Raw genomic sequence first — 57671 nt, 5'->3', positions numbered from 1 at the left:
CGTGCAGGGTGAGGCCGCAGCAGGCGTTGTCATGCTGCGTCCGGCTTCCCCGGGTACCGGTGTTATCGCCGGTGGTCCGGTCCGCGCGGTACTGGAATGCGTCGGTATCCACGACGTTCTCTCCAAGTCGCTCGGTTCCTCGAACGCCATCAACATCGTTCACGCGACTGTTGACGCCCTGAAGCGACTGGAAGAGCCCGCTTCCGTGGCAGCCCGCCGTGGCCTGCCGCTGGACGAGGTTGCTCCTGCTGCTCTGGTGCGTGCACTCCAGAACCAGAAGGCAGGTGCCTAGTCATGGCTAAGAACCTGACTCCCTCCGACGCTCAGTTGGAGATCACCCAGATCAAGGGCGTCATCGGCGCCAAGCAGAACCAGCGTGAAACCCTGCGGTCCCTCGGCCTCAAGCGCATCGGACACACTGTTGTCCGTACCGCTGACGCCGTGACTGTTGGAATGCTCAACACGGTTCCGCACCTCGTGAATGTAGAGGAGGCGAAGTAATGGCTGAGAACAAAACCGCCGCAGAGGCTGCCGACAAGCAGAACACTCTGAAGGTCCACCACCTGCGTCCCGCCCCCGGTGCCAAGACTGCCAAGACCCGTGTTGGTCGTGGTGAAGGCTCCAAGGGTAAGACCGCCGGTCGCGGTACCAAGGGTACGAAGGCCCGCTACCAGGTCAAGGCTGGCTTTGCCGGCGGCCAGCTGCCGCTGCACATGCGCCTGCCGAAGCTTCGCGGCTTCAAGAACCCGTTCCGGGTTGAGTTCCAGGTTGTAAACCTGGACAAGCTCAACGAGCTGTTCCCGGAAGGTGGCGCTGTCACCGTCGAGTCCCTGGTTGAGAAGGGTGCCGTTCGCAAGAACCAGCCCGTCAAGGTGCTGGGCACCGGCGACATCACCGTCAAGGTCGACGTCACCGCCCACGCCTTCTCCTCCAGCGCAGCTGAGAAGATTGCAGCAGCAGGCGGCACCACCACTGCCCTCTAAAGGGCTTTGGGGCACAGCCCGCTGTAAAAAGACTCCCGGTGTGGAGGGCTTCGGCCCCCCGCGCCGGGAGTTTTTTCATGTCGCGCCCACCCCTCGATTGTTCGCATGGCGCATCAAGCCGTTAGACTCGGGTGTTGGGTTTCAATGACCCCTTCGACACCCTTGGACTTTTAACTCAGGAGGACGCTTGCTAAGCGCATTCGGCCGGGCATTTCGTACGCCTGATCTGCGACGCAAGTTGTTGTTCACGCTGGGAATCATCACAATCTTCCGCTTGGGAGCTTTTATCCCCTCGCCTGGTGTGAGCTACCAAAATGTTCAGCAATGTTTGTCAAGCAATCAGGACCAGGGCGGCCTCTACCAGCTCGTCAACCTGTTCAGCGGTGGTGCACTGCTGCAGGTATCGATCTTTGCCCTGGGGATCATGCCGTACATCACGGCCAGCATCATCGTGCAGCTGCTCCGCGTGGTCATACCGCGGTTCCAGGAGCTGTATGACGAAGGTGCCTCGGGCCAGTCGAAGCTGACGCAGTACACGCGTTATCTGACCATTGCGCTGGGCCTGCTGAACGCCACCACTTTGGTGTCCCTGGCGCGCTCCGGGCAGCTGCTGCCCAACTGCCAGCTGCCGATCATCCCCGATACCAGCATCATCGCCACGATCCTTGTGGTCATCACCTTGACGGCCGGTACGGGCCTCATCATGTGGATGGGCGAACTGGTTACCGAGAAGGGTGTGGGCAACGGCATGTCGCTGCTCATCTTCACTTCCATCGCAGCCGGTTTCCCAACCTCGCTTGGTGCCATCTGGAACTCCAAGGGACCGGGCACATTCTTCATGGTGTTGGCGATCGGCCTCGTGACCGTCGCACTCGTAGTCTTCGTGGAGCAGTCCCAGCGGCGCATTCCGGTCCAGTACGCCAAGCGCATGATCGGCCGGCGCACCGTGGGCGGCACCAGCACCTACATCCCCATCAAGGTGAACATGGCCGGCGTCGTGCCCGTCATCTTCGCTTCCTCCATGCTCTACCTGCCGGGGCTGATTGCGCAGTTCAATCAGCCGAAGGCCGGAGAGTCCATCGCCCCGTGGGTTGAGTGGATCAACAACAACCTCACCAAGGGCGACCACCCCATCTACATGGCGCTGTACTTCGCCATGATCGTGTTCTTCACCTACTTCTACGTCGCGATCACCTTCAACCCTGAAGAGGTCTCGGACAACATGAAGAAGTACGGCGGGTTCATTCCGGGCATCCGGGCGGGTAAACCGACCGCGGACTACCTGCAGTACGTGCTTTCCAGGATCACCCTCCCCGGTGCCTTCTACTTGGGCTTCGTGGCGTTGATTCCGCTGGTCGCACTCGTCCTGATCAGCGCCAACCAGAACTTCCCGTTCGGTGGCACGTCAATTCTGATCATGGTGGGTGTGGGCCTGGAAACCGTCAAGCAGATTGATGCGCAGCTACAACAACGTCACTACGAAGGGCTTTTGCGATGACGAGAATGCTGATCATTGGACCTCCGGGTTCGGGCAAGGGAACCCAGGCTGAGCGGATTTCCGAGCGCTTGGGCGTAGTCGCCATTTCCACGGGCGACATCTTCCGTGCAAACGTCAAGGGCGAAACCCCGCTGGGTATCGAAGCCAAGAAGTACATGGACGCCGGCGATTTCGTTCCGGACAGCGTGACCAACAAGATGGTCCGTGACCGCCTGAGCGAGAGCGACGTCGAGAACGGCTTCCTGCTCGACGGATACCCGCGCACCACCGCCCAGGTGGAATACCTGGACCAGATCCTCGCCGGCACGGAAGAGAAGCTCGACGTCGTGCTTCAGCTGACCGCCGACGACGAGGAACTTGTTTCGCGCTTGTTGGGCCGTGCCAAGGAGACCGGGCGCTCGGACGACAACGAAGGTGTCATCCGCCACCGCCTGGACCTCTACCACGAGCAGACCGAGGCCGTCGTGGCCAAGTATGCCGAACGCGGCATCCTGACCCAAGTCGATGGCATTGGCGGCATCGACGAGGTCACGGATCGCGTGTTGTTGGCTATCGAGGCGGCCAAAGCGGTCTAGTCGCCGCATGACTGTTGAAAAGGGTGTGTCCCGCGCCGGAGTGAGCTGCTCCCCGCGCGGGACACGCCCTTTTCTGTTCCCCCGGTTTCAGGCAGGGCCGCTGATGCGCGAAAATAAGAGAGATCAGAGGGTGATCTGCTTCTGCAGCCCACCGCAAGCAGCACACTACAAGAGGAGACCATGGCGTTCGGCCAGCCCCGCATCGAATACAAGACCAATGAGCAAATGCGCAAGATGCAAGAGGCCGGATTGGTCCTCAGCAGAGCGCTCGACGCGGCCGTTGAGGCTGCGAAACCGGGCGTGACCACGCGTGAGATCGACGCCGTGTTTGCGGCGGTCCTCATCGACGCGGGAGCGAAGTCGAATTTCCTTGGGTACCACGGCTTCCCGGCGACCATCTGCACTTCCGTCAACGAGGAAGTGGTCCACGGCATCCCCGGTGACCGCGTCCTCAAGGACGGGGACATCATTTCAATTGATGGCGGAGCGATCGTTGATGGTTGGCACTCCGACTCCGCGCGCACCGTGATAGTCGGTGCCGCGGATCCTGAAGACCAGCGGCTCTCGGATGTCACCCAAGACGCCATGTGGCGTGGAATCGCTGCTTTGGCCAAAGGCAAGTTTGTCGGCGACATCGGCAACGCCGTGGATGACTACGTCTCCTCCGTACCGGGAAAGCCGCTGGGCATCCTGGAAGACTACGTAGGCCACGGCATCGGCTCCGAGATGCACATGGCCCCTGATGTGTTGAACTATCGCACCACGCACCGCGGCCCGAAGGTCAGGCCGGGACTGTGCCTTGCCATCGAGCCCATGCTCGTCCGCGGCAGTATCGAAACAGCAACCCTCGACGACGACTGGACCGTGGTGACCACCGACGGCAAGCGTTCGTGCCAGTGGGAGCACTCGGTCGCCGTCCACGAAAAGGGCATCTGGGTGCTTTCCGCGTCCGACGGCGGTGCAGCGCAACTGGTGCCGCTCGGCGTCGTGCCCGTTCCGATTCCCTGATCAGACGCGGCTGCCCAACTAGCTCGCATTAGATGTCGTTCTGAGCCATCAAAACGACATTAACTGCGAGCTAGTTGGGCAGGGGGCAGCACTCGGTGCGTAGAGCCCTAGCTCTTGAGCTTGGGCTTCACGTCCTTGGTGTAAATGCCATCGAGGGTTGCCTTGAGGTCCGTCATGGTGGCCTTCACGTCGCCCTGCTGGGTGAGGATCTTAGCGGCAGCCTTGGCCATCTCCTGATCGGCACCGGGCAGGAAGACACGGGCGTTGTCCTGCACCTTGGTAACGGCTAGCTGGTCCATGGCCGTCTTGATCTGGGGAGTCTTTGCGAGGACTGCCGTCATGTCCGCGGAGACGCGCGTGGGCATGTAGCCGGTCGCGGCGGAGAATGCCGCAGTGTTCTCGGGTTCGGTCATGAATTTAAGGAAAGTGGCAGCCGCGAGCTGGACTTCCTTGCTGACGCCGCTGGGAATCCCGAGTCCGGCGCCGCCGGTGGGGCAGACGTTGGTCTCGGCCTTGGGCCCGCCCGGCATGAAGCCGACGCCGACGTTGAACTTGGCGGACTTCAGCACGCCCAGCAGGTCCCCGGTGGAAGAGATCGTGGTGGACGTAATGCCTGCGGCGAAGTCGTCCGCGGCATTCTTGGAGGAGACGCCGGCCCACTTGTCCTTGTAGATGGAGTCCTGGGCCCACTGCAGCGCCGCGACGGACTCAGTGGAATCGCAGTTGAAGGTCCACCCGTTGGACCAGCTGCCGCCCCAGCCCCACAGGTTGTTCTGCAGGGTCCAGCCGGCGTATCCGGCAAGGGCGGGGTAGATGTAGGCGTACTTCGCGCCCGAGCTGGCCTGGAGCTTGGGGGCCCAGTCGGCGAACTCCTGCCATGTCTTGGGAGCACGGTCCGGAAGGCCGGCGGCCTTGAAGTGGTCCTTGTTGTAGTAGAAGAGCGGGGTGGAGCGGCCATAGGGGAGCGCCCACTGCTTGTTGGCGTACTGGTAGTCCGCTACGAGGGACTTCTGGAAGTCATCAATTTTGACGTCCAGCTGCTTGATGAGTCCGTCCAACGGAATGATGTTGCCGTTGGTGTAGTAGCGGAACCACCAGACGTCGGAGAGCACTACGAGGCCGGGGAGGGCTGACTTCGCAGCCTGCGACGTCTGGAACTTCTGGGCGATTTCCTCGTAGTTGGCGCCTGCGGTCACGAGGTTCACCTTGATGTCCGGGAACTTCGCCTGGAATTTGTCGATGATGGATTGCTCGACGGCCTGGGACTGCCCGGGGTGGCTGGTCCAGAAGTCGAACGAACCGGCCGGCTTGACGCCGGTGAAGTCGATGTCTGAAGGGCTGCTGCTCGCTACGCTGCCGCTGGTCGACGGACCGCCGCATGCTGCCAGGGCGGCGGCGCCGACCCCAAGTCCGGCGAGCCCCAGGAAGTTTCTACGATCAAGATTCATTGCCATGGTTGGTCCTCTCAAGGATGCAAAGGTGGTGAGGTTTTGTTTGGTGCGGTGTTGCTAGCCGGTGACGCTGCCCTGGGTGAGCCCGGCAACGATGTAGCGTTGCAACGCTGCGAAGACCAGGAGGATGGGGATGATCACCAGGACTGCCCCGGCCATCAGGATCCCCCAGCCGGCGCCGTTTCCTTCAGAGTTCTGAAGCAGGGTAAGGCCGACCGGGAGGGTCATGGTTTCCGGCCGGTCGGTGATGATCAGCGGCCAGATGTAGTCGTTCCATTCGCTGACCACGGTGACAAGGGCCACGGTGGCGATGGAGGGGAGCGACACGGGGACGACAACTTGCCACAGCCTGCGCCAATGGCCCGCGCCGTCGATTTCCGCGGCTTCGAGAATGGACCCCGGAAGCGTCTTGAAATGCTGGCGAAGGAGGAAGGTCCCGAAGGCCGTGCCGAGGCCCGGAAGAATGATTCCCCACAGGGTGTTCTTCCCGCCGATTCCTGCGATCAGGATGTAGTTGGGGAGGATCGACACCTGCGGCGGCACCATCAGGGCCACGAGGATCACGACGAAGATGACGTTCTTGAACGGGAACCGGACAAAAACCAGGGCGTAAGCGGTCAGGATAGCCAGGATCACCTTGACCGTGGAGCCGACCGTGGTGACGATCAGGCTGTTCAGGAAGAACCGCGCGAACGGCACTGTGGTCATGGCCGTGTGGTAGTTCTCCAGGTTCAGGCCCTGCGGCAGGATCTTGAGATCCGTGGTGACGATCTCGCCCGGCTGCTTGAAGGAACTCAACAACATCCACAACAGCGGCAGGACCACCACCAGGGTGGCCACGATCAGCGGGATGTAGCCTCCGGCGAGTGTCTGTACGAGGTTTGCGCGGGAGAACGGGCGGTCGCGTTGCGCCGGAAGTTCCGGACCGGCGTCGGGAGCTTTCAGGGTCCCGACGCCGGTCGCGGAGTTGGGGCTGACGGGAGAGAGCGTGCTCATGAGTAGTGCACCTTCCGTTCGACGAACCGCAACTGGAGCACGGTGATGATGAGCAGGATGGCGAAGAGCACCACTGAGATGGCGGCGGAGTATCCGGCGCGGTTGTAGGCACCGAAGGCCTGCAGGTAGGCCTCGTAGATCAGCGTGCTGGTGCCGTTGCCCAGCGGTGTCATGATGCGGATCAGGTCAAAGGCTTGAAGCGAGCTGATCATCGTGGTGATCAGCAAGAAGAACGTGGTGGGCGAGAGCAGCGGAACGGAAATGCTCATGAAGCGGCGGAAGCCGTTGGCGCCATCCAGGGAAGCGGCTTCCATGACGTCCTTCGGGAGCGACTGGAGCCCGGCGAGGTACACGACCGCGCAGTAGCCCAGGTTCTTCCACACGTAGACGATGATGACCATCACGAGGGAGAGCTGCGGATCGTTGATCCACTGGGGGCTTTGCTGGCCAATGCCCCGAAGCAGCCAAGACAGCACGCCGTATCCGGGGTCGAAGATGAACAGCCACACGAGGCCGACGCCTACGCCGCTGAGGACGTAGGGGGCGAAGACGGCGGAACGCGCAAATGTGGTGCCGCGGACCTTCGCGTTCAAGGCCAGGGCCACCAAGAGGCCCAGCACCATGGAACCGCCGACAGTTACCACGGTGAAGATGACCGTGGTGCCAAGTACTTGCGGGGCGTCGGAGCTGGTGAAGAAGTTGATGTAGTTGTCGAAGCCCACAACGGTGGCCGAGGTGGAGCCCAGGGTCCAGTCAAGGGTCGAGTAATACATGTTGTTGACCAAGGGCAGATACGTGAACACCGCGATCAGCGCCAAGTTCGGCAAGGCCAGTGCCAGGAACACAAAGAAGTCGCGTCGGGTTCGGCCGGACCAACGTCCCCGGCGCTGAGGGGCCTGGACAGCCTGCGCGGGGGCCGCGGGGCTGCCTGTCAGTTGTCTTGTCATGGGAGGTCTCTAACGGTTTGCAGATATCGGGGCGCGCCAAACTCGAACTGTTGGGTCAATTCGAATTGTTGGATCAAAGGGGGCGGCTAGTTTTAGCTCACCACACGGGAACACCTGTCAAGTCAAAAAAACGGCTGTTCGCGGGATTGTTGGACAAGCCTTCTGCGGTCGTTTACTCGATGTTTCGTGGAGGGTCGGGCCGTGTTTACATTCGAGGCACGACTACCGTTTGTTCTTCCGCCACCGAAAGCCCGGCGTGCCGTGCGGGATCAGCGCAGGGGAAAGCTGGGCGGAAGGAGCTCGTGGATAGGCCGGTGGGCGTAATCCGAGGCGGTCAGCGAGGCAATGTAGTGGTTCAGGAAATCCTGGGCACGTTCCCGGTAGTCGCTCGTGTCCACCGTGACAATTTCTCCCTCGTCCACAATGGTCCGGCCGGCCACCACTACCCGCGTGATGTCCCGCCCGTCCGCGTTCATGACCAGGGTGCGGATGGGGTCGGCGTGCGGGCCGATGTGGCTGCCGGTCAGGTCCAGGACGAAATAGTCGGCCTGCGCCCCAGGTGCCAGGCGGCCCAGGTCGGAACGGCCGAGCGATTCTGCCGGGTCCAGGGTGGCCGAGCGAAACAGGTCCGCGGCCTGGGCGCTTGAGCGGTCTCCGGTGAGGGTCTTGGTCATTCCCATCGCCAGGTCCATGGCGCGAATCATATTGGGCGGGGCGGAATCCGTGCCCAGTACGATCCGCACCCCGCGCTCGCGGTAGGAGTCATAGTTGTCGAGCATCCCGCCGTAGTGGGCCATGGGGATGGGACAGAGCAGGACCGCCGTTCCGGACCCGGCGAGCAGCGCCAGATCGTCCCCCGTGCCGGCGGCGGCAGGCATATGTGGATGCCCGGGGATGGTCCAGGCGTGGGGAATGTAGGTGCGCTCTGCGAGGAAACCGAGATCGGCCAGATAGGGGAGCGGGCGCCGCCCCGTGCGGGCGATCACGGTCTCGACTTCGAAGAGCCCCTGGGCGGCGTGCAGGCGCACCGGGATCTTGAGCTCATCGGCTGCTTGCCGTGTGAGGCGGAGGGTCTGTTCGGTCTGCGTTTCGATCCGGGCGGGTAGCAGCGCCGTCCTGATCAGCCCTTGGGCCCGCCCCTCGTAGTCCTGGGCGAAGCGAACAGCTTGGTCCAGGCCATCGAGGCCGCGCCGTTCGTCCTCGTGGAGCATCACCCGCTTGCCGTCCGTATAGGGGACTGCGGCGCGGTAGCTCGGCCCCAGGTAGGCCCGGACGCCAAGGGCTTCCACGGCGACGGCGGTGTCGGCAAGGTCCTCGTAGTCCTCGCACCATTCGTGGTAGCTCTCGGAAGCAATGGGCATGAGGGTGGTGATGCCGTTGCGGACCAATTGCGACAGGGCAAACTCGCGTCGGAACCGTGCCTGCTCGCGGGTGAACACGGCTCCGTGGTCCCGCAGGTAGGACTCGGACCAGACGAGGCCCAAGCGCCGGCCCGGATCCGGCCACGAATCGAAAAGGGCGTGGTCGATGTCTGCCAGGGCGTTCAAGTCGATGAATCCAGGGGAGACGACTGCCTGCCCGGCATCGACGTCGATGTCCACAACTCCGGGGTAGTCCCGGCCCACGAAGACGATGGTCCCGCCGTCGTGGACCAGCTCCGCGTTGGCCAGGATGCAGTGGTCGCCGTCGGCATAGCCAATGATGAAGGCGGCTTTGATGCGCGTAATCACGGGTCCCCTTGCAGGTATTGTCCCGGTGCGGGAGATCCTAGGCGCCCGTGGAGCGCGGGGGCTTGCCCGCCAAATCCGAGGCCTGGTTGTCCAGGATCGTTCCAGCCACCAGCATGGCGTCCTGGGCCGAGCGGTCGCGGATGGCGTCAAAGAGCTCGTCGTGGTTATCGTGCTCGGTGTTGGCGGCACGGTTCAAGCCCTCGGGCGATGTCCACGAACCGTCGATGCTCTCCGCGAGGGAGCCATAGATGCCGGCCAGTAGTTGGTTGTGCGCGGCGTCCACCACGGCTCGGTGGAAGTCGATGTCTGCTTGCCGGAAATCGTCTTCGTCGTGGGCTTCCGCAGCGGCGCGGCGTCGATCGAGCGCGTCCCGGAGCTTGTCAAGGTCCACCTGGTCCCGGCGCTGCGCGGCGAGGGCTGCCGCGGGAATGTCAAGGCTTCGGCGGACTTCGATGGCTTCGAGCCGGTCCGCTCCCTGGAGGCCCTTGCGCAAGGCGACCTCTTGTTCGTCCACCGCGGCGACGAAGGTCCCGTCACCTTGCCGTGTCACCAGAAGGCCTGCATGTACCAATGCGCGGAGGGCTTCCCGGAGGGGTGCCCGGCTGAGGCCCAAGGCCCTTCCGAGCTCCGGCTCGGGCGGAATACGGTCTCCGAGACCCCATTCGCCCTCTCGGATCCGCAGGCGGATGTCGTCGATCGCATCGTCGACGACGCTGCGCCGGCCATTCACCGTCATGGTGCCCTCCTTGCTAGGCATGCTGTTCGCGGATCCACTTCCGTCAACGAAGCGTCTCACATGGGGCTCGGAAAATCTACTCTTTCGTAAGACGTCTTACGAGTGTATCTTTTCCAACATGACCCAGATCACACATCTGCTACCTGATTCGCTGCCCCTCGGCACCGGCGAACTGCCGGAGACGCGCCTGGGAGTCCAGTTCACCCGCTACCCGGCCCACGAAGACCGGCCACTCCTGGAATCGCTGCGGGCCGCCTTGGATGACGGCTTCACCCTCGTGGTGCTCAACAGCATCGCCGCGGAGCTTTCCGGTGACGCGCCTGGCGAACTCCACAAGCCTGGCGAACTGCATGAGGTGGCAGAGGAAGCCCGGCATGCAGGCGTCGAGCTCCAGCTTGGCCTGGGCTGTGCGGGACCGTTCGATGATCCCGCCACGGTTCGGGCCGGGCTGAACAGGACCCTGGCCCAGGGCCTGGAACTAGGAGTCACTGAGTTTTTCGTTTACACACGATCAGTTCGCGAAGGGGCCGCGGAACAAGGCAGGTTCCTCGACCACCCTGCCCAGCTCCGGCTCATCCGAGCGAACCTCGAGGCGCTCGCACCCGCCGCGCGTGACGCCAAGGTCCGCATCAACGTCAAGACCCACGAAGACCTGGCTTCACCGGAAGTGCAGGCGCTTGTCCAGGCATTGGATCCTGCAGTCTTCGGAATCGGATTCGATGTAGCCAACCTCGTGGTCCGTGGGGAGGATCCCGTCGAGGCGGCCCGGGCGCTTGGACCGTACGTCAGGATGACCCATTTGGAGGACGCAGTCCTGTTCCCCCTGCCGCATGGTTACCGGCGTCGCTTGCGGGCAGTCGGCGAGGGGGTCTTCGACTGGGAAGCGATCCTCGGCCACCTTTTCCGTGCCGGGGTACGGGACTTCACCCTGGAACAGCACCGGGGAAAGTTCGATGCCCCGGTATTCGACCGTTCGTGGTTCACCCACGAACCCCACCTCGACGCCGCGGGGCTGGGCCAGTTGGCCCGGCTCGGTGTTGCGACGCACGACGGCGTAGCGCATGGGCGTTTCCCCGAGCTCGCCGACTGGGACGACGAGCCCGGTCCTGCCGAGCGTCGTCGTCAACTGCTCCACAGCGCCGCCACGCTGCGGACGATCCTCACATCGATCGGTGCCGGCGTGAAGAAGCCGGCCACGATCCTTTCCGGAGAGGAAGGACTCTCATGACAGCCATTGCCGCCCCACAGATCGTTGTCCCGGCCCGAAGGAGACCCTTCAGGAGCTTCCTTCGGCGGGACAGGACGTTGACCATGACCCTGTCGTTCCTGGCCGCCCTCATTGTGGCCACCTTGATTGGCCCCTTGGTCTGGCGCGTCCAGCCCGATGCCATCAACCTCGGCGCCGTCCTCCAGGCTCCTGGCCTGGGACACCCCATGGGTACGGACGACACGGGCCGTGATGTGTTGGCCCGGGTCCTGGCGGGTGGCCAGACATCGATCCTGGCCGGCCTGACCATTGCCTTGATCGGCGCCGTAGCTGGCTGTATCGCGGCCCTTTTGGCGGGATCCATGCGCGGCTGGGTGGACACACTCTTCACGTGGCTGACCAACTCCATCCTCTGCTTCCCGGCCATCCTCCTGGCAATGGCGATCGCGATGGCACTGCAGCCGGGGGTAACGGCCGTGGTCATCGGGCTTTCGCTGCACTCGTTCCCCTGGTACATGCGGACCCTACGCGGGGAGGTGATGCGCTTGTACGGCCAGGATTTCGTTCGTTCCACTGTCGCACTCGGAGCACACCCCGCCCGCGTGCTCTTCCGCCACGTTTTCCCGCACCTGGTCCCCATCATGATCCTGCAGATGGCCGCCGTCTTCGGTGCGTCGGTGCTCTCCCTGGCTGCCCTCGGTTACCTGGGCCTCGGTGCGCAACCCCCGACGGCCGAATGGGGAGAAATGATCACGGACGGCCAGCAATTCTTCCTGACGGGTCAATGGTGGATCGCGGGTTTCCCCGGCCTAGGCCTGCTCCTTGCCGTCAGCCTGACCACCATGATCGCCGACAGGGCCCGGGAAGTCCTGGACCCACGCGGCGAATTCGTCCAGGCGAAGTGAGGTTTCGGAGATGATTAGCACCATTTTCAAACGGCTCGGCGTAGCACTGGCCACGGTCTTCGGCGCCTCGATCTTCGCCTTCATCCTCCTTCGCAAGATTCCCGGTGACCCTGCTCGAGCCATTGCCGGCGATGCGGCCACCGACGACGCCATCGCGGCGCTGCGGAAGTCAATGGGACTGGATGACAACTTGTTCGTCCAGTACGGGAACTACATGGGCTCGCTCCTCCGCGGTGACTTCGGTTTCTCGTATAGCACCGGCAACAGCGTGGGCAGCCTCCTGGCCCAACGGCTACCGGCGACGATCGAACTGGGGCTGCTGTCGGTCATCATTGCCATTGTGGCGGCGGTCCTTGCCGCGAGCATCGCTGTCTACTCACGACGCCGGTGGCCGGACCGGCTTCTTCGAATCGCCTCTTCCCTGGCCATGGGATCGCCACCCTTCTGGATCGCCCTTCTTGCCTTGCTGGTTCTCTCGATCCAGCTCGGGATTTTCCCGGGTCCTGAAGGCCGCCTGTCACCGGGGACCCTCCGCCCGCCGAACGTCACCGGCATGTTTACCGTGGACGCCCTGCTTGCGGGACAGTGGGGGACCTTCGCCAATGCGGGCTGGCACCTGATTCTGCCCGCGACGATTATCGCCTTGGGTCCGTTCGCCTTCCTCAGCCGGTTGTACCGGAACCAGCTCCGCGGCACGCTGCGCGAAACCTTTGTCACCGTCGCCCAGAGCCATGGCCTGCGCAGGTTCCCGGTCTATTCGCGCCACGTGGCTCCGCACGGCCTGTTGGCACTGTTACCGGCTGCTTCGCTGTTGTTCGCCGATCTCCTGGCGGGAAGCCTGCTGGTCGAGAAAGTGTTCGGATGGCCGGGGATAGGTTCCATGACCGCCGATGCCATCATCCAGAAGGACTTTGCCGTGGTCCAGGCAGTGCTCCTGCTGGCCGCCATCCTCTACGTGGTGGTCAGCCTTGTCGCGGACCTCATCATGACCGCTGCAGATCCCCGCACCCGAGTAGGAGCCCGCTGATGTCGCACACCAACGCACTTCCCTTTCCTTCCCGGAGCATGGCCCGCGACGGGATCCCGGACCAGGCGCCCGTGCTGAGCGTCAACGGTCTAACCACCAGTTTCTACACCGCCTCGGGAACCGTCCACGCGGTGCGGGACGTATCGTTCGATCTCTACAAGCGGCAGAGATTGGCGATCGTCGGTGAATCGGGCTCCGGAAAATCCGCCCTCGCCATGTCCCTAGTAGGGCTTGTCCCGCCTCCGGGCCGCATTGTTGGCGGCAGCGTCAAGCTCGGCGGAACAGAGCTCGTGGGCCTTGACGACGCCGGGATCTCCAAGATCCGGGGCCGGGACATCGGCCTGGTATTCCAAGACCCGATGGCTGCCCTGGATCCCCTCAAGACCATCGGAACCCAGTTCGTGGAAACCATCCGGGTACACCAAGACGTGTCCGCCAAGGTGGCCCGGCGGATGGCCTGCGAACTCCTTGCCGAGGTGGGCGTCAACGATCCCGGACGGAGGATCGCCGACTACCCCCACCAGTACTCCGGGGGCATGAGGCAGCGGGTGCTCATTGCCATGGCCATCGCCAACGATCCCGCCGTGGTCATCGCGGACGAACCCACCACTGCCTTGGACGTCACTACGCAGGCACAAGTCCTCGATCTCCTGGCCAAAATCTGCGACGAACGCGGCAATGCGCTGGTGATGATTACCCACAACCTGGGGATCGTGGAAGAACTCTGCGACAGCGTCAACGTCATGTACGCGGGGCGCTTCGTCGAATCCAGCAGCACCCGGTCCCTTTTCGGCGCGCCGGCGCACCCGTACTCGAAGGCGCTTCTGGACTGTGTCATCGACCCCGCCACTGCCAAGCGGGGCGCGTTACCGGCCATCCCCGGCTCGCCCCCGGACCTTTCCGTGGATGAGCCCGGATGCCCCTTTGTCTCCCGATGCCCGATCGGCCGGGACGAACTACGGTGCGCAACGGAACGGCCCGAGGCCCGCACCTTGGCGGGCGGCGCCGTCGTCCGCTGCCATTTCGCGAGCGATACCCCAGGAGATGCAGCATGAGCAACGTAGCCACAGCCCCGCTCTTGCGGGTGGCGAACCTCAACAAGTCCTACGGCACGGGGCTCGGCTCCCGGAACCGGACCCAGATCCTGAGGGATGTCTCCTTCGAGCTACGGCGCGGACAAACGCTGGGGCTCGTCGGGGAATCGGGCAGCGGCAAGTCCACCACGGCTGCGTGCGTCATGGGCCTGACCGCGGTGGACAGCGGACTGATCGAGTTCGACGGCGTGGACCTCACCTCCTTGTCGAAGCCGGAGATGCGGCGGATGCGCAAGCGTATCCAGATGGTGTTCCAGGACCCCAACGGATCACTCGATCCCCGCTTCACCGTTGCCGACCTGGTGGAAGAACCACTGATCATCCACGGCGTCTCGGGCACGGCGGAGCGCTCGCGCCGGGTCGAGGAAGTGCTTGATCGCGTCGGGATCACCCTCAAACAGGCGCAACGATATCCGTTCGCGTTCTCCGGCGGTCAACGCCAGCGGATCGCGATCGCCCGGGCGCTGGTCCTCAACCCTGACCTCGTGGTCTTGGACGAACCGGTGAGCGCGCTGGACGTCTCCATCCAGGCCCAGGTCCTCAACCTCCTGAGCGACCTCCAGGATGAGCTCGGGTTGACCTACCTGTTCATCGTCCATGACTTGGCAGTGGCCCGGCTCATGAGCCATCACATCGCCGTCATGAATTCAGGACAGATCGTGGAAGCCGGAACCTCAGCGGACGTTTTCGACAACACCACCCATCCCTATACCCGTGCGCTGCTGGACGCGGTCCCCGGCGCTCGCCGTCGGGCCAAAGCGCTTGCGGCGGCCGGGACGGCCGTAGCCATGGAAGGAAAGTGAGATGAGGACCCTGCCTACTCTGCGCACCTTGACGAAGAGGACGACGTCGTTCCTCGCCGCCGCGAGCCTGCTCGCCCTTGCGGGCTGTGCTAGCCCGGCTGCGTCGTCCGACCCGGCCAGCCGGCCCTTCACCGTGAACTGGGCCACGACGCTGACCAACATCGATCCGGCGTTCGTCTGCGCCGGCAATGAAAACAGCTTCGCCAGCAACTTTTACGCCAGGCTGGTCAAGCTCGACGAGGATCAACAGCCCGACGGCACGCTCGTGGCCAACACGGATCCGGCCCGGGTAAAAGGGGACTTGGCCACGTCCTGGACGGTGTCCCCCGATGGGAAGGCCTACACGTTCTCATTGCACCCGGGAGCCAAGTTCGCCAACGGCGACCCTTTGGATGCCGAAGCCGTCCGTTACTCGATCATGCGGAATCTCACGATCGGCGGATGCGGTTCATTGGGCTTGCAGATCGGTTTGACGGATCCACCCCTGATCAGCGGCGTCGTAGTGGTGGACCCCCAGACTGTCCGGCTACAGCTATCACGTGCCTACCCCGCAATCCTGGTGACGTTGGGGCAAAGCCGCGGGTCGATCTATGACCCGAAGGTGATCAAGGAACACGGCGAGGACAAGAAGGGCGTGCCGAATCAATGGTTGGCCGCGCACACTGCCAGCAGCAGCGGCCCCTACGTCTTGGACGAGTATGTGGCCAACAACTATGCGGTGCTCAAGCGTAATCCGAACTACTACGGCCAAGCCGCCAAGGAACCGGTGGTCCGCGTCAACTTCATCACCTCGATCCCCACCCTGATGCTGCAGGCACGCCGGGGCGAGGCGGATGTGACCTTGGGGCTGCCACCATACGTGGTTCACGAACTGAGCCAGAACGACTGCTGCACAGTCGCCTCCGCCCCGGCTTTTGCCCCGGTCACGGTGTCCTTCGACAACTCCTCCGGAGTGACGTCGAATCCGAAATTGCGCGAAGCGCTGACGTACGCGGTGCCGTATGAACAGATCAAGGCCAGCGTGGCCTACGGCTACGCGGACAGCTACTACGGTCCCTTTGTTCCAGGAACACCAGGATTCGACCCGCAACGCTCGGCCCCCCGCCCCCTCGACAAGGACCGGGCGCGGGCATTGGTCAAGGAGTCGGGCCTGGAGAATCCCCAGATCGACCTCATGATCAACCCGACATCGCCAGGGGTCTCCACGCTTGCGACGATCCTGAAAGCCTCGTGGGAGGACATAGGCGTTACGGTCAACATCGATTCGCAGACGCCCACTGCCTTCGCCACGAAGTTCAACACGGGCAAATACCAGTCCGCGCTGCTCTTCGAGAGCGCCGGTGCGGTCGCTGCGTACGAGCTTCGCAAGAAGATGACCTGCGGCAGCAGCTTCAACAACCAGCACATCTGCATTCCAGGCACGCCGGAGCTCATGAAGAAGCTCGATGACGCGCCGAGCCTGCAGGACCAGCAGCCGTACATCAATGCACTGGTGGACGCGTGGCGGGCCAGTTCGCCCACCATCATCCTCTACCGTGCGCAATTCACCGCGGTGCTGGCCCACTCGGTGAAGGCCTTTGACTACGCCTCGTCAACCACCTTCTACAACTGGGGACGCTAGGGGCGACCCCCGGATACGGACACCCTCGGGTGACAACCACAAGCATGAAGAACTAGCTAAGGACGCGAAAATGCGAATTGGTGTCGATGGAAGCAAAATCCCCCACGAAGCGGACGACTCGGCGATCCGTATCCTCGAGCGGGCGCACGCCATGGGGATGGAAGGGGTGTATTTCCGTAGCGTCATGGACGTCTCCCCAACCCTGGACCGCGGCTTGCTCGCAGAGGTCCGGGACTGCGCGGATTCACTCAACCTCTACCTCCAGATGGGTCTCGCAAAGGTCAACCCGTACGCGACGGCCGAAGCGCCCCAGGTCCGGAGGCTCGGCGACGGCGACTACACACGCGGCATGATCAAGATGATCGAGGCCGCGCACGAAGCCGCAGGCGTGACGGACTTGTGGGTGGCGTGTGCCAACTACCAGCGCGGCATGCCGGGCTACTACGTTTTCGACCGCTTCCGGACCGACGCGCCGTGGGCCGACCAGCTCGTGGCGATCGAGAAGTTCCTGCGGCTCCTTGCCCCGGTTGCCCGGGACCACGGCGTGCACATGAACATCGAGACCCACGAAGAGATCACGAGCTATGAAATAGTCCGCCTCGTGGAAGCCGTGGGGCCGGATGTCCTCGGGGTCACCTTTGACACGGCCAACGTAGTGGTGCGTGGGGAAGATCCCGTGGGTGCCGCGCGTCGCGTGGCACCGTACACCCGGGCCACGCACTTGCGGGACTTTGTCCTCGGTGAACAGGGCGGCGTCTTTGGGAGGGTCTTCGCGCCGATCGGCCAAGGCTCGATCGATTGGGACGCGGTACTCGGCATCCTGCACGCCGAGAACCCGGACCTGCCGCTCTCGATCGAGAACGCAGGTCCCACCCTGCACTTGCCAATCGGCCTCGACGATCCTGAATGGATTGCCATGCACCCTGACTTGGACCCCGAAGAGGTGGCCAGCATCCGGAACATGGCCGCGGACTACTCGGAGCGGGCGGAACGGGGCGAGGCGCCGCGGCTCAGCGACTTGCGGACCGCCCCGTACGACGGTGCGCACTTCATTGACGTCTCGGCGAAAGCCTTGAGGGACGCGTTGTCCCGGATCGGAGCAGCGGTATAGGCATGACCGCATCGTCCCCAACCAACTGACTCGCAGTTGTTGTCGTTTAGACGGCTCATAACGACAACAACTGCCGGGGCCCACGCCGCCAGGGTTCCCTGGCCGAGCTTGCGAGGCGAGGGGGGCGGTGGGGACTACTTGGGTGGGGAGGAGCAGAATAGGCCCATGACTTCCAAGATCACTGATGTGCCCGGAATCCGGGTGGGACATGTCCAGCGGATCGGCGATGGCTGGCTGAGCGGGGTGACCGTTGTCCTTCCGCCGCCGGGGACGGTGGGATCGGTGGACGTACGCGGCGGCGGCCCCGGCACGCACGAGACTGACGCGCTCGACCCCACCACCCTGGTGCCCACGGTCGACGCCGTAGTGCTCACCGGCGGGAGTGCCTTCGGGTTGATCACGGCCCACGGTGCCCAGCGCTGGTGCGAGGGGCAAGGACGCGGTTTCGCCGTGCCTGGGGGAGTGGTGCCGATTGTTCCGGCCGCCGCGATCTTCGACTTGGCTCGCGGCGGTGACTTCGCTGCCCGCCCGGACGAAGCGATGGGATACGAAGCGGCAGCTGCGGCTGCGGCGTCAAGCGAGCACGCCGACGTCGGGCGCGGAAACGTCGGTGGCGGTACCGGTGCCGTGATTGGGCGCGGCGCGTTCAAAGGGGGAGTGGGCACCTCGTCCATGACCCTGGACAGCGGCGTAGTGGTGGGTGCGATCGCAGTGGTCAACGCGCTGGGGATGCCCTTCGGCGCATCGCCCCAGCGGGCGGAATCCGGCAGCTCTGAGCCTGCGGGGCCCCGGGCGCTGAACACCACGCTCGTCGTCGTCGCCACCAACGCGGTCCTCGACCCCGCCGAATGCAAGCGCACCGCGAGTGCGGCACACGCCGGCCTCGCCCGGGCGCTGAGTCCTTCCCATACCCTCGCCGACGGCGACACCGTGTTCGCGCTGGCGACCGGCGCCGTCGGGCTTGACCGCAGTTCGGAACAAGCAAGGCAGGTTTCGCTCATCACCCTGCAAAGCGCGGCGGCAGACGCCGTCCGCCTGGCTGTCCTTGACGGTGTCGCGGCTGCGGAATCCATCACGACGGCGGCAGGCACCTTCCCTGCCTACGGCGCGGTTTAGCGGGATCCAAGGGGGTCCTGCGGCCCGGGGAAGGGTGACACCGTGCCGGTGTCTGCGCTAGCATGGGCGGATTTAACTTTCGCGCCGTCTTGGCGTAGAGTTGTCTGTTGGTTGTCTGCACAGCCACGCCCATTTAACAGGTCGCGAGTCCTGCTTCGTGGAGTGGCAGGAGCCGGACGGCCAAACAAACAAAAAACGTCCGCAGATTTTCCGGTGCCTAACCGGAGGGCTGCGGCAAACAACAGTTAGCGGAGGATATGGCCAAGAAGGACGGGGTCATTGAGATCGAGGGCGTTGTGACTGAGGCGCTGCCCAATGCGATGTTTCGCGTTGAGCTCACCAACAAGCACATCGTTCTTGCACACATCTCGGGGAAGATGCGACAGCACTACATCAGGATTCTCCCTGAGGACCGCGTAGTGGTGGAGCTAAGCCCTTACGACCTCACACGTGGTCGCATCGTCTACCGCTACAAGTAATTGCTGGGCGGCAGCCTTGGGAAACCAGGGAAGTGCCGCTTCAGCTGACCAACTGCAACACGCAAAGGAACGCCATGAAGGTCAAGCCGAGCGTTAAGCAGATCTGCGACAAGTGCAAAGTGATCCGCCGTAATGGCCGGGTCATGGTGATCTGCGAGAACCCGCGCCACAAGCAGCGCCAGGGCTAATTCCCCGCAAGGGAACTAGCGCCCGCGAGGGCAACCTGGGTTGCTAACCCACGCAAGTAAATAAAGGCAGCACAAGCTGAATTGGGACGTACAGAGCCCGGACAGCTAACCCCCGGTCGGAGGCCGGGGCCGCACTGAAAGTGCGGGTGTACTGCTTACGACCTCCGGTTTATTCAAGGAGTACTGCCACTATGGCTCGTCTCGCTGGCGTAGACATTCCCCGCGAAAAGCGGTTGGAAATTGCGCTTACTTACATCTACGGCGTGGGCAAGACCCGTGCACACGAAACCCTGGCTGCCACCGGCATCAGCGCTGACGTTCGCGTCAAGGACCTGACTGACGCCGAGCTGGTCCAGCTGCGTGACTACATTGAAGGCAACTACAAGGTTGAGGGTGACCTTCGCCGCGAAGTAGCAGCAGATATCCGCCGCAAGGTTGAAATCGGCAGCTACGAAGGCCTGCGTCACCGCAAGGGCCTGCCCGTACGCGGTCAGCGTACGAAGACCAACGCTCGTACCCGCAAGGGCCCGAAGCGTACCGTCGCCGGCAAGAAGAAGGCCGGCCGCTAGAAATAGCTGCTGACTTTCCCCCGATAACTTTCTGTAGGAGAAATAATGCCCCCGAAGACTCGTGGCGCGGTTCGCAAGCCGCGTAAGAAGGACAAGAAGAATATCGCGCTTGGCCAGGCGCACATCAAGAGCACCTTTAACAACACCATCGTGTCCATCACGGACCCGAACGGTGCTGTAATCTCCTGGGCTTCCGCCGGTGAGGTTGGATTCAAGGGCTCCCGCAAGTCCACCCCGTTCGCCGCCCAGATGGCTGCCGAGGCTGCTGCAAAGCGCGCCCAGGAGCACGGTCTGCGCAAGGTTGACGTGTTCGTCAAGGGACCGGGATCCGGACGCGAGACCGCAATCCGTTCGCTGCAGGCCGCTGGCCTCGAGGTCGGCTCCATCCAGGACGTCACCCCCAGCGCCCACAACGGTTGCCGCCCGCCGAAGCGCCGCCGCGTCTAATTGGATTCTTGGCCTTGCCGGCCGGGTCCGCCACGGAACAGCCTGACTGCTCCGCGGCGCCCGGCCGGCAAAGCCGGAACCAAGCCGATTTCCACCACCTGTGTTGCGTCATATAGCGGATGCTCGCCGAAAGGAAACCTAAGTGCTTATTGCACAGCGCCCCACTCTGTCTGAAGAAGTAGTCTCCGAGAACCGCTCGCGTTTCATCATTGAACCGCTGGAACCGGGCTTCGGTTACACCCTCGGAAACTCCCTCCGCCGTACCCTGCTCTCCTCCATCCCCGGTGCCGCTGTAACCAGCATCCGGATCGATGGCGTGCTGCACGAGTTCACCACGGTTCCGGGTGTCAAGGAAGATGTCACTGAGATCATCCTGAACATCAAGAGCCTGTCCGTGTCCTCCGAGCACGATGAGCCGGTTGTTGCATACCTGCGCAAGCAGGGCCCTGGAGTCGTCACCGCCGCGGACATCGCTCCGCCGGCCGGCGTCGAATTCCACAACCCGGATCTGCACATTGCCACGCTGAACTCGAAGGGCAAGTTCGAGCTCGAACTGACCATCGAGCGCGGCCGCGGCTACGTTTCGGCAGCTCAGAACAAGTCCGGCGACTCCGAGATCGGCCGTATTCCGGTCGACTCGATCTACTCGCCGGTCTTGAAGGTTACCTTCCGCGTGGAAGCTACCCGTGTTGAGCAGCGCACTGACTTCGACAAGCTGATTGTCGACGTCGAGACCAAGCAGGCTATCGCCCCGCGCGACGCCGTTGCCTCGGCAGGCACCACCCTGGTGGAGCTGTTCGGTCTTGCACGTGAGCTGAACACCGCAGCTGAAGGTATCGAGATTGGCCCGTCGCCGACGGATGCTGCCCTGGCAGCTGACATGGCACTGCCGATCGAGGATCTGGACCTCACCGTCCGTTCCTACAACTGCCTCAAGCGTGAGGGCATCCACACCGTGGGTGAACTCGTTGCCCGCTCCGAGGCTGACCTGATGGACATCCGTAACTTCGGTGCGAAGTCCATCGATGAGGTCAAGGCAAAGCTGGTTGAACTGGGTCTGTCCCTCAAGGACTCCCCTCCCGGTTTCGATCTTGCAGCCCGCGCCGCAGCCATCGAAGAGGACGACGCCGCGTTCAGCGACGACGAGCTCTAACAAGCAGATCTTGGCCACCGAGTCCATGTTCGGACCCGGACGGCCTTCATTACAGGAGAAATTACTATGCCTACCCCCACTAAGGGTCCGCGCCTCGGAGGCGGTCCGGCTCACGAGCGACTGATGCTCGCGAACCTGGCAGCAGCACTGTTCGAGCACAAGCGCATCACCACCACGGTCACCAAGGCCAAGCGCCTGAAGCCGTATGCAGAGCGCCTCGTGACCTTCGCCAAGCGCGGCGACCTGTCCTCCCGCCGTCGCGTGCTCGGCCTGATCAGCGACAAGGGCATCGTCCACGAGCTGTTCACCGACATCGCCGGCGCCGTTGCCAACCGCGATGGTGGCTACACCCGTATCACCAAGATCGGCAACCGCAAGGGCGACAACGCTCCCATGGCTGTCATCGAACTGGTTCTTGAGCCGGTTTCCCCGAAGCAGGCTGTAGTTGCCGAGGCGACCAAGGCTGCCGAGAAGGCTGCTCCGGTTGCCGAAGAAGCCGCTCCGGTTGCTGAGGAAGCTGCTCCGGTTGCTGAGGAAGAGGTCGTTGAGACCGAAGCCGAGGCTCCTGAAGCTGAAGCTGCTGAAACCGAAGAGGCTCCGGCCGCTGAGGAAAAGAAGTAATTCACTGAATTCTTCACAGTAGACTTAAGTCTATGAACGAACGAAAACCCGCTGCCCCCGTTTTGGGGGGCGGCGGGTTTTTGCGTGTCAGGATGGATCTTTCCTACGAGGGCGGCCCCTTCAACGGGTGGGCACTTCAGCCCGGTCTCCGGACCGTGCAGGGATCGTTGGAAGAGGGGCTGGCGCTGATCGTGCGCCGCCCCGTACGGGTCACCGTGGCGGGGCGAACCGACGCTGGTGTCCATGCTCGAGGACAAGTGGTGCACATTGATTTGTCCGAGGCCGAGTGGGGCGGACTGCCGAGAGGCCACGAGATCGATCCCGCCGCCGCGCTGCTGCGGAGGCTTCGTGGCGCCTTGAGCAGGGTCCTGCAGGACGAGACCGGCGCCATCGAGGTGCACGACGTCGGACTGGCGCCTGACGGTTTCGACGCTCGCTTCTCAGCGTTGTGGCGCCGCTACAGTTACCGGATCGCCGACGGCCCGGAACGCTGGGACCCGGTTCTGCGTCGGCTGACGTTGTGGCACAAGGCGGAGCTGGACGAGGGAGCCATGAATTCCGGGGCTGCTGCGTTGTTGGGGCTCCAGGATTTCCGCGCGTACTGCAAGCCCCGTGAGGGAGCCACCACCATTCGTGAACTGCAGCGGCTTGAGTTCGTCCGCGGAAGTGACGGTGTACTCGTCGCCAATGTCCAGGCCGATGCATTCTGCCACAACATGGTGCGTGCGTTGGTGGGATCCGCATTGCGCGTGGGGGAGGGCCTGGAAAGTCCGGAGTGGCTGCATGAGCGCCTGCTTGCGGGGATCAGGGATGCCAAGTCGGTACTCGCCGCGCCGCACCCCTTGGTGCTTGAGGAAGTGGCCTATCCCTCTGACGATGAACTGTTTGCGCGGGCCGAGCTGACGAGGGCCCGGCGGGAGTAGGTTTGCGGGCCTCCGAGGCACCCGCTAGGAGGTCCTCCTCGACTCTGGGTGTCGAGGAGGACCGGTCTTTTGGGGGGACTCATTGGGCGCCCTCGACGTTGAGTCGTCTAGAACGCTCCGACGAAATTCTTCATGACATTGATGACCGCTGGACCGATGATCACGATGAAGAGCACTGGCAAGATGCAGAACATGAGCGGGAACAGAACCTTGATAGGCAACTTCATCGCCTTTTCTTCGGCCCTTTGGCGTCGCTTGACGCGCATCTGCTTTGCCTGAGTCCGGAGGACGTTTGCGATGGCGATCCCATACGTGTCCGCTTGGACGACCGCCCGGACGAAGCTCCGAACATCTGTAACCGACACCCTCTCTGCCATCGCAAGATAGGCTTCTTTGCGGCTGCGGCCTACCTGCATGTCCTGGAGTGTCCGGGCTAGTTCTGCAGCCAGCGGCCCTTTTCCGTTTTGTGCTGCCCTGGCCATCGCAGATTCAAAGCCGAGACCCGCTTCGACTGAAATGAGCATCTGGTCAAGCGTATTGGGTAGTTCCAACTCGATCGCCTCCTGCCTCTTCGCTCCGCGGCCGTGGATGAGAATGTCGGGAACGAAGTAGCTCAACACCACCAGAAAGATGGCGAAAAGCACGGCGTTGCTGCTTGGCGTTCTAAAAACCACGAGGAATCCCAGGATGCTCACGACCAATGCCATCGCCGGCTTGGCTATCAGCAGGCGCTCTAAAGGCATGCCGGCTGGTCGCCCGGCCCTCGCAAGGAGCTTGTCAAGCCAACCCGCATAACCGGCGGGCGTCAGGCTAAGCCCTAAAGCGACCCGTTTTGCCTCGGAAGTGGAGCCGACCACAACGCCGCCATTCGAGGCGACGGGGACAGCGATTCCGCTGCGCCTGAGGTTGGTGCGAACTGCTGCGATCCCACTTCGGTCAACTGAAACGAACGACCACACGATGTAGGTGCAAGGCAGGACAACGAGTCCCACCATCAACCAGGCCATGGTAGTCACGATGCCCTCCTAGAACTTGATCTTGACAACACGGCTGAGCCAGAAACTGCCTGCAACCAGAAGAACTATGGCCGCGATCACCATCAACCACCCCAATGGGCTGGTATAGAGCGTCCCGACATAGTTGGGGCTGGCCACCGTCAGGTAAAGGAACATGCCGACGGGGAGAGCCACCAGAATGTATGCCGAAAGTTTGCCTTCGGCGCTGAGCGACTGCACCTGGCCCTTGATCTGGGCCCTTTCCCGCACCGTTTCCCCGACGTGGTCCAATACTTCGGCCAGGTCGCCACCAACTTCCCGATGGATTTCAATTGCCTGGGCGGTCCAATCGAAGTCCTCGCTACGCAATCTGCGTGCCGCATCCAGCATGGAGTCCTTCAAATCGCGTCCCAGGAGGGACTCGTTGACGAGCCGGGCGAATTCTTCGGAAGTAGGTGCTTCTGCTTCTTTTGCTACTGCGTCAACGGCACGCAGGAGGCTGTGGCCCGCCCTGAGACCACCTGAGAGCATCAGCAGGGTGTCGCCGAGCTGTTCCTCGAATTTCCGCCGACGGCGGTCGGTCTTGAATTTCAAGAAAAGCATCGCGAGGAAAGGCGTGATTACCAGAACCAGAATTCCAAGGAACAAACCGGCCAAAACGAAACCTACGACCCCGCCTGTCACAGCGATGCAGGCAACCAGCAAGATGAAATCGGATTGGCGCAGTTTCAGCCCGGCCTGTTCAAGCAAATCGCGGCTGCCGAATCTAGCGTTCCGACTGACGTTTTGCTCGACGAAAGTCGTTGCCTTGCCGGTAACGCGGGTGAGAAGCGAGGGTTGCTCCGTCACTCCGGGCCGGCGTCGGGCCAGTGAGATCTGGTTCCGTCCGGATCCAATTGTCGTGAAGAACAGCGTCGCCAGGGCGACGAGCCAGAACCCAACGCCGATCGCGAAAAAGGCAGGTTCAGTGACGGTCATCGGAATGCGCCCCCAATCGGCACGGTTCCAAAGACGGCGGGTGAAAGCCCGATCCCCAGATCAGCGAAATGATCGACGAACCTCGGCCGCACTCCGGTCGGAACAGGGCGTCCGAGGAACCTTCCGTTAGCGTCCACCCCGGCACCATAGTCAAAAACGAAGGCATCCTGGAGGGTGATGATGTCGCCTTCCATTCCTTGAACCTCCGTAACATGGGTAACCCGACGCGTGCCGTCGCGAAGACGGGAAATATGCACGATCAGGTTTACTGCCGATGCAATCTGCTCGCGAATGGCACGGAGCGGCAAGTCCATTCCGGCCATCAAGACCAAAGTCTCAAGGCGGGCGATTGCGTCGCGGGGAGAGTTGGCGTGAACGGTGGAAATGGAGCCGTCATGGCCGGTATTCATTGCCTGCAGCATGTCGAGGGATTCACCCCCGCGCACTTCGCCGATCACGATTCTGTCCGGGCGCATGCGCAGCGAGTTCCGTACCAGTTCCCTAATGCTGACTTCGCCCTTTCCTTCGATGTTTCGTGGCCGGCTTTCCAGCCGAACCACATGCTCCTGCTGAAGCTGAAGTTCGATTGCATCCTCGATGGTAATGATGCGTTCTTCCGGTGGGAGGAACGAGGACAGGACATTGAGTAGCGTGGTCTTACCGGTGCCTGTACCGCCGGAAACAATGATGTTGAGCCTGCCCTGCACGCAAGCGTGCAGGAGCTCGGCGATCTCCGGAGTCATGGTGCCGTACGAAATCAAGTTCGCCACCGTGAGGGGAACGTGGCCGAATTTTCGAATGGTGAGTGTCGAGCCACCGACAGCGAGTGGCGGGATGATCGCATTGACGCGGGATCCATCCGAAAGGCGAGCATCGACGAGAGGGGAGGATTCGTCGATCCGTCTCCCGACTTTCGTGACGATGCGCTCGATGATCCGCCGAAGATGTTCCTCATCGCTGAATTTTGCACCGGTGAGATAGAGCTTGCCGGCCCGTTCCACGTAGACCTTGTCGGGGCCATTGACCATGATCTCCGTGACAGCTGTCTCATCGAGGAACCTTTGTAGTGGACCAAGGCCCAGAACGTCGTCAATGATTTCTTTGACAAGTCGTTGCCGCTCAAGCGCGGAAAGTGGAATTTCGTCTTCTTCGATAATCGCGCGGAGTTCGTCTTTGACGTACTGGTGCAACTCCGCTTCCTCCATGGAAGCATCGGTGATTCGGCTTCCCATTCGCTCGTAGAGAGCAGTCCCGGCGCGATCCTTGATTGCATTGAGCGCTTCATTGGTGTCGGAGGAATGCCGTTGTTCAACGGATGTAGACGCAGGGTGACTCACAGGATCGAGCCCAGCCGGGCCCCACGGGGCCGCTTGGGAAGTCGACTCCGAACCCGACACAGTCGCCTTATCGAAATTGCGGGCTTCTTCCAGCCTTTTGGCGAGACTCATTGGACTACTACCCTTCTGTGAAGTTTCTTATGTGGCCTTTCTTCCCAAGACGGCTTGAACCGATCAACCAACTCGGAAAGTCCCCTGGCGGCGGCATCCTTGGATCCGTCCTGCAGCAAGGGCACGCCCTTGTTGGTTGAGAAGGGAACGGACGTCGAGCGGCGAAGCACGACGTCAACGGGTGAACCGATCGTGGACTCCACATCCTGAAGCGTGAGCCCGCTTCGGCGGTCCGCGAAGTTCAGGACGATATGGCGCCTCTCCGGGAGAAGCCCCACCTCATTCAGAATGTTCAGTCCCGTCCGGAGTCCGCGAATACTGGGAATGTCCATCCCGCAGACCCACACGACGTCTGTGGCTACCTCCAGGGTGGCGAGCACATGCTCACCCAGGCCAGGCGCAGTGTCGACAACAACAAACTGAAACTCATCTGACAGTTGCTTTATCAGGTGCCCTACCTGGTCACCTGAGATCTTGTCGGCGTCCACTGGATTGAGTGGAGCACAGAGCGCGTAGAGGCCGGCAGGATGCATCGTCAGATAGGACTTGAGGACCATGCTGTCCTGAACCGCGGCTCCGTCCACCGCGTCCGTAAGAGTTCGTTCGGGATCAAGGTTGAGTCCCGAGGCGACATCTCCAAATTGCAGGTCCAAGTCCACTACGACGACGCTCATTGGCGCGACTTTGGCCAAACCCACCGCGAGGTTAGTTGTGACAGTCGTCTTGCCGACGCCTCCTTTCGGGGACATGACCGCGATGATGCGGCCGACGCTGGGATGACCCTCAACTGAGCTACCAAGGCCACGGCGCCTGCCGGCGGCGGCTAGGCTCGCACGTTCGAGCATGGAGCGAATTTCATCCGCGTCCGCATCGGGTGACAGTAAATCGCGAACCCCGGCACGCATTGCCGGTAGGGCTATTTCGGACCTGCTTTCCGTTACAAGAACGACGCTGATTTCCGGGAACTGAAGGTCGAAAAGACTGGCAAGCCGGATTGAATCCTCCAGCGGGAGGCCAGGACCGAGGAGGATAACCTCGGCAATCTCTCCCGTCAGTACGCGGAGTATGTCCTCCGGGCTGGGTGGAAGGTAGTCAGCTGTGATCACGTGGAGGGTGCCGCGCAGCCCGGTAGCTGCATGCCGCGCCCTGCGCTCAAAGTCCGCATCAGACGTGATCACTACGAACCGGCTCATCGGTACAACTCCGTCTTCTTGATCACAACAGGTGCGCTCTCTGCGGCGGAGGCGGGTTCCTTGGTGAGCCACAACTTCCCGAACTCAGCCGCGAATGCCAATTTGGCTGAATCCACGTCACTACGGGCGAAAGTCACGAGCAACTGGCCGGTTGGCAGTTCAGTGTTCGCCTGTTCCTGCGAGTTTGAGGTTGAGTTCGAAGCTTTGGCTTGGGAACGCTGCACGCTCGTGACCAGAACCTTGTGGAAGACCTCCTGGGACGTTGCTGCACTCGAGGAGTCACCGCCGGATCCGGCAGGGAAGAGGACGACGATACCTACCGTGTCACCCGCGGCGATTCGTCCACCCACCACCCGCTGGGCCTCCAGTTGCACGGAGATTTCCTGCATTCCAGCCGGGACGGGAACAGAGCCAGGTGCCGCCAAGCTGCTGGGGTCGACGAGCCGCGCTCCCAGTAGTGCCTCACCCGGCATCAGGTCCGTCGCAGCCACTTTCCCTTGGACGCCGTCCAGGCTCTTGAGCGCCCCGTTGGGGACGGACGCTGTGGGCAGAGACGTCAACTTGACCGACGACCTAATCGTGTCAAGGCTGGCGCCTGAGGGAATCTGAGCCTGGACTACCAACACATCAACAGGTTGAAGGTCCTTCTGAGCCCGGGCTTCAGATCCTTGTACGTATGAGACCAGTAGCAGTGTGCCGGCGATTGCGAGCACTAGAGCAACGATGCCTCCCAGTAGGCGAGTTTTCACTTTCTTCCCCTTAATTAGTACCTAATTGCTGAGACCGATGTTTTCGGTTCCGAGGTCCGATCCACCGCCACCGCTGCCAACTGCGTCGATGGTCTGATATTTGATGAACTGTCCGATAATGCAGCGATCATTTCCGCTAGAACATGCCAGCGAGCTCGTCATGTTGGGGTCCGATGTCTTGTTTCGGAACTCGTAGACGCCGTTGTTTCCGAATTTCCATCCCCAGATCTTGAACGTTGCATAGCCGATGATGTGGAATGTGCCGTTATTGCCCTGATTGGTAGCGTCGTCAAAGACCGGGAAGGTCACGTTCGCGTCACCACCGCTAAGAATGGTGTCTTCCCAGCCTTGAAGAGTGCTCTGGCAAAGGGACGGAGGGTTGTTTCCTGGGTCTGAGCCGATGGTGTTGCTTCCGACCTGGGTGCTCGCATAACACGGGGCACTCTGGACCAGCCAACCCCAACCGCCAGGTATTTGCGTTCCGGATGGGCCAGTGCATGTTCCGCCTGGCTTGTACGAGATCCTTTGAACCTGAGCGGTTTGGCTGGCGGACGACAAGTTGAAGCAGCTGTCCGAAATTGCCAGCGGAAATGCGCCGCCCGAACCTAGCGGCCCCCATTTTGCCTGGGCGGAGGCGCGGATGTCCGCTGTCTGAATCCCGAGGGCGCGTGCGAAGACGAGGGAGAAGTGGTTACTCGCGGACGGATCTTGGGCCTGAATGGTCACGTTCACAATGTTGCCGCTGACGGTTGCGACGATTGCTTGACCGTGGCTGTCCAGGGTATTGCCATTGGCAAACTGTGCTGCGTATGCCGTTTGGTCAGCAGGACAAGTGCCGGCCGGCAGTTTGGAACACTTTTGGGCAATCGCTATGGCCGCGGCATCCGCCCCGTTCTGGAGCTGTGCGTGCTCGGAATACATTGAGCCCACATCCACGGCGAACGCCGCCATACCAAGCAGGAACACCATCAGAATTGCCGTCAGAGGAGCCACGACGCCGCGCTCCGGGTGATCAATCCTTATCCGCCGCATCGCATAACACCTGTCCCTTTGACGGTCAGACTTGAAGGCATGCCTGGAATTAGTGCCGGGAAGCCGGTCATCCAGGCGGTCGTGTAGCTCACGTTGGCCACCGCGTTGTTCCCCGAAGAACACGTACCAGTGCCCGAATAGCTGATGGTGATGTTCGACGCGCTCAAGGCGACAGACGGTGCCGCTGCAATTCCGGCGCTCTGCGCATTTGAAGCGCTGTATGTGGCCTCTGAGCAGTGGATGGCCGCGTAACGGGAGGCCTCCCGTCCGGCCTCGGAAAGCGAAACTTGAATGTTGAAAGCCCTGCCGAATTCGGCGATTCCCAGAACAAGAACTATCAACAAGGGAAAGATGAGAGCGAATTCGACCGCTACTGCGCCGGATTCCCGGGTTGCTGTCGGCTTCGCGGTTGAGCGGTTCCGGATGTTCATCACAGACCTGCCACAACATGTTCGAACCCCGGAACGAGTTGGGCGCCCAGGGTACCTACGATCGTGAAGATGATCGTGGCGATGAAGGCAACGAGGAGGCTGTACTCTACGGCGCTGGCGCCGGCCTCGGAGCCACTCGTGACCCTGAGTGTTTTCCTCAGACGTAGTGAGAGAGTGATTACCTGAGACTTGAGACCTTGCACAACCCCTCCTTGACGAGAGTGATTTCCAAATAAAAAGCCCAGGGGCGAAGTGGTTACCAGTGGAGCAGAAGCCCGAACTGTTCCGCCCGCCCCTGGGCTGATTACTTTGTTGTTATTTGTTAGAGCTGGCTTGAGATGGAAGTGAATGCGGTGTTGACTTGCCCGCCGAGAGTGCCGACGATCACGACAATGACGGCAGCGATCAGCGCTACGAGCAAGCCGTACTCGACTGCGGTGGCACCCTCTTCGGATTTGAATAGCTGCTGCGCTCGCCACCTAAGAATCAGCGCTTGCATTCCTAGAGTCTTCATCTGGCTTGCTAGAGCTTGTTCGAGATGGTTGTGAAGGCGGTGTTGATCTGGCCGCCCAGAGTGCCGACGATCACGACGATGACGGCGGCGATGAGGGCTACGAGCAAGCCGTATTCAACGGCTGTCGCGCCCTTTTCGGAGGTGAAGCGATCTTTGACTCCGGCGACGAAAGCAATGACAGAAACCATGAGAGATGACATTGGAAAACCCTTCCCAGATAAGTGAATTTGTCTACGATTTCCCACCGCCTACATATCCCGTTTAGCGGTTCGGATTTCGATAGGACAAGAATTGCCCGTGGGAGGGTTAACAAACAATGCGTAGTGGTACTCGTCTTTTCCGGTGCGAGTGGCTTTGACTACTCGACGGACGATTCACGAGTACTCGGTTTACCTGCCTAAGTACTACTTAGGCGCCCGCACAGATGGGGCTCTTGTGAACCGAGGGAATTGGGAAGACCGTCAGGACCTCAAGCAACGAGCAGGACCACTCCAATTGCCGCGGCGAACATGGCAGGTCCGTGTGCCACCTCAGATGGCTTGATTCCGCGCTTCAGACGCAACAGCAGTACCGTCATCACCCCGCCCACCACGAATCCCAGCAGTCCCCCGTAGAACACCTGGCTCCAGCCCAAGTAGCCCAAGTACATTCCGAGTGGTGCTGCGAGCTTCACATCGCCCATTCCGAGGCCGCCCGGAGAAATTAGTCCGAGAATTAAGTACCCAAGGAACAAAATGACGGCGCCGGCAGCCGCGCGCAGCAGTCCAGACCAGTCAGGAACGAGCGCAGCCGACATAGTTAAAAGACCAAGGCCGGCAGCAAGTAGCCACAGGACCAGTGGGTTTGGGAGCAAATGGTGCGCGACGTCCACGCGTGAGAGCTGCACTGCCATCACCCCCAGGAGCAGGTAGGCAGCGAGCATCGGGGAGAATCCGAACCGGAGCGTCAGGAGGCCAAACACGACGCCGGTAGACGCCGCCGTCGTGATCCGGACAGCGGGGGAGGGGAGTCCGCCAAGTCGGGGCAGGGATCGGGCTATCAGAACCTCGGCCAGAGGGCTCGTGAGCAGCCCCAGGAGCCCGAAGGCGGCCACAAGCAAGGGCTGGGCGGCTGCTGCTGTCATGGCATCTCCTAGGAGCTTAGAAACGATCTCAGTTGTTCACGCTGGTTGCCAGCCTATTTTGACCCTGAAGCTCCTTGCGGCTATTGTTGATAGTCGTTGTGCGTGTCCTTTCTCGATGACACATGCCCGCTTGGGGATCCAGTTGCAGGATCATTAACTCGACAGGCATATCGGGACCTCGGGATGACTGGTACATAGAGCCCTCACCTCTGCTCCGGTAACGCATACCTAGTAGGCACACGTTTCAAGCGTGCCGCCTAAAACATGAACGCCAGAACAAGAACGAGGCAAAACCGTGCGTACGTACACCCCGAAGCCCGGCGATATCAACCGCCAGTGGCACGTCATTGACGCCACCGATGTTGTCCTTGGTCGTCTTGCCAGCCAGACCGCAACACTGCTGCGCGGAAAGCACAAGCCGACCTTTGCGTCCCACATGGACATGGGCGACTTCGTCATCATCATCAACGCTGAAAAGGTTGCCCTGACCGGCGCCAAGCTGGAGCAGAAGCGCGCATACCGCCACTCCGGCTACCCGGGCGGCCTGACCTCCGTCAACTACGCGGAGCTGCTGGAATCCAACCCGGTCCGCGCCGTGGAGAAGGCCATCAAGGGCATGCTCCCGAAGAACTCCCTCGCTGCACAGCAGCTGGGCAAGCTGAAGGTCTACCGCGGTGCAGAGCACCCGCACGCCGCCCAGCAGCCCAAGACTTTCGAAATCACCCAGGTCGCCCAGTAGTCCTGGCCACCAACCAACTTTTAATCAAGGAGAATCGTGGCTCAGAACGAAGAACTGACCACCGAGGCCGTTGTGGCTGAGGAAAACCTGACCAGCTACACCTCGGAGAGCGGTCCTGCAGAAGCAGAAGCGCCGAAGAAGGAGCGCCCGGCACTGACCGTTGCCGGCGCCGCAGTTGGCCGTCGTAAAGAAGCCGTTGCACGTGTTCGCATCGTTCCCGGCACCGGCAAGTGGATCATCAACGGCCGCGAACTGGCCAACTACTTCCCGAACAAGCTGCACCAGCAGGACGTCAACGAGCCCTTCAAGATCCTCGATCTTGACGGCGCCTACGACGTCTTCGCACGCATCCACGGTGGCGGCATTTCCGGCCAGGCCGGTGCACTGCGTCTCGGCATCGCCCGTTCACTGAACGAGATCGACACCGAGAACAACCGCGCCACCCTGAAGAAGGCCGGCTTCCTGCGTCGTGACGCCCGCGTCATCGAGCGTAAGAAGGCTGGTCTCAAGAAGGCACGCAAGGCTCAGCAGTACTCCAAGCGCTAACCGCGCTTTTCCCGGACTGTGGCCGCTGGCGCGACCACAGTCCGGGGCCCGCAGCACGTTTTACGCGCTCGGCTCCACAGCGCTAAAGCGCCCTGCAGAGGCCCGTTCCGCCGTTTGGCGGGGCGGGCCTTTGTCGTTTGTGGGCAACGTCAATTGAGCAGTTAGGGCCGAAGGGCGTAATACTGCGCTCCATCGATGGTTTCTGCCTTGTAATGACTACTCACCCAGTCGACTATTCTTGCGGCTTCGCCATGGCCTTCCAAGGTGGTTGGAGGCAGTTTTTGGATGACCATGGACCAGATGCGGCCAGCGTGAACAAGATCTTGGAACTGTTCAAGCGATGGAAACGGGTCGGTTCCATCGAAGCCACCTACGGGCATCACCGCCCTCCCGCTCGAGAGCTGGTAGTTCGCCGCGGATTCAGAACCAATCATCGCGGCGGGCCAAGTGACATTTTGGGGGGCCTGTCGCAGCCGATCGATGACTCCGGGCACCGGGATGTCTCCATAAGAAAGAATCAAGAGCGTCGGCGGGATGTTCGGCGGTAGCTGTTGCCTATCCGGGCTGTCTGTTCGGACATGCAGGATACTCGGACCGGCGATCACCCCGGCGCCGACGTGGGGGCTCAAGGTTGTGTTGACCGACCAGAGCACGGGCCCCGCCAAAACGGATACCAGTGGCACCGCAACAGTGATCCACCGGATACTACGGCCCGCGGCGGGGATAAGCACGACCGCGATGGATACCGACCCGAGGATGAGAAGTGCCTGCGGAAACCACGGGAAATCGCTGGTTGAGCGTGCCGCTGAGACATACGCAAATATCATGCAAACGAGCAGGGTTATTCCGAGTCCGAGGCGCGGTTTCCAGTGTCTCCGAAGCCTCACGAGGTGAATAAACCCAAAGGCGGCTAGACAACTCAACGGTGGTACGGCCACGAGGGAGTAGTAAGGGTGGACGATCCCAGACATGAAAGCAAGGACAGTGGCCGAAGTAGCAAACCATGCCGCGCACAAAACCAAAACAGCCCGCTTGGGAATTCCAGCGGTACGCTTCCACAAAAGCCACGCCGTGATGCAGATTCCGGCAACTGCCAGTGGCAGGAACCAGCCGAATTGACCGGTAAATTGTGGTTCCAGAAATCGCTGGAACCCGGCTTGGAGGTCGTCCGAATTTCCAGGAGTCATAGTTCGAACGGCGGCCTCGCCGGTCAGACGATCGAGGCCGTTGTACCCCAGGGTTAGTTCTACGACGCTGTTATTCCTTGTGCCTCCAATAAAGGGCCGAGAGGCCGGGTTTGCCAGCTGAACGAGCATGAACCACCAGCCGCCCATGAGCGCCGCCACGAGGAACGCCGCACCTAGATGCATGAACCTTCTGATGATCGGGGCGCGAGAAAAGGCGAGGTAACTCATGCCCAGAGCCGGCAGGATGAGCAGGATCTGAAGCTGTTTGGCTAGGAACCCCGCGCCAACGCAGGCTCCCGCGACGAGCAGCCAGCGCAGCTTACCCGCGTCGATCGCTTTGAGCGCGGCGGAGGCGGACCCGATCATGAGCAGAGTCAGCAGCGCATCCGGGTTGTTGTACCGAAACATAACGGTGGCCACGGGGGTAACCGCGAAGAAAAGCGCTGCAAGCAGGCCAGTTGCCGGGTCGGTCCGCTTCTGCACCATCCGGTACAGCAAATAGACGCTGAGTACCCCCATCAGGGCCTGTGGTAGGAGGATGCTCCACGAGCTGAGTCCGAAAATTCGCACCGAGAGGGACATAATCCACAGTGACAGCGGAGGCTTATCGACGGTTATTGCATTGCCCGGGTCCGATGAGCCGTAGAAGAAGGCCGTCCAATCTTCCGAACCGGCCATAGCGGCAGCCGAGTAGTAGGAGTTTGCCCAACCGTTGCGGTCGAGTCCCCACATGTAGAGGACAGACGTCAAAGCAAGAAGGCCCAATAGAGCTGGCCGCTGCCACGTAGGACTCAGGGGGTTCCCACGAAACCACTTCCGAATGACCTGAAAGCGGCCTTCGATGACCGCGCTTGGGCCGGTTTGTCCGGGAACCCGGCTGGTCTTGTTACTCACATTGCCAGCTGCTTGATGGGGGCCGTGCCGCGCCGCTCCTCCGACCGCCGCACCCGGAAGACCCAGATGCGGAGGAGGACGAATCGGACAAGGGTGGCAAATACATTCGCGCAGGTCAGGACAATCAGCTCGGTTCTAGGCGCTGCGTCCGGGTGAATGCCGTGCAGCAGTAGCAGGGAAGACGAAGTAATGCCCCATGCGACCATGAACACCACTAGCCCTTGAAACTGCTGGGTAAAAAGCCGCTCCTGCCCGTGGATCCTGAAGGTGAAGCGACGGTTGGCTGCGGTGTTGGCGATGGCCGTGAGCAACAGCGCCAGGAAATTTCCCTGTTGAGCGCCGAAGGGTCCCTGGAATAGCAGATAAAGCAAAGCAAAAGCGAAAGTGGAGATCGCGCCGACGATTCCGAAACGCACGACCTGGCCGAAGAAGCTTGGCCGAGTAGGCGTGGCGATGGGTCCGCGCCCGAGCTCAGCATAAATCGCCTCCAAGGGAATTCTTCCCTTCACCATGGAACCGGCGACGCGCACGAGGCCCCTGATGTCGTCGACCGCCGTTTGACGGATATCCACCCTGCTGTCAGGATCGTCGATCCAGTCGACTGGAATCTCGTGGATACGAAGCCCTGCCCGCTCCGCCAAGATCAACAGCTCGGTGTCGAAGAACCAGCAGTTGTCCTCCACATAAGGAAGCAGCCGATGCGCGACTTCTGCCCTGACAGCCTTGAAACCACACTGGGCATCGGAAAACTGTACGTGCATGGTCCGTTTGAGAAGCAGGTTATAGCTCCGGGAGATGAACTCCCGTTTGGGACCCCTGACCACCCTGGAAGTCCGGCCAAGCCGCGTACCGATGCTGACATCCGAGTGTCCGGAAAGGAGGGGAGCTATAAGCGGGGGCAAGGCAGCCAAATCGGTCGAGAGGTCCACGTCTACATAGGCGAGAACCTTTGCTTCGGACGACGTCCAGGCATCGCGGAGCGCGAAGCCGCGCCCTTTAGTCTCCAGGCGCCGATAACTGACATTCGGAATCTCGTCAGCGAGCTTTCGCGAAATGGAGCCGGTTGCGTCCGTGCTCGCGTTATCGGCAATCGTGATTTTCCAGCTGTACAACAATTCCCGGGAAAGGTAGTCGGCAAGCCGGTAAATGCTTCTTTCGAGTATGGCGGACTCGTTGAAAACGGGGACAATTATTTCGAGCGCCAAGCCCCCAGAGCTAGGTGTCATGCGGTAATCGTAGATACTTGTTAATGGTCATTACTAGAGTGGAACAAAAAATGCAAGTCAAGTAGCTCCACTCTTGCGGTCGCGCGACTGAAGGGGTAAAAGCAGGGCGCCGGCACTCCTTCCCCGGCCCCTACAGCCGTCGTCTAGACTGGGACGCGATGGCTAGATTATTTGGAACAGATGGCGTGCGTGGTCTCGCCAATGGATTGCTCACTGCGGAGCTCGCTCTCCAGTTGGCCCAAGCCGCTGCGGTGGTCCTTGGCCACGAGCGTGCGGAGAACGGAACGCGGCCCCGCGCCGTGGTCGCCCGGGATCCGCGCGCCAGCGGGGAGTTTATCGCTGCAGCGGTGGAAGCGGGACTTTCGAGCTCCGGCATTGATGTGTACGACGCCGGTGTGCTGCCCACACCCGCGGCGGCCTACCTCATCGCCGACCTCGATGCCGATTTCGGGGTCATGATCTCGGCCTCGCACAACCCTGCACCGGACAACGGCATCAAGTTCTTTGCCCGCGGCGGCCAGAAGCTCCCGGATGAGGTGGAGGACGCAATCGAGGCTCAACTCGGCAAGGAACCTTCACGCCCGGTGGCCGGCGATGTCGGCCGCATCCAGCGCTTCTCGGACGCTGAGGACCGCTACATCGTCCACCTGCTCGGCACCCTGCCGCACCGCCTCGAAGGTCTCAAGGTTGTGCTGGACTGCGCCAACGGTGCGGCCAGCGGCTGTTCCCCGCAGGTCTTCGCTAGCGCCGGCGCCGAAGTGGTGGTGATCGGTGCGGAACCCGACGGCCTGAACATCAACGACGGCGTCGGTTCCACCCACCTTGGCCAGCTCAAGGAAGCGGTGGTCAAGCACGGTGCGGACTTCGGCATAGCCCACGACGGCGACGCCGACCGCTGCCTGGCCGTGGACCACGAAGGCAACGAGGTTGACGGTGACCAGATCATGGCGATCCTGGCCCTCGCGCTGAAGGAGTCCGGAAAACTGAAGGACGACGTCCTGGTAGCCACCGTGATGAGCAACCTCGGACTCAAGATCGCCTTGCGCGACGCCGGAATCACCATCCGTGAGACCGCGGTGGGGGACCGGTACGTCCTGGAAGCAATGCGCGACGGCGGCTTCAGCCTTGGTGGAGAGCAGTCTGGCCACGTGATCTTCTCCGACTACGCCACCACTGGCGACGGCGTCCTGACCGGCCTGCAGATTGCCGCCCAGGTGGCTGGCACCGGCCGAACCCTCCAAGACCTCGCCCGTGCCATGACCAAGCTGCCCCAGCTCATGATCAACGTGAAGGGCGTGGACAAATCACGCGCCGCCACGGACGAAGGCGTCGCCGCTGCGGTGGCTGCCGCCGAGCTCGAACTTGGTGATACTGGCCGGGTGCTCCTGCGGCCATCGGGCACCGAAGCGCTGGTGCGCGTGATGGTGGAGGCCTCGGACATGGAAACCGCCACCCGCATATGCACCGAACTCGCCGGCGTCGTCGAAGACCGCCTCGCTATTCCACGCGAACTGGCGCTTTAGGCCCGAAAACAGCAAATAACTATGGCCCGTCTCCGTGAGGAGGCGGGCCACAGTTACTTCAGTGCTTACCTCCGGACCAGGTTGTCGCGGATCTCGGTGAGGAGCGTGACCGCGGGATCGGCCGCCGGCTCATCTTCCGTGATGCCCAACTTTGCGTTGCGGCGCTCGATGAGGTGGTTCATTGGAGCTACCACGACGAAATAGATCGCAGCTGCCACTAGGACGAAGTTGACGATCGCGGTCAGCAAAATGCCGAACTGCAGGTCATTTCCGTTGATGGTTACCTTCGCAAAACTGTCAAAGTTGGGGGACCCAACCAAGGCAGCGATCAGCGGCATGAGGACGTTCTTGACGAGTGCATCAACAACTGCACCGAAGGCGGCACCCATGACGACGGCTACGGCAAGGTCTACGACGTTGCCCTTCAGAATGAAATTCCTAAATCCACTCAACATGGCACCAAGCTAGTGCATGCTTGTGAATTCAAGGTGAGCAGCCGATCAATTCCCCGGAGTGTCGGGAACTTCCCTGGTTAATCAACCGCTAGAGGTAGCCCGGCGCCGCTTCGAGTCCAAAGTACTCCTCGAGGGTGCCGATGCCCCGGTTGGCCATATCCGTAGCGGCCTCAAGCCCGATAAACCGCAAATGCCACGGCTCGTAGTAATAGCCGGTGATTTCATTGAGCATCCACGGATACCTGACAACAAATCCGTACTTGTACGCGTTGGCCTTGGCCCAAACGGCGGCTGGCTGTTCAGCGAAGCAGGGCTGGAAGCTGCATGCCCCGCCGCCGTCGCCGATATCGAACGCCCAGCCAGTCTGGTGTTCCGAGAAGCCGGGACGTGCGGAGGCCGTGTCCGCCGAGTCCTGGCCGCGAGTGCTCACGTAGCCGTTGTATGTGGCGGTTTGGGTCTGAAAGGAACGGTAACCGGACGCCAAGGTGATCGTCACGCCGGCCGAGGCGGCTGCGGCAAAGAGCTTTTCGGCAGCCCCGGCGGTTGTGCTGTTGAGCAGGGACGCCTCTCCGCTGACGGCGAGTTGCACGCGGGGCTGGACCAAGTCGGCAGGGACAAACTGCAAGGGGGCCAGCGGCCGGTGCTTGTTGACGATGACCCACTGGCTCGCGGGGTCGTTCAGTGAAAACTGTCGGGACAGAACCCCCGACGGCGGTGCGCTCGACGGCGGAGCCTTCGACGGCGCCGGCTGGCTCGCCGCTGGGGCGGGAACCGCCGTCGTGGTCGCCACTGTCGGCGTCGGCGTTTGCGGACCCGAGGGGGATGGTGCGGCCGTGGGAGAGGCGAGCCGGGTATCCGGGGTGCAGGCTGCCAAGGCAGTCATTCCCACTCCTGCCGCAAGTAGCGTCGCGAAGGACCTTCGGCTGGGGCCGCAGTTGTAGCACACCCGTGCTAGACCTTTCGGAGCAGCATGCGGCGGATGGAATGGTCGGCATCCTTGGTGAGGACAAGTTGCGCCCGGCCGCGGGTAGGGAGCACGTTTTCCTCCAGGTTGGGCTCGTTGATGCGTTTCCAAATGCCGCGTGCGGTGGCTTCCGCCTCGGCGTCGGAGAGCGTCGCGTAACGGTGGAAGTAGGATTCGGGCTGGGCGAACGCCGTGTTTCGAAGCTTGCGGAAACGGTCCACGTACCAGTCTTCGATGTACGAAGTCTTGGCGTCAACGTAAATGGAGAAATCAAAGAAGTCGCTTAGTGCCAAGCCTTGCCGGCCGTCCTGCCGGGGACGGGCAGGCGCCAACACGTTGAGGCCCTCGACGATGAGGACGTCAGGCCGTCGGACTACCACTTCCTTGTCCGGGACGATGTCGTAGGTGACGTGCGAATACCAAGGAGCGCGGACCTCTTCGGCGCCCCCCTTGATCGCACTTACGAAACGAAGCAAGGCCCGGCGGTCGTAGGACTCCGGAAAACCCTTGCGTTCAAGCAAATGCCGGCGCTTCAACTCAGCGAGCGGGTACAGGAACCCGTCGGTGGTGATGAGTTCGACGTTCGGAGTGCCAGGCCAACGGCGGAGCATTTCGCGCAGCACGCGGGCAATCGTGGACTTGCCGACCGCCACCGAACCTGCGACGCCGATCACGAAGGGCGTGCGCTGGGTCTGCTCGCCAAGGAAGGTGGTTGTGGCTGCATGAAGCTGCTGTGATGCCTGGACGTAGAGATGCAGCAAGCGGGAGAGCGGAAGGTAGACCTCGCGGATTTCCTTCATGTCCAGGGGGTCACCGAGGCCGCGAAGCCGGACGATGTCCTCTTCGTTAAGCGGCTGCTCCATCTGTGCAGCCAGCCGGGACCACGTCTGCCTGTCCAGCTCCACGAACGGAGAGGAGCTGTCGCCGTTCGCTTCATTGCGTTGCAAAGTCACTTTAGAGATTCTGCCCCTCCGGTGGCTGATCCGGAAATACAGCATGAACGGCGGGAAGAATTTGTGTGAGCATGCTCTCTGGAAAAGGTGTTCGATCCGGCGGATTCCGGAGGCTGGCTTGATCGCGGGGCCCGATATCCTACGTCCATTTCGCGGGGCACCCGCTACTCTTGTAGGCATGTGTGGAATCGTAGGTTACGTTGGCAATTCATCCCGCCGGGCAGATGCCGGGCACTCGGCTCTCGACGTCGTTCTTGAAGGGCTCCGCCGTCTCGAATACCGGGGCTATGATTCAGCCGGAGTTGCCGTGGTGGCGCATGGAACCATCGCCAGCCGGAAGAAGTCGGGAAAGCTCAGCAACCTGCTGAATGAGCTCGAGGACAATCCGCTCCCGGACTCGCTGACCGGCATCGGCCACACCCGCTGGGCCACCCATGGTGGACCCACCGACCAGAACGCTCATCCGCATCTGGCAGATGGCGGACGCTTGGCCATGATCCACAACGGAATCATCGAAAACTTCGCCGAGCTCAAGCAGGAACTCGTCGCCAAGGGCGTCACTTTCGAGTCGGAGACGGACACCGAGGTAGCAGCAGCACTTCTGGGCGATATTTTCCGCAACCAGCTCAACGGGGACTCGTCCAACGGCAAGCTCACCAAAGCGATGCAGCTCGCCTGCCAGCGGCTCGAAGGCGCGTTCACGCTCCTCGCCGTGCACGCTGATCGGCCCGACGTCGTCGTCGCAGCCCGTCGCAACTCCCCCCTTGTTGTAGGACTGGGCGAAGGCGAGAACTTCCTTGGCTCCGACGTTTCCGGTTTCATCGATCACACGCGCCGCGCCGTCGAGCTTGGCCAGGACCAGATCGTCACCATCACCGCCGACACTGTCGACATCACGGACTTCTTCGGCGCCCCCGCCCACGGCAAGGAATACCACGTTGACTGGGATCCGGCTTCTGCGGAAAAGGGCGGCTTCAGCTCCTTCATGGAGAAGGAAATCCACGACCAGCCAGACGCAGTCACCCAGACCCTCCTCGGCCGCTCGGACATTAACGGCCAGCTGACCTTGAGCGAACTCCGGATCGACCCCGAGCTGCTGAAACAGGTCAACAAGATCATCGTCCTGGCTTGTGGCACGGCCGCATACGCCGGAATGGTCGCCAAGTACGCCATCGAGAACTGGTGCCGCATCCCCACCGAGGTGGAACTCGCGCATGAATTCCGCTATCGCGACCCGATCGTTGACGCCAACACCCTGGTGGTATCCATCAGTCAGTCCGGCGAAACCATGGACACCCTGATGGCCGTCCGTTACGCCCGTGAGCAGGGCGCCAAGACGATCTCCATCTGCAACACCAATGGCTCCACCATCCCGCGCGAATCCGACGCCGTTCTTTACACCCACGCCGGTCCGGAGATCGCCGTCGCCTCAACCAAGGCTTTCCTGGCCCAGATCACGGCCGCGTATCTCCTTGGTCTCTACCTCGCCCAGCTGCGCGGAAACATCTTCTCCGGCCAGATCAAGGACGTCTTGGCGGACCTTGGCAAGATACCCGCCCACATCCAGAAGATCCTCGACAACGCGGGTCCCATTCGCGAGCTCGCCCGCAGCATGAAGGACGAGAAGTCAGTGCTGTTCCTGGGCCGCCACGTGGGCTTCCCGGTGGCACTTGAGGGCGCGCTGAAGCTCAAGGAAATCGCCTACATCCACGCTGAGGGGTTCGCCGCCGGTGAGCTCAAGCACGGTCCGATTGCCCTGATCGACGAAGGACAGCCCGTCTTTGTGGTGGTTCCCTCGCCGCGGGGCCGCGATTCCCTCCACGCGAAGGTTGTCAGCAACATCCAGGAAATCCGCGCCCGCGGTGCGCGCACCCTGGTGATCGCCGAGGAAGGTGACGAAGCCGTGCGGGCTTACGCTGAGCACGTTTTCTACGTTCCCCAGACGCCTACGCTCCTGATGCCGCTACTCACCACCGTTCCGCTGCAGATTTTTGCGGCAGAGCTGGCCAAGGCCAAGGGGTACGACGTGGACCAGCCGCGCAACCTCGCCAAGAGCGTGACCGTAGAATAGCCGCATGATTGTTGGCATAGGCGTAGACGTCGTAGACATTGAGCGCTTCGGGCGCCAACTTGAGCGGACCCCGGGCCTCCGTGACCGTTTGTTCGTTCCCGCGGAACGCGAGCTCAACACGCGGTCCTTGGCCGCGCGTTTCGCGGCCAAGGAAGCTGTGGCCAAGGTATTGGGAGCTCCGGCGGGCATGAACTGGCAGGACTGCTGGATCGGCCTGGACCAGAACGGCCCCACTATCAAGGTGAAGGGCACCGTGCTGGCAGTTGCCGAGTCCAAAGGCGTGAAGCGCTGGCACGTGTCCATGAGCCACGATGGCGGAATCGCCACTGCCATGGTCATCGCCGAGGCCTAGCAGCGCAAGCAACCATGATCAGCGCCTTCACCGGAACACAGATCAGGGCAGCGGAACAGCCGCTTCTTGATGCCGGCGAAGGCGCTGTTCTCATGCAGCGCGCGGCACACGGACTGGCACACGCCGTCGTCCGTGAACTCCGTGCGGAAGGCCGCCGCCTTTACGGCTCGAGCGTTACGGTGCTGGCGGGCAAAGGGAACAACGGCGGGGACGGTCTCTTCGCCGCGGCAATGCTCGCGGGGCGTGGCATGCGCACGACGGCGGTGCTCACCGCCGGTTCCGCCCATCCTGACGCACTCGCGGCCTTCGGCGCCGCCGGCGGACGCGTCCATGTTTTGGACGAGGACAACGCCGAAGAACTAGCCGTCCTGGTTGCCGGCGACGATGTGGTCATTGACGCCATCTTGGGCACGGGTGCCCGGGGTGGCCTCGGCGGTTCGGCTGCGGAATTGATTGCTGCGTTGCAGGAGCTAAGACCCGATTTGGTTGTGGCCTGCGATATTCCCAGCGGAGTCGACGCCGACACAGGCGAGGTCCACTGGCCCGTCTTGACGGCGCGGCTGACCGTTGCATTCGGAGGAGTCAAAGCTGGACTGATGGCCGATCCAGGTGAGGGTTGTGCCGGACGCGTGATCCTGGTGCCAATCGGCATCGACGAATATCTTCCGGCACCTGCCCTGCGCCGTTTCTCTGCCCTCGATCTGGCTGCCGTGCTGCCGGACCCGGGGCGTCGGGCCCACAAGTACACCAGGGGAGTCCTGGGCATCGTGGCAGGTTCCGAGCGCTACACCGGGGCCGCTGCTCTCTGTGTCGAGTCCGCTTCCGCGGCGGGCGCCGGAATGGTGCGGTACCTCGGACCTGAAGCCGTGGCGCGGCAGGTCCTGGCACGAACCCCCGAAGCCATCTGGGAGCCAGCCGAGCCCGGCCGGGTCCAGGCGTGGCTGCTCGGTCCTGGCCTGGACGGAGCCGAGCAAACCGATCGCGCCCGTGACGTAATAGCCGCAGCGTCCGGCGCCGGCCAGCCCGCCGTCGTCGACGCCGGAGCCCTGGAGCTCCTGCCGGAACGCTGCCCGCCGAACTGGATCCTGACCCCGCACGCCGGGGAGCTCGCTGCCCTTCTTGGCCGAGGCGAAGTGCGCGTCACGCGTGAGGACGTGGAATCGCGGACCGTGCACTTCGCCCGGCTCGCGGCGGAGCACACCGGCGCGGTCGTCCTGCTCAAAGGTGCCACAACGCTGGTTGCCTCGCCTTCCGGGGCGGTCTTCAGCCAGTCGGACGGGTGCCCGTGGATGTCAACGGCAGGCAGCGGGGACGTTCTTGGCGGGATAGTCGGCGCGCTGGCTGCAGCGTACGCCGAATCCGGGCTGGACGACGACGGACCCTTCGCTGCACTGGGAATCGCCCCTGACGAGCGCTGGGCTGCGGTGGCCGCTGTCGGCGCAAGCATCCACGGAATGGCCGGCAGCGCAGCCTCGGCGAGCGGGCCATTGACCGCTTCCGATATCGCCAGGGCGGTCCCCGGCGTCTTCCGCTTTCTCAAGGAACATCGCACCGGATGATCCCGGATGTTCCTTGAATGTCACATAGTCTGGCTAGGCTGGCAGGAAGTTATCCGGCACGTGAAGGAGAACACATGGACATTTGGCCAGGAACCGCATACCCGTTGGGGGCCACTTTCGATGGCACGGGAACCAACTTCGCGCTGTTCAGCGAGAAGGCGGAAAAGGTGGAATTGTGTCTCTTTGACGACGACGGGGACGAAATTTCCTACACCGTCAACGAGGTGGACGGCTATGTGTGGCATTGCTACCTGCCGCATGTCCAGCCGGGCCAGAAGTACGGCTACCGCGTGCACGGCCCGTATGACCCTGCCGCCGGGCAGCGCTTCAATGCCAACAAGCTGCTCCTGGACCCGTACGCAAAGGCCATACACCGGCAGATCGACTGGGATCCCGCTCTGTTTTCGTACAACATGGGGGATCCGGACTCCCGCAACGACAAGGATTCCGCGCCCCACATGATGATGGGCGTGGTCATCAACCCGTTCTTCGACTGGGCAGGTGACCAGCTGCTGCGCATCCCGTATCACCGGTCCGTGATTTACGAGGCGCATGTCAAGGGCCTGACCCAGCTCCATCCTGAGGTTCCGGAGGAACAGCGCGGCACGTATGCCGGCGTGGCGCACCCGGCCGTGATTTCCCACCTGCAGAAGCTCGGGGTGACAGCGATTGAGCTCATGCCGGTGCACCAGTTCACGAACGACGGCATCCTGCAGGACAAGGGGCTGAACAACTACTGGGGCTACAACACCATCGGGTTCTTTGCCCCGCACAACAGCTACAGCTCCAAGGGCGATACCGGCCAGCAGGTCCAGGACTTCAAGGCCATGGTCAGGGCGTTGCACACGGCAGGCATCGAGGTCATCCTCGACGTCGTGTACAACCACACGGCCGAGGGCAACCACCTGGGCCCCACGCTGTCCTTCAAGGGCATCGACAACGCCGCGTATTACCGTCTGATGGATGGTGACGAGAAGCACTACATGGACTACACGGGCACCGGCAACTCACTGAACGTCCGTAGCCCGCATTCGCTGCAGCTGCTGATGGATTCCCTGCGCTACTGGGTCACCGAAATGCATGTGGATGGTTTCCGCTTCGACCTCGCGTCCACGCTGGCCCGTGAGTTCTATGACGTGGACAAGCTGTCCACCTTTTTCGAACTCATCCAGCAGGATCCGGTAGTCTCGCAGGTCAAGTTGATCGCCGAGCCGTGGGACGTCGGCCCGGGTGGCTACCAAGTGGGAAACTTCCCGCCGCAGTGGACGGAATGGAACGGCCAGTACCGGGACACGGTCCGTGATTTCTGGCGCGGCGAACCCGCGACCCTGGGCGAGTTCGCCTCGCGGTTGACGGGGTCAGCGGACCTTTATGAGCATTCCGGCCGCCGCCCGGTGGCATCCATCAACTTCGTCACGGCCCACGACGGCTTCACTTTGGCTGACCTGGTGTCCTACAACGAGAAGCACAACGAGGCGAACGGCGAGGGCAACAACGACGGCGAATCCCACAACCGCTCCTGGAACTGCGGTGTCGAAGGGCCCACGGAGGATCCGAAGGTCTTGGGCCTTCGTGCCCGCCAGCAGCGGAACTTCATCGCCTCGATGCTCCTGTCCCAGGGTGTCCCGATGCTGCTGCACGGTGACGAGCTCGGCCGGACGCAGCGGGGGAACAACAACGGCTACTGCCAGGACTCTGAGCTGACCTGGATCAACTGGGACAGCGTGGACCAGCCACTCGTGGAGTTCACGGCCGCGGTCAGCGCTTTGCGCGCCAAGCACCCCACCTTCCGGCGCAGTCGCTTCTTCGACGGACGGCCGGTACTACGAGGCGAAGGCGAGCGGCTCCCGGACATCGTCTGGCTGGACGTCGACGGAACCACCATGTCGCCGTCGGACTGGGACAGCGGCTTCGGGCGCTCCGTGGGCGTGTTCCTCAACGGTGACGGCATCCGCGGCCGGGACAACCAAGGCCGGCGCATCACGGACGTCAACTTCCTGCTCTACTTCAACGCCCACGACGACGAAGTCGGTTTCAAGGTACCCTCGGACGAATACGCACCTGCATGGGACATCATCATCGACACCGCCGGGGGCGGAGCGGACACTGAGCCCGTACCGGCGGAAGCAGTCCTAGGTGTCGGGGCCAAATCACTCGTGGTGTTGCGGGCACACAGCATCCCGGACACGGACCCGGACCATTCCGTGGCAGCGTCCCTCGCCGCGTTGTCGCAGACAACCACGCCCGAAACGGCTTCCTTGACTGCGCCAGCCACACCGGCACCCACCACCCGGACGCTCCGTGTTGTACCGGAAGCAGCACCTGAACCGAAAAAGCACCATGCCCAGGAGACGAAGGCTGCCCCCGAAACCAAAGCTGCGCCAAAGAAGCCCAGAAAGCCACGCACCGCCAAGAACGGGGGATCATGAGGACACCCGTCTCCACGTACAGGCTCCAGATCAGGCCTTCGTTCACGCTCCAGGACGCGACGGCCCTCACCGGCTATCTGCGTGAGCTCGGGGTGGATTGGGTGTACTTGTCGCCCATCCTGACGGCGGAGGAGGGCTCGGAGCACGGTTACGACGTCACGGACCCGTCCACCGTGGATGCTTCGCGCGGCGGCGCCGAAGGGCTCGCAGCGCTCTCCAAGGCGGCACGGGAAGCCGGCCTCGGAGTGCTGGTGGACATCGTCCCGAATCACATGGGCGTTGCGTCGCCTCCGCAAAATGCCTGGTGGTGGTCCCTCCTCAAAGAGGGCAGGGCCTCCCGCTATGCAGAAGCGTTCGACGTCGACTGGGACTTCGGTGGCGGAAAGCTCCTGCTCCCGGTCCTCGGCAGCGACGACGACGTCGACAAGCTAGAGGTGGTCGACGGCGAAATGCGCTACTTCGACCACCGCTTCCCGCTGGCCGAAGGCAGCTACGTCGCGGGTGACAGCGCCAGGGACGTCCATGCGCGCCAGCATTACGAGCTGGTCGGCTGGCGCCGGGCTGACGACGAGCTCAATTACCGCCGATTCTTCGCGGTCAACACGCTGGCCGGGATCCGCGTCGAAATCCCCTGGGTCTTCGAGGAAGCCCACGCGGAGGTCGCCCGATGGTTCCGTGACGGGCTTGTGGACGGGCTGAGGATCGATCACCCGGACGGGCTCGCGGACCCTGCCGGGTACCTGGAGCGCCTGAAGGAAACCACGGCTGGCTCCTATCTGCTCGTCGAGAAGATCCTCGAGCCGGGGGAGGAGCTTCCGGAGAACTTCGACTGCGAGGGGACCACAGGCTACGACGCACTCGCCGACGTCGACCGCCTTTTCGTGGATCCCGACGCCGAGGTGCAGCTTGATGCCTTGGATGCCAGGCTCCGGGGCAACAGGTCGCCGGCCGATTACCAAGCCATGATTCACGGCACCAAGCGGCGTATTGCGGACGGCATCCTGCATTCGGAAGTCCTGCGGCTTGCGAGGCTCGTACCGGAGTCTCCGGAGCTGCCCCGTCCGGGGGTGGCCGACGCCCTGGCTGAGACCATCGCTTCGTTTCATGTCTACCGGAGCTATCTCCCGTATGGCAAAGACACCTTGGTGGAGGCCGTTGAACGGGCTGCCCGGACCAGGCCGGACTTGGACCAGGTCCTCAAGGCGCTGCTTCCACTGCTGCTCGACGCCAGCCGTGAACTGGGCCGCCGTTTCCAGCAAACCTCCGGCATGGTCATGGCCAAGGGCGTGGAAGACACTGCGTTCTTCCGCTACACGCGCCTTGGCACGCTGACTGAAGTGGGAGCAGATCCTACTGAATTCGCGTTGTCCTCGGCTGGATTCCACGAGCGCATGCTACGTCGCCAGGCCCTGCTGCCGCTGTCCATGACTACACTGACCACGCACGACACCAAGCGAAGCGAAGACACCCGGGCCAGAATCTCGGCTATCTCCGAGGCAGTCCCCGAATGGGAAGCATTCGTGGATCGCATGCAGGAACTTGCGCCGATTTCCGACGGGCCACTCGCAGCTCTCGTATGGCAAGCCATCGCGGGTGCGTGGCCGGCCAGCCGGGAACGGCTCCAGGGTTACGTCGTCAAGGCGGCACGCGAAGCCGGCAACTCCACCAGCTGGACCGAGCCGGACGAAGGGTTCGAAGTGAAGCTGGCCTCCGCCGTCGACGCCGTCTTCGAAGTGCCGCAGGTGACGGCCGCTCTCGAAGAGTTCGTTGCCCTTGTGGACCCGTACGGGACGTCCAACTCACTGTCGGCAAAGATTGTTCAACTGACCATGCCCGGCGTACCGGACGTCTACCAGGGCACCGAGTTTTGGGACCGTTCACTCACCGATCCCGACAACCGGCGCGCGGTCGACTTCGAACGGCGGAGAGCCGCGCTCGCAGCCCTCGACGCCGGTGTCCAGACTGAAGCGCGGGACGAATTGGCTAAGCTGCTGCTGACTTCCCGGGCACTGCGCTTGCGCCGGGACCGGCCGGAGCTCTTCGGTGGATACAGTCCCCTTAATGCGGAGGGTCCCGCAGCCGAACATCTGATCGCCTTCGACCGCGGAGCCCCCGCCGCAGGTGGTGGTGCCATCACTTTGGCCACCAGGCTCCCGCGGAAGCTTGAGCGGAACGGCGGGTGGCAGGATACCGTCATTCGTCTTGGGAGCGCGGTCCAGGATGAACTCACAGGCAACAGTTACCCTGCGGGCGAGGTGCAGCTCGCAAGGCTTCTGCAGAGATACCCGGTGGCCTTGCTCGTACCCGTTAGCTAGCCAGAGCACAACAACGGCGGGCAAGCGAAGCCCGGACGAGATGATTGAGGGGGAGCGATGGCCGGGAAGACCAACGCGGGGAAACGGTTCGACGTGTGGGCCCCGTTTGCAGAGTCTGTCACTCTGCTCGCGGCGGGTCAGCACCACGAAATGCGGTCGTACGACGACGGCGCCGCCGGCTGGTGGACGGCGGACGTACCTCGGCGGGCCGGGACCGACTACGGCTATCTGGTGAACGGCGAGGGGCCTTTTCCCGACCCGAGGTCGCAGCGCCAGCCGGACGGGGTCCATGCCCTTTCCCGCACCTTCGACGCCTCGTCCTATGCGTGGAACGACGCGGATTGGGCCGGGCACGGGCTCGGCGGCGCGGTCATCTATGAGCTTCACCTCGGGACCTTCACCCCGGAAGGCACCCTGGACTCAGCCGCGGAAAAACTGGACTACCTCGTTGAACTGGGAATCGACTTCGTGGAGCTCCTGCCGGTCAACGCCTTCAACGGCCCCCACAACTGGGGGTACGACGGCGTGCTGTGGTTCGCCGTCCACGAGGCCTACGGCGGACCGGAGGCCTATCAGCGATTTGTGGATGCCGCGCACGCTGCCGGACTCGGTGTGATCCAGGATGTGGTCTACAACCATCTGGGGCCCAGCGGGAACTACCTGCCGAAATTCGGCCCCTACCTGAAGTCCGGCGAAGGCAACACGTGGGGCGATTCGGTGAATCTGGACGGCCCCGGCTCCGACGAAGTCCGTCAATTCATTCTGGACAACGCCGCTATGTGGTTGAGCGACTTCCACGTGGACGGGCTGCGCCTCGATGCCGTACATGCCCTCCGCGATGATCGCGCCGTCCATATCCTGGAAGACCTGGCCAGCCTTGCGGATGGCATCGAAGCCGAAACAGGCGTCCCCAAGACCTTGATTGCGGAATCGGACCTGAACAATCCGCGCCTGATCTACCGCCGGGACACCAATGGCTACGGCCTGGAAGGGCAATGGAGTGACGACTTCCACCACGCCGTACACGTGAACCTCACCGGCGAGACAGCTGGCTACTATGCGGATTTCGATTCCTTGGGCGCACTGGCAAAGGTGCTTGAACACGGTTTCTTCCACGACGGGAGCCACTCAAGCTTTCGCGGCAGGCATCACGGCCGCCCCATTCGCCCGGGGCTGGTTCATCCTGCCGCTTTGGTGGTCTGCAACCAAAACCACGATCAAATCGGCAACCGCGCCGCCGGCGACCGCCTCAGTGCGAGCCTGTCTTACGGCAGGCTCGCGCTGGCCGCCGTACTGACCATGACGTCGCCATTCACCCCGATGCTTTTCATGGGCGAAGAATTCGGCGCGTCCACGCCTTGGCAGTTCTTCACATCGCATCCCGAGGAATGGCTGGCGGAGGCCACAGCAAAAGGCCGGCTCAAGGAATTCGAACGGATGGGCTGGGACCCCGCCTTGGTGCCCAACCCCCAGGATCCGGAGACGTTCAGCCGCTCCAAGCTCAAGTGGGAGGAAGCGCACGACGGCGATCACGCCCGATTGCTGGAACTTTACCGGGCGTTGGCGAACCTCAGGCGCTCGACGCCGGAGCTCGCGGGCGGCGGATTCACTGACACCCACGTCGACTTCAGCGAAGAGGACAAATGGCTGGTTCTTAGCCGGGGCGCCGTGAGGGTTGCCTGCAACTTTGGGGACCGGACACTGGCGAAGGCCATGGATGGCGAAGTCTTGCTCGCCACGGACTCCGCGGCCGCCGTCGGGAACGGAAAGCTGACACTCCCGGGGGAGAGCGCCGCCGTCGTGCGCCTTAAGTGACCGTGAGCCGAAGGTGACCGCGCCCACATGACGGGCATTGCACTTCGGGCCTCGAAGGCGGTGGCAGGATGGTACGTATGACTTATTCGGCTGCGGAAAACCGCTATGAAAACATGCCCTACCGCCGCGTCGGACGCAGCGGCCTTAAACTTCCCGCGATCTCGTTGGGACTATGGCACAACTTCGGCGACGACAAGCGGTTCGAAGAGCAGCGCGCCATCCTGCGCCGGGCTTTCGATCTCGGGGTCAACCACTTCGACCTCGCCAACAACTATGGTCCGCCGGCCGGTTCGGCTGAAACGAACTTCGGCCGCCACCTGAAGGACGACTTCAAGCCGTACCGCGACGAACTCGTCATTTCGACCAAGGCCGGTTACAACATGTGGCCCGGCCCCTACGGAGAATGGGGCTCCCGCAAGTACCTGCTCTCCAGCCTGGACCAGTCGCTTCAGCGCATGGGACTGGACTACGTGGACATCTTCTACAGCCACCGTCCCGATCCCGAAACGCCGTTGGAAGAAACCATGGGCGCCCTGGACCACGCAGTCCGTTCCGGCAAGGCGCTCTATGCCGGCATCTCGTCCTACACTCCGGACCAGACCCTCGAGGCCGCCCGGATTCTCAAGGAGATGGGCACACCGCTGCTCATCCACCAGCCCAGCTATTCCATGCTCAACCGCTGGACCGAGAACGGTTCGCCCAACCTCTACGAAACGCTTGACCAGGTTGGCGCAGGATCCATCGCCTTCTCCCCGCTGGCACAGGGAATGCTCACCAACCGGTACCTGAACGGAATCCCCGCGGATTCGCGCGCCGCCAAGGAACGGTTCCTGTCCGAAACTGCGCTGACAGAGGAAAAGCTGAACCGTGTGCGTGGTTTGAACGCCATTGCCGAAGGACGCGGCCAGACCCTCGCCCAGATGGCTATCGCCTGGATCCTGCGCGAGCAGCCCAAGGGTTCGCCTGTGACCTCGGCCCTGGTGGGCGCCTCAAGTGTCGCGCAGCTGGAGGACACCGTGTCTGCGATCAACAACCTGGAGTTCAGCACTGAAGAACTGACGGCGATTGACGAGTTCGCCGTCGAATCCGACATCAATCTGTGGGCGCAGAAGTAGATTCGGAAACTTAATACACTTGCGGGGCCGGCTGGGAACAAAGCCGGCCCCGTTCGGGTTGGTTACAATGCAAAGAGCGCCGAATGGCGCTGTGCCTTTAAGACGCCGTCGTACATTCAGGTACTGACGCGCTAGGCACCTGAGGTTAGTTCTCAAAGGAGTTCCGTGTCTTCACATCCGATTCGTGTCGCCATTGTCGGCGTAGGTAACTGCGCCGCTTCGCTGGTCCAAGGTGTCCACTACTATCGCGATGCCGACCCCCAGGCCACGATTCCGGGTCTGATGCATGTTGAGTTCGGCAAATACCACGTCAACGACGTCCAGTTCGTCGCTGCCTTCGACGTCGACAGCAAGAAGGTCGGCCTGGACCTCGCTGACGCCATCGGCGCCAGCGAGAACAACACCATCAAGATCGCCGATGTCCCCTCCACTGGCGTGACCGTGCAGCGCGGCCACACCTTGGACGGCCTGGGCAAGTACTACCGCGAGACCATCGTCGAGGCTCCGGAAGAGGCAGTGGACATCGTCGCCGCACTGCGCGAAGCCAAAGCCGACGTCATGGTCTGCTACCTGCCCGTTGGTTCCGAGGATGCCGCGCATTTCTACGCGCAGTGCGCCATCGACGCGGGTGTCGCCTTCGTCAACGCCTTGCCCGTCTTCATTGCGGGCACCAAGGAATGGGCCGACAAGTTCACCGCCGCTGGTGTGCCGATCGTCGGCGATGACATCAAGAGCCAGATCGGCGCCACCATCACGCACCGCGTCATGGCCAAGCTCTTCGAAGACCGCGGCGTTACGCTGGACCGCACGTACCAGCTGAACGTCGGCGGCAACATGGACTTCAAGAACATGCTGGAGCGCGACCGGCTGGAATCCAAGAAGATCTCCAAGACGCAGGCCGTGACCTCCAACGTTGAGGCCAAGCTCCATGCCGACGACGTCCACATCGGCCCGTCCGACTACGTCGCCTGGCTGGACGACCGCAAGTGGGCGTTCGTCCGCCTCGAAGGCCGCAACTTCGGCGATGCTCCGGTGTCGCTGGAATACAAGCTCGAGGTCTGGGACTCCCCGAACTCCGCCGGCGTGATCATCGACGCCATCCGCGCCGCCAAGATCGGCCTGGACCGCGGCATCGGCGGCCCGCTGCTCTCCGCTTCCAGCTACTTCATGAAGTCCCCGCCGGAACAGTTCAACGACGATCTCGCCCGCGAAAAGGTCGAGGCCTTCATCCGCGGCGACGTCGAGCGCTAACCGCGCTCCTCCCCTCCCGCCCCCCGGACGCTCGCTCACTTATAACGGGTTTCTGGTGGACGCTCGCTCACTTATGTCGGGTTTTTGATGGACGCTCGCTCACTTGTGTGGGGTTTCTGGCGGACGCTCGCTCACTTATAACGGGTTTTTGGTGGACGCTCGCTCACTTATAACGGGTTTCTGTGCGGTCGTCAAGTTTTTGAGACAGTTTCGTTGTTTTGTTTTGGTTAGGCGGCCAGGGGTTCCTGGACGCTGGTGTGGTGGTTTGCGTGGGCGGTGGCTGGCGGGACGCCGCCGGCCCGTCGGTTGGGCCGGCGGCGGTTGTACCAGCCCTCGATGTAGTCCATCACGGCGGTCCGGGCCGCGAGCCTGGAACCGAAGCGTTCGTGGTGGTAGAACTCGGTCTTCAGGTGCGAGAAGAAGTTCTCGGCGACCGCGTTGTCCCAGCACACCCCGACCTTGCCCATGGACTGGGTGACCCCGTTCTGGGCGCACCATTTCTGGAATTCGTCGGAGGTGTACTGGGTGCCCCGGTCGGAGTGGAAGACGACGGAGTTTCCGGCGAAATGGCCGTGGTTCCGGGCCATCCGCAGGGCCGCGGTGCACAGGCTGGCGCGCAGGTGTTCGGCCATGGACCAGCCGATGACCATGCCGGAGAAGAGGTCGATGACAGTGGCCAGGTAGAGCCAGCCCTCGCCGGTGCGCAGGTAGGTGATGTCCCGACCAGCCGGGTCCCGGGCACCGTGGAGGTGAAGTCGCGTTTGCCCTCGGGATCGAGCATGTGGTTTTCGATGTGGGCGGTCTTGGCCTGGGGGTCCTGGAGCGTGGTCTTTTTCCAGGCCTGGGTGCGGATGGCCCGCAGGCCGTGCTCGGCCATGATGGCCCCCACGGTCGGGGCGGAGACCTTGGTCCCGGCCGCGTTCAGCAGCAGGGTCAGCTGGTCCCGGCCGGCACGCCCGGACTCCTTCGTGTAGAGCTTGGTGACCGCGGTGACCAGCTCCCCGTGCCGCAGCGCCCGCGGTGAAGGGCCGGCAGGTTTGCGCCACCGGTAGAACGAGGCCCGGGAGACGTTCAATTTCCGGCATAGCCACACCACGGGATGGTTGGCCTTCTCAGCTTCGATGAACTCGTAGAAATCCTCTACTTTTGCTTCGCGGCAAAGAAGGCGCTGACTTTTCCCAGGAACTCGACCTCGGCCTTCAGCCTGGCGTTTTCGGCCAGCGCTTTCTGGTGTTCATCCCACGCCACCGGGCCCCGGCCCTCAGCCTGGGCAGGGGCGTCCGGTTGCTTGTCGCGGGACCGGTGTACCCAGTTCCCCAGCGTGCTTTCCTTCACCCCGATCTCCTGGGCGATCTGCTTCACCGGCCGGTCCGAGGACAAAACCAGTCGAACCGATTCCTCCCGGAACGCGGCGTCGTATGTCTTTCTGCGGGTGGTCATCTGAAACTGAGGCTCCCATCAAGCTGTCTCACAAAACCATACGGCCGCACTGGCGGACGCTCGCTCACTTATAACGGGTTTTTGGTGGACGCTCGCTCACGTATACGTGAGCGAGCGTCTGTCATTTAACGCTCGCTCACTTTTGGGGCGTGTTTCGCGCACGCTCGCTCCCTACCCGGCGCTTGCAAAGCCGGATGCGACGGCGGGATCGACCCACGCTGATCGCAGCGCCTTCTTGATCTTCTTGGTTGCTAGCTCGAAACCATCTGCCAAATCGTCCTTGCGGAACACGAGAACGGTCCATCCGGCTGCTTCGAAGGCTTTGTTCCGGCGTCGATCACTGAGTGTCTGGGCCTCCGCGAGGTGATGGCCGCCGTCGTACTGGATGGCGACCCGCCTTTGGCGAAACGCCAAATCGGCCGACGGCGAGAACGGATCGTCAGTTCGCAACTTGAGTTGAAGTTCGGGTTCGGGGATTCCAGCGTCCAGCATGGCCAAGCGAAGCAGGGACTCAGGCGCGGAATCCGCGCCCACGCGCATTAGCTCGAGCGCCTGCCGGGCACGCACGACGCCCTGTAAATTTGGATGCCGCTCCACCAGAGCACGAAGTTCGTCAAGGTTCGCGAACGGCGTGTCTCGTCCTTCCAGCGCCTGGCGGGGAATGCGAATCAGCTCATCGCCCATACAAACGAGGTCGTTCAAAGGCAGCAGCCTGGCCATGTCCAGCCAAGTGCGAGGGCGGGTGCTGAGCCGTATTCCATCAACGGATTCGACCTCGTTCACGGCCGCCGTCACCCTATGCCCGATCACGCCTTTGCGGCGGGCTCCAGGCAACGATCGCGGCTTGCTCAGGTGCAGCTCCGTCGAATCGGCAAGCCAAGGCGGAAGGCAGGAACAGCGAAGGCGCGCCGCCGTCACATGGGAGATCCAGGCCCCGGGGGTAGCGGCCGACAGCGCACGGGCGGCGGACTCAAGGTCGAAGTCCCAGCCGATCGGACGGTAGAGGCTACGGCTGACGCGTTCGACGTCGGCGCGAAGCAGGCGGCTGCGCGGGACACCTTGGGCCTGGGCCTGCGCGAGCGTGAAAGGTCCTGAAAGCAGTTCAGCGGGAAGGGCAAACTCGTTTCGCATAACCGTATTGTTGCGCAAACGGGCCGGTGCCCGCAGAAGTTATCCACAGGCTCGGGATTCGGCTGTGGATCTGGTCGTCCTCGGGGGCCATAGGTGAGCGAGCGTTTCCCGAAAGTGCCACATAGGTGAGCGAGGGTTTCCCGAAAGTGCCACATAGGTGAGCGAGCGTCAGAAGAGGCCCACCGGGTTGCCGTGCTCATCGACGTCCATTCGCATCGCGGCGGGCTCTTTGGGCAGACCGGGCATGGTCATGACGGCACCTGTCAGCGCGACAATGAAGCCTGCTCCGGTCTTGGGAATCAGCTCGCGCACGTGCACCGTGAATCCCTTGGGGGCGCCCAACTGCGAAGCGTCGTCGGTGAACGAATACTGCGTCTTGGCCATGCAAACCGGCATTCCACTCCAGCCGTTTTTGCGGATGTCCGCCAGTCGCCGGAGCGCAGGGACCGAGAACTCCACTCCGTCGGCGCCGTAGATTTCCTGCACGATCGTACGGATCTTGTCCTCCACAGACAGGCTCAGAGGATACAAATGACGGAAGTCCGACGGCGTTGCTGCAGCCACCACCGCTGCGACCTTCGCCGCGAGCTCGTCGCCGCCGTCGCCCCCTCCACCTCGACCCCAGACGTCGGTCACCGCCGCCTGGACTCCCTCCTGGGCGCACCAGGCCAGCAGCCATTCGAGCTCTTCTGCTGTGTCCGTCGCGAATCTGTTTATTGCAACAACCGGTGTGACGCCAAACTTCTCGACATTGTGCACGTGCCGTTTCAAGTTCTCGACGCCGGCAGCGAGCGCCTCGACGTTCGGCTCCTTGAGAAGCTCCTTCGGGACGCCGCCCTGCATCTTTAGCGCCCTGATAGTTGCGACCACCACGACGGCGGACGGCGCCACGTCCGCGATGCGCGACTTGATGTCCATGTACTTTTCGGCCCCAAGGTCGGCGCCGAATCCCGCTTCCGTGACCACGATGTCTGCGAGTTGTTGGGCCGTTCGTGTGGCGATGAGCGAGTTGCAGCCGTGTGCGATATTCGCGAACGGGCCGCCGTGCACCAGAGCTGGGGTGCCGGCAATGGTCTGCACGAGATTCGGTTTGATGGCGTCCCTCAGCAGCATGGTGAGTGCCCCCTGGACACCGAGATCGGCCACGGTAACCGGCCGCCGGTCATAGCTGTATCCGAAAGTGATTCGGCCGAGGCGCTCGCGGAGATCATCCAAGTCCGTCGCGAGGCAGAAGACGGCCATGATTTCGGAGGCTACGGTTATGTCGAAACCGTCCTGTCGTGGCACTCCTTGAGCAGGCCCACCCAGGCCGATGATGACCTCGCGCAGCGACCGGTCGTTCATATCCAAGACCCGTTTGAACGTCATGCGGCGGGGATCGATGTTGAGCTCGTTGCCTTGGAAGATGTGGTTGTCCACGAGGGCCATGAGGGCGTTGTTGGCGGAGGTGATCGCGTGGAAGTCGCCCGTGAAATGCAGGTTGATCTCGTCCATGGGAAGAACCTGGGAGTAGCCGCCACCGGTCGCCCCTCCCTTCATGCCCAGGATCGGGCCAAGGGACGGTTCGCGCAGCGCGATCATCACGCGGTGACCAGCCCGTGCCAAGGAATCGGCAAGGCCTACCGTTGTTGTCGATTTCCCCTCACCCGCCGGCGTCGGGGACATAGCCGAGACGAGGACTATCTTGCCCGCGCGCTTGGCGTCCGGGAGACGGAGCTTGGCGGGATCGATTTTTGCCTTGAACCGACCGTACAGATCCAATGCGTCGACGTTGATCCCGGCACGCTCCGCGATCTCCTCGATGGGACGTATGGCTGCATTCTGGGCAATTTCAAGGTCGCTCAAGATCTTGTTTTCAGACATCCTTGTCCTCAACTCCGTGCGGAACACTGTCCGCGACAATCTACCAGTCGTGTCCCCATAGGTGAGCGAGCGTCGTCGGGATGGGGCTCATAGGTGAGCGAGGGTTTGGGGAATTGCCCTACGTGTCAGGCTGGAACGGTACCAAGGGCTCATAGCAAGTCCGTTTAATCGCGTGGGGCGAGAACCAGGAAT

General features: G+C 62.4%; 54 protein-coding genes and 2 pseudogenes (1 of these 56 running past the window's edge). 32 read left to right on the top strand and 24 right to left on the bottom strand.

All coding sequences use genetic code 11. The features are described from left to right. The 6 genes from rpsE to map all read left to right on the top strand — a co-directional run. Positions 1–292, top strand: the 3' end of a protein-coding gene (rpsE, locus tag NFJ07_RS16550; RefSeq protein ID WP_269996025.1) for a 30S ribosomal protein S5. Its footprint begins 380 nt before the window's first position; the window shows 292 of its 672 coding nt (coding positions 381–672); the start codon falls outside the window, past its left edge; it ends in the stop codon at positions 290–292. A gap of 2 nt (positions 293–294) precedes the next feature. Then, positions 295–501, top strand: coding sequence for a 50S ribosomal protein L30 (rpmD, locus tag NFJ07_RS16545; protein ID WP_059387371.1), 207 nt, complete (start codon positions 295–297; stop codon positions 499–501). Continuing rightward, a complete protein-coding gene (gene rplO, locus NFJ07_RS16540; RefSeq protein ID WP_059387372.1) occupies positions 501–983 on the top strand; it encodes a 50S ribosomal protein L15 in 483 nt (160 codons plus the stop codon). The genes rpmD and rplO overlap by 1 nt, the downstream gene beginning before the upstream one ends. A 187-nt stretch (positions 984–1170) precedes the next feature. Then, positions 1171–2481 carry a preprotein translocase subunit SecY gene (gene secY, locus NFJ07_RS16535; RefSeq protein WP_269995949.1) on the top strand — a complete coding sequence of 437 codons (1311 nt, stop codon included), beginning with the start codon at positions 1171–1173 and terminating at the stop codon, positions 2479–2481. Positions 2482–2486: 5 nt separating this feature from the next. Beyond that, positions 2487–3056: an adenylate kinase gene (locus tag NFJ07_RS16530; RefSeq protein ID WP_269996024.1), complete on the top strand. Its 570-nt coding sequence runs from the start codon at positions 2487–2489 to the stop codon at positions 3054–3056. 180 nt (positions 3057–3236) lie between these two features. Then, on the top strand, positions 3237–4064 hold the full coding sequence (gene map / locus NFJ07_RS16525; RefSeq protein ID WP_269995948.1) for a type I methionyl aminopeptidase: 828 nt from the start codon (positions 3237–3239) through the stop codon (positions 4062–4064). 107 nt (positions 4065–4171) lie between these two features. On the opposite strand, the gene NFJ07_RS16520 is transcribed toward map, so the two are convergent. The 5 genes from NFJ07_RS16520 to NFJ07_RS16500 form a co-directional block, all read right to left on the bottom strand. After that, the gene (locus NFJ07_RS16520) at positions 4172–5518 is read right to left on the bottom strand and encodes an ABC transporter substrate-binding protein (protein ID WP_269995946.1); all 1347 of its coding nucleotides are present in this window, start codon (positions 5516–5518) and stop codon (positions 4172–4174) included. Between the two features lie 54 nt (positions 5519–5572). Then, the gene (locus NFJ07_RS16515; protein ID WP_269995944.1) at positions 5573–6511 is read right to left on the bottom strand and encodes a carbohydrate ABC transporter permease; all 939 of its coding nucleotides are present in this window, start codon (positions 6509–6511) and stop codon (positions 5573–5575) included. Beyond that, positions 6508–7458 (bottom strand): carbohydrate ABC transporter permease, encoded by a 951-nt coding sequence (locus NFJ07_RS16510; RefSeq protein WP_269995942.1) that lies wholly within the window; start codon positions 7456–7458, stop codon positions 6508–6510. The genes NFJ07_RS16515 and NFJ07_RS16510 overlap by 4 nt, the downstream gene beginning before the upstream one ends. A 269-nt stretch (positions 7459–7727) precedes the next feature. After that, positions 7728–9188 carry a chlorohydrolase family protein gene (locus NFJ07_RS16505; protein WP_269995941.1) on the bottom strand — a complete coding sequence of 487 codons (1461 nt, stop codon included), beginning with the start codon at positions 9186–9188 and terminating at the stop codon, positions 7728–7730. A 37-nt stretch (positions 9189–9225) separates the two neighbouring features. After that, positions 9226–9924, bottom strand: coding sequence for a FadR/GntR family transcriptional regulator (locus NFJ07_RS16500; RefSeq protein WP_269995940.1), 699 nt, complete (start codon positions 9922–9924; stop codon positions 9226–9228). A gap of 118 nt (positions 9925–10042) precedes the next feature. On the opposite strand from NFJ07_RS16500, the gene NFJ07_RS16495 reads away from it, so the two are divergent. The 15 genes from NFJ07_RS16495 (at position 10043) to NFJ07_RS16425 (ending at position 23188) form a co-directional block, all read left to right on the top strand. Continuing rightward, on the top strand, positions 10043–11152 hold the full coding sequence (locus NFJ07_RS16495; RefSeq protein WP_269995939.1) for a sugar phosphate isomerase/epimerase family protein: 1110 nt from the start codon (positions 10043–10045) through the stop codon (positions 11150–11152). Further along, on the top strand, positions 11149–12036 hold the full coding sequence (locus NFJ07_RS16490) for an ABC transporter permease (RefSeq protein WP_269995937.1): 888 nt from the start codon (positions 11149–11151) through the stop codon (positions 12034–12036). The genes NFJ07_RS16495 and NFJ07_RS16490 overlap by 4 nt, the downstream gene beginning before the upstream one ends. Before the next feature lie 10 nt (positions 12037–12046). Beyond that, positions 12047–13063, top strand: a complete 1017-nt coding sequence (locus NFJ07_RS16485; RefSeq protein ID WP_269995936.1) for an ABC transporter permease — start codon at positions 12047–12049, stop codon at positions 13061–13063. Then, positions 13063–14118 carry an ABC transporter ATP-binding protein gene (locus NFJ07_RS16480; protein ID WP_269995934.1) on the top strand — a complete coding sequence of 352 codons (1056 nt, stop codon included), beginning with the start codon at positions 13063–13065 and terminating at the stop codon, positions 14116–14118. The genes NFJ07_RS16485 and NFJ07_RS16480 overlap by 1 nt, the downstream gene beginning before the upstream one ends. Then, entirely contained in the window at positions 14115–14960 is an 846-nt protein-coding gene (locus NFJ07_RS16475; RefSeq protein WP_269995933.1) for an ATP-binding cassette domain-containing protein, read from the top strand. The genes NFJ07_RS16480 and NFJ07_RS16475 overlap by 4 nt, the downstream gene beginning before the upstream one ends. Position 14961: 1 nt before the next feature. Then, positions 14962–16581, top strand: coding sequence for an ABC transporter substrate-binding protein (locus NFJ07_RS16470; protein WP_269995931.1), 1620 nt, complete (start codon positions 14962–14964; stop codon positions 16579–16581). A gap of 70 nt (positions 16582–16651) precedes the next feature. Next, entirely contained in the window at positions 16652–17692 is a 1041-nt protein-coding gene (locus tag NFJ07_RS16465; protein ID WP_269995930.1) for a sugar phosphate isomerase/epimerase family protein, read from the top strand. 165 nt (positions 17693–17857) lie between these two features. Further along, a complete protein-coding gene (locus NFJ07_RS16460; RefSeq protein WP_269995929.1) occupies positions 17858–18808 on the top strand; it encodes a P1 family peptidase in 951 nt (316 codons plus the stop codon). Positions 18809–19065: 257 nt separating this feature from the next. After that, positions 19066–19287, top strand: a complete 222-nt coding sequence (infA, locus tag NFJ07_RS16455) for a translation initiation factor IF-1 (RefSeq protein ID WP_009358723.1) — start codon at positions 19066–19068, stop codon at positions 19285–19287. Positions 19288–19361: 74 nt separating this feature from the next. Continuing rightward, a complete protein-coding gene (gene rpmJ, locus NFJ07_RS16450) occupies positions 19362–19475 on the top strand; it encodes a 50S ribosomal protein L36 (RefSeq protein WP_011775570.1) in 114 nt (37 codons plus the stop codon). A 191-nt stretch (positions 19476–19666) separates the two neighbouring features. Further along, positions 19667–20044 carry a 30S ribosomal protein S13 gene (rpsM, locus tag NFJ07_RS16445; protein ID WP_011775569.1) on the top strand — a complete coding sequence of 126 codons (378 nt, stop codon included), beginning with the start codon at positions 19667–19669 and terminating at the stop codon, positions 20042–20044. Between the two features lie 45 nt (positions 20045–20089). Further along, positions 20090–20491 carry a 30S ribosomal protein S11 gene (rpsK, locus tag NFJ07_RS16440; RefSeq protein WP_028265083.1) on the top strand — a complete coding sequence of 134 codons (402 nt, stop codon included), beginning with the start codon at positions 20090–20092 and terminating at the stop codon, positions 20489–20491. Positions 20492–20633: 142 nt separating this feature from the next. Next, positions 20634–21644, top strand: coding sequence for a DNA-directed RNA polymerase subunit alpha (locus NFJ07_RS16435; RefSeq protein ID WP_136321891.1), 1011 nt, complete (start codon positions 20634–20636; stop codon positions 21642–21644). Between the two features lie 66 nt (positions 21645–21710). Then, positions 21711–22265 carry a 50S ribosomal protein L17 gene (rplQ, locus tag NFJ07_RS16430; RefSeq protein WP_269995908.1) on the top strand — a complete coding sequence of 185 codons (555 nt, stop codon included), beginning with the start codon at positions 21711–21713 and terminating at the stop codon, positions 22263–22265. Positions 22266–22297: 32 nt separating this feature from the next. Further along, positions 22298–23188: a tRNA pseudouridine synthase A gene (locus NFJ07_RS16425; protein ID WP_269995907.1), complete on the top strand. Its 891-nt coding sequence runs from the start codon at positions 22298–22300 to the stop codon at positions 23186–23188. A 107-nt stretch (positions 23189–23295) separates the two neighbouring features. Here the strand turns inward: NFJ07_RS16425 and NFJ07_RS16420 are convergent, their stop codons facing one another. The 11 genes and pseudogenes from NFJ07_RS16420 to NFJ07_RS16370 form a co-directional block, all read right to left on the bottom strand. Further along, a complete protein-coding gene (locus NFJ07_RS16420; protein ID WP_269995906.1) occupies positions 23296–24204 on the bottom strand; it encodes a type II secretion system F family protein in 909 nt (302 codons plus the stop codon). A 9-nt stretch (positions 24205–24213) separates the two neighbouring features. Beyond that, the gene (locus tag NFJ07_RS16415; protein ID WP_269995904.1) at positions 24214–25161 is read right to left on the bottom strand and encodes a type II secretion system F family protein; all 948 of its coding nucleotides are present in this window, start codon (positions 25159–25161) and stop codon (positions 24214–24216) included. After that, the gene (locus NFJ07_RS16410; RefSeq protein ID WP_269995902.1) at positions 25158–26609 is read right to left on the bottom strand and encodes a CpaF family protein; all 1452 of its coding nucleotides are present in this window, start codon (positions 26607–26609) and stop codon (positions 25158–25160) included. The genes NFJ07_RS16415 and NFJ07_RS16410 overlap by 4 nt, the downstream gene beginning before the upstream one ends. Further along, entirely contained in the window at positions 26606–27802 is a 1197-nt protein-coding gene (locus NFJ07_RS16405; RefSeq protein WP_269995900.1) for an AAA family ATPase, read from the bottom strand. The genes NFJ07_RS16410 and NFJ07_RS16405 overlap by 4 nt, the downstream gene beginning before the upstream one ends. Then, positions 27799–28551: a Flp pilus assembly protein CpaB gene (cpaB, locus tag NFJ07_RS16400; protein WP_269995898.1), complete on the bottom strand. Its 753-nt coding sequence runs from the start codon at positions 28549–28551 to the stop codon at positions 27799–27801. The genes NFJ07_RS16405 and cpaB overlap by 4 nt, the downstream gene beginning before the upstream one ends. A 21-nt stretch (positions 28552–28572) precedes the next feature. After that, positions 28573–29706, bottom strand: coding sequence for a Tad domain-containing protein (locus tag NFJ07_RS16395; protein ID WP_269995897.1), 1134 nt, complete (start codon positions 29704–29706; stop codon positions 28573–28575). A 140-nt stretch (positions 29707–29846) separates the two neighbouring features. Next, positions 29847–30014 (bottom strand): annotated as a pseudogene (locus NFJ07_RS16390) (TadE/TadG family type IV pilus assembly protein); the annotation flags it as partial. After that, positions 30014–30217, bottom strand: a complete 204-nt coding sequence (locus tag NFJ07_RS16385; RefSeq protein ID WP_269995896.1) for a Flp family type IVb pilin — start codon at positions 30215–30217, stop codon at positions 30014–30016. The gene NFJ07_RS16385 and the pseudogene NFJ07_RS16390, both read right to left, overlap by 1 nt. A gap of 119 nt (positions 30218–30336) precedes the next feature. Beyond that, positions 30337–30513: a Flp family type IVb pilin gene (locus NFJ07_RS16380; RefSeq protein ID WP_269995895.1), complete on the bottom strand. Its 177-nt coding sequence runs from the start codon at positions 30511–30513 to the stop codon at positions 30337–30339. A 23-nt stretch (positions 30514–30536) separates the two neighbouring features. Then, positions 30537–30728: a Flp family type IVb pilin gene (locus tag NFJ07_RS16375; protein ID WP_269995894.1), complete on the bottom strand. Its 192-nt coding sequence runs from the start codon at positions 30726–30728 to the stop codon at positions 30537–30539. Positions 30729–30997: 269 nt separating this feature from the next. Beyond that, positions 30998–31651 carry a prepilin peptidase gene (locus tag NFJ07_RS16370; RefSeq protein WP_269995893.1) on the bottom strand — a complete coding sequence of 218 codons (654 nt, stop codon included), beginning with the start codon at positions 31649–31651 and terminating at the stop codon, positions 30998–31000. A gap of 295 nt (positions 31652–31946) precedes the next feature. Between NFJ07_RS16370 and rplM the strand changes: the two genes are divergently transcribed. Together rplM and rpsI are read left to right on the top strand one after the other, a co-directional pair. Beyond that, positions 31947–32390: a 50S ribosomal protein L13 gene (gene rplM, locus NFJ07_RS16365; RefSeq protein WP_024817563.1), complete on the top strand. Its 444-nt coding sequence runs from the start codon at positions 31947–31949 to the stop codon at positions 32388–32390. Positions 32391–32426: 36 nt separating this feature from the next. Continuing rightward, on the top strand, positions 32427–32936 hold the full coding sequence (gene rpsI, locus NFJ07_RS16360; protein WP_234749102.1) for a 30S ribosomal protein S9: 510 nt from the start codon (positions 32427–32429) through the stop codon (positions 32934–32936). A 161-nt stretch (positions 32937–33097) separates the two neighbouring features. On the opposite strand, the gene NFJ07_RS16355 is transcribed toward rpsI, so the two are convergent. Both NFJ07_RS16355 and NFJ07_RS16350 read right to left on the bottom strand, forming a co-directional pair. Then, complete coding sequence (locus NFJ07_RS16355; RefSeq protein ID WP_269995888.1) at positions 33098–35017, bottom strand: ArnT family glycosyltransferase; 1920 nt, start codon at positions 35015–35017, stop codon at positions 33098–33100. Then, positions 35014–36243, bottom strand: a complete 1230-nt coding sequence (locus NFJ07_RS16350) for a glycosyltransferase (protein WP_269995887.1) — start codon at positions 36241–36243, stop codon at positions 35014–35016. Before NFJ07_RS16350 ends, NFJ07_RS16355 begins: the two co-directional genes overlap by 4 nt. 158 nt (positions 36244–36401) lie before the next feature. On the opposite strand from NFJ07_RS16350, the gene glmM reads away from it, so the two are divergent. Then, positions 36402–37766, top strand: a complete 1365-nt coding sequence (gene glmM, locus NFJ07_RS16345) for a phosphoglucosamine mutase (RefSeq protein WP_269995886.1) — start codon at positions 36402–36404, stop codon at positions 37764–37766. Between the two features lie 65 nt (positions 37767–37831). On the opposite strand, the gene mscL is transcribed toward glmM, so the two are convergent. The 3 genes from mscL to coaA all read right to left on the bottom strand — a co-directional run bounded on the left by mscL (position 37832) and on the right by coaA (position 40183). Beyond that, on the bottom strand, positions 37832–38221 hold the full coding sequence (gene mscL, locus NFJ07_RS16340; RefSeq protein ID WP_269995885.1) for a large conductance mechanosensitive channel protein MscL: 390 nt from the start codon (positions 38219–38221) through the stop codon (positions 37832–37834). A gap of 88 nt (positions 38222–38309) precedes the next feature. Further along, positions 38310–39167 carry a M15 family metallopeptidase gene (locus NFJ07_RS16335; protein ID WP_442865360.1) on the bottom strand — a complete coding sequence of 286 codons (858 nt, stop codon included), beginning with the start codon at positions 39165–39167 and terminating at the stop codon, positions 38310–38312. Between the two features lie 5 nt (positions 39168–39172). Further along, entirely contained in the window at positions 39173–40183 is a 1011-nt protein-coding gene (gene coaA / locus NFJ07_RS16330; RefSeq protein WP_269996023.1) for a type I pantothenate kinase, read from the bottom strand. 133 nt (positions 40184–40316) lie between these two features. Here coaA and glmS point away from each other — a divergent pair, with 133 nt between their 5' ends. The 8 genes from glmS to NFJ07_RS16290 all read left to right on the top strand — a co-directional run bounded on the left by glmS (position 40317) and on the right by NFJ07_RS16290 (position 53045). Beyond that, complete coding sequence (gene glmS, locus NFJ07_RS16325; protein ID WP_269995883.1) at positions 40317–42209, top strand: glutamine--fructose-6-phosphate transaminase (isomerizing); 1893 nt, start codon at positions 40317–40319, stop codon at positions 42207–42209. A gap of 4 nt (positions 42210–42213) precedes the next feature. After that, positions 42214–42561, top strand: a complete 348-nt coding sequence (locus tag NFJ07_RS16320) for a holo-ACP synthase (protein WP_269995882.1) — start codon at positions 42214–42216, stop codon at positions 42559–42561. 14 nt (positions 42562–42575) lie between these two features. Then, a complete protein-coding gene (locus tag NFJ07_RS16315) occupies positions 42576–44120 on the top strand; it encodes an NAD(P)H-hydrate epimerase (protein WP_269995881.1) in 1545 nt (514 codons plus the stop codon). 74 nt (positions 44121–44194) lie between these two features. Next, positions 44195–46549 carry a glycogen debranching protein GlgX gene (glgX, locus tag NFJ07_RS16310; protein WP_269995880.1) on the top strand — a complete coding sequence of 785 codons (2355 nt, stop codon included), beginning with the start codon at positions 44195–44197 and terminating at the stop codon, positions 46547–46549. Beyond that, complete coding sequence (gene treY / locus NFJ07_RS16305) at positions 46546–48864, top strand: malto-oligosyltrehalose synthase (protein ID WP_269995879.1); 2319 nt, start codon at positions 46546–46548, stop codon at positions 48862–48864. Before glgX ends, treY begins: the two co-directional genes overlap by 4 nt. Before the next feature lie 57 nt (positions 48865–48921). After that, positions 48922–50679 (top strand): malto-oligosyltrehalose trehalohydrolase, encoded by a 1758-nt coding sequence (treZ, locus tag NFJ07_RS16300; RefSeq protein ID WP_269995878.1) that lies wholly within the window; start codon positions 48922–48924, stop codon positions 50677–50679. A gap of 77 nt (positions 50680–50756) precedes the next feature. Beyond that, the gene (mgrA, locus tag NFJ07_RS16295; RefSeq protein WP_269995877.1) at positions 50757–51794 is read left to right on the top strand and encodes an L-glyceraldehyde 3-phosphate reductase; all 1038 of its coding nucleotides are present in this window, start codon (positions 50757–50759) and stop codon (positions 51792–51794) included. 165 nt (positions 51795–51959) lie between these two features. Next, positions 51960–53045: an inositol-3-phosphate synthase gene (locus NFJ07_RS16290; protein WP_269995876.1), complete on the top strand. Its 1086-nt coding sequence runs from the start codon at positions 51960–51962 to the stop codon at positions 53043–53045. Positions 53046–53272: 227 nt separating this feature from the next. On the opposite strand, the pseudogene NFJ07_RS16285 reads toward NFJ07_RS16290, so the two are convergent. The 3 genes and pseudogenes from NFJ07_RS16285 to NFJ07_RS16275 all read right to left on the bottom strand — a co-directional run bounded on the left by NFJ07_RS16285 (position 53273) and on the right by NFJ07_RS16275 (position 57479). Next, positions 53273–54485, bottom strand: a pseudogene (locus NFJ07_RS16285) (IS3 family transposase). 171 nt (positions 54486–54656) lie between these two features. Next, entirely contained in the window at positions 54657–55616 is a 960-nt protein-coding gene (locus NFJ07_RS16280; RefSeq protein ID WP_269995874.1) for a DUF559 domain-containing protein, read from the bottom strand. Between the two features lie 168 nt (positions 55617–55784). Continuing rightward, entirely contained in the window at positions 55785–57479 is a 1695-nt protein-coding gene (locus tag NFJ07_RS16275; protein WP_269995872.1) for a formate--tetrahydrofolate ligase, read from the bottom strand. Between the last annotated feature and the right edge of the window lie 192 nt (positions 57480–57671).

The organism is Arthrobacter sp. B2a2-09, assembly GCF_027587375.1.
Lineage (GTDB): Bacteria > Actinomycetota > Actinomycetes > Actinomycetales > Micrococcaceae > Arthrobacter.
The sequence above is the reverse complement of the archived record's forward strand: the minus strand, read 5'-3'. Positions and strand labels throughout refer to the sequence as shown.

Excerpts from the sequence above, each read along its gene's own strand:
- NFJ07_RS16465 (WP_269995930.1), top strand. The coding sequence starts at position 16,652 with ATGCGAATTGGTGTCGATGGAAGCAAAATCCCCCACGAAGCGGACGAC.
- treY (WP_269995879.1), top strand. The coding sequence starts at position 46,546 with ATGAGGACACCCGTCTCCACGTACAGGCTCCAGATCAGGCCTTCGTTC.
- rpmD (WP_059387371.1), top strand. The coding sequence starts at position 295 with ATGGCTAAGAACCTGACTCCCTCCGACGCTCAGTTGGAGATCACCCAG.
- NFJ07_RS16520 (WP_269995946.1), bottom strand. The coding sequence starts at position 5,518 with ATGGCAATGAATCTTGATCGTAGAAACTTCCTGGGGCTCGCCGGACTT.
- NFJ07_RS16530 (WP_269996024.1), top strand. The coding sequence starts at position 2,487 with ATGCTGATCATTGGACCTCCGGGTTCGGGCAAGGGAACCCAGGCTGAG.
- NFJ07_RS16370 (WP_269995893.1), bottom strand. The coding sequence starts at position 31,651 with ATGACAGCAGCAGCCGCCCAGCCCTTGCTTGTGGCCGCCTTCGGGCTC.
- NFJ07_RS16500 (WP_269995940.1), bottom strand. The coding sequence starts at position 9,924 with ATGACGGTGAATGGCCGGCGCAGCGTCGTCGACGATGCGATCGACGAC.
- NFJ07_RS16475 (WP_269995933.1), top strand. The coding sequence starts at position 14,115 with ATGAGCAACGTAGCCACAGCCCCGCTCTTGCGGGTGGCGAACCTCAAC.
- NFJ07_RS16350 (WP_269995887.1), bottom strand. The coding sequence starts at position 36,243 with ATGACACCTAGCTCTGGGGGCTTGGCGCTCGAAATAATTGTCCCCGTT.
- NFJ07_RS16415 (WP_269995904.1), bottom strand. The coding sequence starts at position 25,161 with ATGACCGTCACTGAACCTGCCTTTTTCGCGATCGGCGTTGGGTTCTGG.
- NFJ07_RS16515 (WP_269995944.1), bottom strand. The coding sequence starts at position 6,511 with ATGAGCACGCTCTCTCCCGTCAGCCCCAACTCCGCGACCGGCGTCGGG.
- NFJ07_RS16405 (WP_269995900.1), bottom strand. The coding sequence starts at position 27,802 with ATGAGCCGGTTCGTAGTGATCACGTCTGATGCGGACTTTGAGCGCAGG.
- glmS (WP_269995883.1), top strand. The coding sequence starts at position 40,317 with ATGTGTGGAATCGTAGGTTACGTTGGCAATTCATCCCGCCGGGCAGAT.
- NFJ07_RS16410 (WP_269995902.1), bottom strand. The coding sequence starts at position 26,609 with ATGAGTCTCGCCAAAAGGCTGGAAGAAGCCCGCAATTTCGATAAGGCG.
- rplO (WP_059387372.1), top strand. The coding sequence starts at position 501 with ATGGCTGAGAACAAAACCGCCGCAGAGGCTGCCGACAAGCAGAACACT.
- NFJ07_RS16510 (WP_269995942.1), bottom strand. The coding sequence starts at position 7,458 with ATGACAAGACAACTGACAGGCAGCCCCGCGGCCCCCGCGCAGGCTGTC.
- NFJ07_RS16425 (WP_269995907.1), top strand. The coding sequence starts at position 22,298 with ATGAACGAACGAAAACCCGCTGCCCCCGTTTTGGGGGGCGGCGGGTTT.
- map (WP_269995948.1), top strand. The coding sequence starts at position 3,237 with ATGGCGTTCGGCCAGCCCCGCATCGAATACAAGACCAATGAGCAAATG.
- NFJ07_RS16315 (WP_269995881.1), top strand. The coding sequence starts at position 42,576 with ATGATCAGCGCCTTCACCGGAACACAGATCAGGGCAGCGGAACAGCCG.
- NFJ07_RS16460 (WP_269995929.1), top strand. The coding sequence starts at position 17,858 with ATGACTTCCAAGATCACTGATGTGCCCGGAATCCGGGTGGGACATGTC.
- NFJ07_RS16470 (WP_269995931.1), top strand. The coding sequence starts at position 14,962 with ATGAGGACCCTGCCTACTCTGCGCACCTTGACGAAGAGGACGACGTCG.
- rplQ (WP_269995908.1), top strand. The coding sequence starts at position 21,711 with ATGCCTACCCCCACTAAGGGTCCGCGCCTCGGAGGCGGTCCGGCTCAC.
- infA (WP_009358723.1), top strand. The coding sequence starts at position 19,066 with ATGGCCAAGAAGGACGGGGTCATTGAGATCGAGGGCGTTGTGACTGAG.
- NFJ07_RS16280 (WP_269995874.1), bottom strand. The coding sequence starts at position 55,616 with ATGCGAAACGAGTTTGCCCTTCCCGCTGAACTGCTTTCAGGACCTTTC.
- NFJ07_RS16495 (WP_269995939.1), top strand. The coding sequence starts at position 10,043 with ATGACCCAGATCACACATCTGCTACCTGATTCGCTGCCCCTCGGCACC.
- NFJ07_RS16320 (WP_269995882.1), top strand. The coding sequence starts at position 42,214 with ATGATTGTTGGCATAGGCGTAGACGTCGTAGACATTGAGCGCTTCGGG.
- mscL (WP_269995885.1), bottom strand. The coding sequence starts at position 38,221 with ATGTTGAGTGGATTTAGGAATTTCATTCTGAAGGGCAACGTCGTAGAC.
- NFJ07_RS16275 (WP_269995872.1), bottom strand. The coding sequence starts at position 57,479 with ATGTCTGAAAACAAGATCTTGAGCGACCTTGAAATTGCCCAGAATGCA.
- NFJ07_RS16480 (WP_269995934.1), top strand. The coding sequence starts at position 13,063 with ATGTCGCACACCAACGCACTTCCCTTTCCTTCCCGGAGCATGGCCCGC.
- NFJ07_RS16485 (WP_269995936.1), top strand. The coding sequence starts at position 12,047 with ATGATTAGCACCATTTTCAAACGGCTCGGCGTAGCACTGGCCACGGTC.
- treZ (WP_269995878.1), top strand. The coding sequence starts at position 48,922 with ATGGCCGGGAAGACCAACGCGGGGAAACGGTTCGACGTGTGGGCCCCG.
- glgX (WP_269995880.1), top strand. The coding sequence starts at position 44,195 with ATGGACATTTGGCCAGGAACCGCATACCCGTTGGGGGCCACTTTCGAT.
- NFJ07_RS16375 (WP_269995894.1), bottom strand. The coding sequence starts at position 30,728 with ATGTCATCTCTCATGGTTTCTGTCATTGCTTTCGTCGCCGGAGTCAAA.
- rpsK (WP_028265083.1), top strand. The coding sequence starts at position 20,090 with ATGCCCCCGAAGACTCGTGGCGCGGTTCGCAAGCCGCGTAAGAAGGAC.
- rpsM (WP_011775569.1), top strand. The coding sequence starts at position 19,667 with ATGGCTCGTCTCGCTGGCGTAGACATTCCCCGCGAAAAGCGGTTGGAA.
- glmM (WP_269995886.1), top strand. The coding sequence starts at position 36,402 with ATGGCTAGATTATTTGGAACAGATGGCGTGCGTGGTCTCGCCAATGGA.
- rpmJ (WP_011775570.1), top strand. The coding sequence starts at position 19,362 with ATGAAGGTCAAGCCGAGCGTTAAGCAGATCTGCGACAAGTGCAAAGTG.
- NFJ07_RS16490 (WP_269995937.1), top strand. The coding sequence starts at position 11,149 with ATGACAGCCATTGCCGCCCCACAGATCGTTGTCCCGGCCCGAAGGAGA.
- coaA (WP_269996023.1), bottom strand. The coding sequence starts at position 40,183 with ATGCTGTATTTCCGGATCAGCCACCGGAGGGGCAGAATCTCTAAAGTG.
- mgrA (WP_269995877.1), top strand. The coding sequence starts at position 50,757 with ATGACTTATTCGGCTGCGGAAAACCGCTATGAAAACATGCCCTACCGC.
- NFJ07_RS16380 (WP_269995895.1), bottom strand. The coding sequence starts at position 30,513 with ATGCAAGCGCTGATTCTTAGGTGGCGAGCGCAGCAGCTATTCAAATCC.